The following is a 53,879-nucleotide window of genomic DNA, read 5'->3' on the forward strand; positions in this document are numbered from 1 at the left end:
ATAGAGGATTTCCGCGCCTTCTTCCTCGGCCATGTAGACGCGTTTCTCGAACAGCTCTGCCGCCTTGTCGTGGATCACACAGCCCAGTTCGGTTTCAGGGTCCTGCGGGTCGCCGAACTTGATCTTCTTGGCCTTCTCCAGCACCAGCGGCACGAACTTGTCCGCCACGCTTTCCTGCACCAAAATGCGCTTTACCGCGGTGCAACGCTGGCCGGAATTGCCGGTGGCACCTGCAACTGCAATCGTGGCGGCTTTGTCCAGATCAGCGTCGCTGAGGTCGTTGAGGACGATCAGAGGATCATTTCCACCAAGTTCCAGCGCCTGGCGTTTGTAGACGCCTTTTTCGGCAATCATCTTGCCCACAGGCACGCCGCCGGTGAAAGTGATGATGTCGATATTTTCGTTAGTGATCATCTCATCCCCGATGTCAGCGGGCCAGCCGGTGACAACCTGGAACATCTCGGGCGGTAAACCCGCCTCATACAGAATATCCGCCAGCGTCAGACAGGTCAGCGGGGTCAGTTCCGTCGGCTTGCAGACCATGCAATTGTTGGTAGCAATCGACGGCGCGATCTTGTGGCTGACCATGTTCAGGGGATGGTTGAATGGCGTGATCGCACTGATCGCCTTCACCGGCTCGCGCGTGGTGAAGATTTTGCGGGCCTTGCCATTATGGGTCAGGTCGCACGAAAAAATCTCACCATCATCTTTCAGCGCCTCCGCTGCCGCGAATTGATACACATCCTGCGCCCGCTTGGTTTCGTAGATCGCATGCTGGTGGCAGATGCCCAGTTCAAGCGTCAGCCATTTGGCCAGATATTCACGCTTTTCGCCGATCAGTTCCCCCGCGCGCTGCAGGATCTGGCTGCGTTCATACCGGGTGAGTTTCGGCTTGTAGTTTGCCGCAATCTCGAAGGCCTTGCGCGCGTGCTTGGCGGTGCCGGCCGGAACATGGCCCACCACCTCGTTGGTGTAGGGGTAGAGTACCGGAACCGTTTCGTCGGTAAAGACAATCTCACCGCCGATCCGCATCCCTTCGTTTCGTGTTTCGATGTTCGACATGGTCTGATCTTTCATGACTTACTGTGCCGCCGCTGTGGTTGCGTAGAAAAAGGCGTCGAAGTTGCGCAAAACCGGTTGGTTCGGAAGGTCGATGACGCGGTTCACGATGAACGGAACCTCTTGTTCGGTCAAACCGCCATGGCTGCGAAGTGGTTCCTTCAGGGCCGCCAGATCATGACGGTGCTCGGACGTGCCAATGCAGATGTTCTCGCCCGAAACCATCACGATGTCGCCAATCCGGTCGCCCGGCAGCTCGAACTGCTCGATGGCTTCGGCCTTGGTCAGCACGTGGGTTATACCCTCGGTCGACCTGAGTTTGGCAATGATGTCATCCTGATCTGCGCCTTCGGGAAGATAGGCGGTCGCGAAAGATCCCAAAGCGCCGTGATGCACGACGTAAGGATCGGTAATGGGCAGGATGACCCGCGCGGCGTCCTTGCCCAGCCATTCGTCCATCAGATCCTGTGCATAGACAACGGCGGGTGATCCGTCAGGCAAGTGTTTTGGCTTCATGCCGTGATCGGCGGTCACCACGATAGCTGCACCCAGCGCGTCCAGTTCGCCCAGATAGCGATCGAACATCGCGTAGAAATCCAGCGCGCCTTGCTGTTCGGGCGCGAATTTGTGCTGAATATAGTCGGTAGTCGACAAATACATCACGTCGGGCTTGAACTCTTTCAACAGCTTGACGCCCGCAGCAAAGACAAACTCAGACAGTTCGGCCGAATAGACCTCGGGCACGCACATGCCCAGCCATTTGCTTGCATTGTCAATACCGTGCTCGGCCATCGTCGTCTCGCCCGAGCGTTCCGAAGAAAAGGCGACGGCCCGACCTTCGTCGAATTTCAACCCCGCACCAAGCAAGGCGCGGAGTTTGTCCTTGGCGGTGACCATGGCAATGCGGAACCCTGCATCGTAGAATTGCGAGAAAATGGTCGGCGCGCGCAGAAAACGCACGTCATTCATCATCACCTCTTCTCCGCTGTCTGGGTCAATCAAGTAGTTGCCGCAAATACCATGCACGATGGGAGGGCGCCCGGTCGCGATTGACAGATTATTCGGATTGGTAAAGGACGGGATCACGGAATGAGCCAGCCGGTCCGTGCCTTCTTCTCTCATTCTCTTGAGATTGGGCATCAGCCCCTTGGCTATTGCGACTTCCAGATATTCTGGTTCGCACCCATCCAGGCAGATTGCGATTGCGGGCACTTTCGGCGTCGGATAGACGCGCTCGTTGGCTACGACAGGGGTTTGGATAGTCATCTCGATACGTTCCTTGATAGTTATGCGGCCAGTTTGGCGCGTTCTTCCAATGCCCGGAGGGGCGGTGCGGCGTTTTTCACACCCATCTCCTCCAATGATTCTTTTGCAGCTGTCACAACTTTGCGCATGACCTCTTCATTCATTTGGCCAATACATCCGACTCGGAAGCTATCAACGACCGTCAGTTTTCCCGGATAAATGATGAAACCCTTTGATTTCATCAGGTTATAAAATTGATCGAACACGAAGTTTTCGTCCGCCGGACAGAAAAAAGTGACGATGATTGGGCTGAGCCAGCGACTGTCGAGCAAGGTCTCAAAGCCCAACTTGCGCATTCCCGCGACCATGACATCACGGTTGCGGGTATATCGCTCGCCGCGGCCAGGAACGCCCCCTTCGGCGGTATGCGCCCTAAGTGCCTCGATGAACGCCGCAACTACATGGGTGGGAGGGGTGAACCGCCACTGACCGGTCTTGTTCATATGTGCCCATTGCGCATGCACGTCCAGGCTCAACGAATGGCTGTTGCCCTCAGCGGCCTCAAGCTCGGATTTTCGGGCAACTATGAAACCAAATCCGGGCACGCCTTCGATACATTTGTTGGCCGAGGACACCATTGCCTCATACCTGATCTCGCTTGGTTTCAACTCGATCGCACCGAAAGCAGACATCGAATCAACCAGAAGCTTGCGCCCGGCGGAATAGGTGGCCTCGGAAATCTCTTCGACGGGGTTCAGAATGCCCGAACTGGTTTCACAGTGTATCGCAACCACGTGCGTGATATCGGAATCCTTGGCAAGAATGCGGGCAACTTCGTCGCCGCGGGGCGGCAGATAATCGCCCTTGTCCAAAACCACATGTGCGCGGTTCAGATACTCCAGGGTCTTCGCGGAGCGTTGACCGTAGGCACCATTTGCTAGTACCAGCGCCTTACCATCGCGCGGAATGAATGATGCAAGCATCGCTTCGACTGAAAACGAACCACTGCCCTGCATTGGGACGCAGTCGAAGTCATCAGCGCCCTTGCCAAGCAACGCCAGCAGACTGGACCGGACCTCGCGCGTCATGGCGCGAAAGTCATCATCCCAACTGCCCCAATCCTTTAACATAGCTGCCTTCACGGCATAGGACGTCGTCAATGGGCCGGGCGTCAGAAGGTAAGCTTCACCGAGGCGCGGTTGTTCGATTTTGGGGTTGGAAGGCGTCATAACCAGGCTCCAGAAAGGTATTTTCAAGAACACAATTGCAGCAAAGGTTTCTATATGTGAAATTGCAAATATCAATCTTATTATAAGCACAGCCTATGAGCTGGCATTGGAGGACCGCTGTGCGACACAGCCAGCTCAAAGCCTTTCATTTTGTAGCCAAGCATGGTGGGTTTTCGCGTGCGGCAGAGGCTCTTTTTCTGACGCAGCCGGCAATTTCGGAGCAGGTGCGCAAGTTGGAACAGGACCACGATCTGTTGTTGTTCCAGCGCGAACGCAAACGTGTAACCCTAACCCCCGACGGTGAGCAGCTTTTTCGATTTACGAAGCAATACTTTGAGATCGAAAGTCAGATCGAAGATTACCTTTCTGAGACCAAGGCTTTGATCGATGGAGAGTTACGAATCATCGCCGACTCAGCGCACCACCTGACCGCGTTTCTGGGTCCCTTTCAGAAGAAAAATCCGAATGTCACGATCAGCGTGCGCTCGGGGAATAGTGAGGAGATTCTGGAAGAACTAAGGGCTTACAACGCGGAAATTGGCGTAGTGGGCAGCCTGTCTCCAGGCAAGGATTTGGATGTCTTGAGCCTTGGTTCCACCGAGATCGTGGCCTTTGCCGCACAGGGTGTTCTTTTGGCGTCGAAACCCACCCTGTCCCTGGAAGAGCTGTCAATTCTGCCGCTTATTTTCCGTGAAACAGGTTCGAAAACGCGCCAGAAACTGGAAGACGAGGCCAAAAAACACGGGATTACGTTGAAACCGGCGATTGTGGCAGAAGGACGTGAGGCGATACGGGAACTTGTGGCCTCGGGCGCAGGTATAGGCTTCGTCTCGCAGGCGGAGTACGGTCATGATGACCGCCTCCGACAGATCAAGCTTAAAGGCATCAACCTGCAGATGGGTGAGAGCATCATATCGCTGTCGCAGAGGCGAGAAGTGAAGATCATCCGCGCCTTCACAGAGTTTGCGCAGCGTACCTTGGAAGAAAACCCCGCCAACGCCTGATTGGCGGGGCAGGGTACCAAGAATGGCAGCTAGCGACTGCGCCAGGCCTGGGTGCGTTTCAGAATTCCCTTGGACGCTGTCAGGTGAATGATCCGGGCGAGAGCATTTGTATAAAAGATCATCATCCCCATCGCCGCAGCCGGTGCGATGTCCCCGGCATCATCCATGTTCAACACCGCGATGGACGCAAGCGTGGTCTTGGGCGAGTAGAGGAACACCACCGCCGATACGGTCGTCATTGCGTTCACGAACAGATAAATGGATATGTCCAGAACCGCAGGCAGACATACAGGCACCGTAACCCGCGCAAAAAGTTTCATCGTCGGCTGTTTTAGCGAGGCCGAGACGGACTCAAATTCGCGGTCCATTTGTTTGAGTGCGGTCACCGCCGTCAGGTGCGAAACTGTGTAAAAGTGCGTCACCGTACAGATCACCAATATCGCCATAGTGCCGTAGATGCCGTTCAGCGGGTTCGAGGGGTTGTTGAAGAAGAAGATGTAGGACAGCCCCAGCACCATTCCCGGAATTGCCATTGGCAGCATCGCGAACATCTGAAAGACCGACCTGCCAGTGCGGAACCCTTTCGATTTTTCCACGAGGTAAGCGCCGAAGAACACAACAGTGGTTCCGATCATTGCGGTCAGCAGGGCTAACCGGATTGAATTGAAATATGATCCCCATCCGCCGCCATCCATCTTGTCGAACTGATAGTTTCGCAGGCTAAGGCTTAAATCGTAGGGCCAGAATTTGATCAGCGCCGCGAACTGGCACACGGCCAGAAGGCCGACGATGAATACCCCAATAAGGCTGCAATAGACAAGGAATAGGCGGTCAGCTTTCGGGTTAGGGGTTGCTTGATACGGCACTGACCGCGCCGACAACAGTGCCACTTGTTTGGACTGGACCATGCGGTCGATGGCAAAGGCGAGGATTGCCGGGATCACCAGAACCACGGATACAACAGCGCCCATCTCAAAGTTTTGCTGGCCGATTACCTGTTTGTAGATATCCACCGCAAGCACGTTGAACTGCCCGCCGATGACTTTGGGCAGGCCAAAATCGGTAATTACCAGATTGAACACCACGAAGGCGGCTGAAATCAGGCCATAGCGGGCACCCGGAACCGTGACCGTCCAGAACGTCCGCCATGGTGTTGACCGCAGACTCGCCGCAGCCTCATAAAGCCGTGCATCCGAGATTGCCAGCGCTGTTGAAATAATCAGGAAGGCGTGTGGGAAGGTGAAAAAGACTGATCCGATCACGATGCCGATCGGGCCGTATATACTTGCGCCAAACAGCAATTCCTTGATCATGCCCTGATTGCCGAACAGGTATACCAACGCAATACCTGGTAACAGTGAAGGGACCAAAATCGGCGCCATCGCGATCAGGCGAAAGACGCCCTTGAACCGCATACAACTGCGATTGAGCGCATAGGCGAACCAAAAGGCCAGCGTCACCGTCACAATAGTGCTGACAATGGAAATCCAAAGCGAGTTTTTGATTGAATTGAAAAGCGCAGGTGTCGAGAAGTAGTTTACAAAGTTATCCAGACCCCGCGATTGAACTGGCCGCAACTGAACCCGGCGGAAGGTGTTGGAATCAAGCTCGACCCAGTCAGTGCCGTCATGTAACTTTGATCCGACCAGAAAGCGTCCGGTGTCGCTTGCATTACGGATCTGGTACATGACCGGGCTGCGGAAGCTGAAATCCGGAAACAGACCCGTCACCGGCAAACGCCCGTCCGAACCAGTCACAAGATCGGTGTCTGCAAACGTCTCGGTCTGACGGTTCAGAGCATCTCCAGACAGGATCGTCGCGTCATAAACGCCCGCTTCATCGCTGACCTGGAATTCGTATTGCGACAATTCCACCCGATAGGTGGAAAATGACTTGGACAGCATTGTGTAAAGCGGCAACGCCAGGGTCACGATCAGATAAAGAACGATGACCATCATGCTGCCGCGCATGAGGATGTCGTCGCGGCTGAGCTTGGGCTTGATGTTGGCGCCAGGTGGCATGGTATCGCTGTTGGTAGAGATCGTGCTCATGCCTCGGTCTCCGGAACATCAAAGGCCATCAGGCGATTTTCAGGAAGCTCAATCACCATGCTGCGTCCCTCTTCCAGTTCAAGACGACGCACAGCATTGATCGAGAAATCGGCAATCAGTTCCGATGATCCGAACCGCTCGTTGCTTAGACGGCAGCGCCAGAATGAGCCCAGAAACTCCATCTCATCAAGTGTGACTTCGATGCAGTTTCGGTTGCCACCTGTATCCAGATACCCAGCTTCATGGGGTATCACATCTTCTGGCCTGATTGCCGCCACAACCGGTGTTCCGTCATTAAATTGATGGCCTAAGCAGGCAAAAGTTTTTTCGCCCACGCTCAGCCGCCCGCCCTTTGTTACTTGAGACTGAACCTGGTTCATTTCACCAATAAAATCAGCCACAAACAGGTTGGACGGTTCCCTGTAGATTTCTGTGGGAGGACCTACCTGCTCAATAACCCCGTGATTCATGACCACGATGCGATCAGCCATGGCCAGCGCCTCTTCCTGATCATGGGTCACCATCACGGTGGTCACGCCCAGCTTGCGCTGCAATTCCTTGATTTCGTGCCGCAAATGGACGCGCACCTTGGCATCCAGCGCCGACAGGGGTTCGTCCAGCAGCAACAAGCCGGGCTTGGACGCGATCGCGCGCGCAAGTGCAATCCTTTGCTGTTGCCCGCCCGACAGCTGCGCCGGGTATTTCTTTCCCTGATCGGGAAGTCCGACCAGATGCAGCAATTCGTTTACTCGGACCACAATTTCAGACTTGCTGCGACCCGAGTTTTCCAGACCAAAGGCGATGTTCTTTTCAATTGTGAGGTTGGGAAACAGCGCATAGGACTGAAACACAATCCCGAAATCACGTTCGGACGGGGGCAGGTTGGACACGTCCTTGCCATCCTGCATGACCGTGCCTTTGGTTTGCAGGTCCAAGCCTGCAATGGCCCGCAGCAGAGTAGTTTTTCCGCAACCCGACGGACCCAGAAAGCAGACAAACTCACCTTCGTTGATTTCCAGCGATATGTCCTTGAGTGCGAGAAAGCTGCCGAAGGCTTTCCACAAATTTTGGATACTGAGATACAGTTCACCGGGTGGCGTTTTCTGAAGCACGGGAGAGGCCCTCATATCTGCACCTCGGGCACGGCCTTACCTGGCCGGTCTGAACCGGGTGAGTAGGTTGTATTTGGGGGAACAAGACTGTGGTGCGCAGGAGGAGTGCAAACGCCCCTCCTGCCAATAGGATTACTTCGCTTCCGACTTTCCGTCATAGCGAGACTGCCATTCCTTCAGGATTGCCGCGCGATTGTTGGCGGCAAACTCAAAATCATTGTCAATCATTGCATCCAGAAGGCCCTCTGGGAAGTGTTCGACCGGTTTTGCGACGCCGGGATAGGCCACAACCGCATAACCGCTGTTGTACATCTCGTTGGCTTCTTTGGTGACCGAGAAATCAACCAGTTTCTGAGCGGCTTCCAGATTTGCCGTACCGGCAACAATTGCGGTTGCCTCCATGTCCCAGCCTACGCCTTCAGACGGAACAATGATTTCAAGCGGGGCGCCGTCCGCCTTTGATTTAGCACCGCGGAAGGCAAACGAGATACCGATCGGGATTTCGCCAGCAGCCGCCAGTTTGCAGGGCTTCGAACCCGAATGGGTATATCGCGCGATGTTTTCGTGCAGCGCATCCATGTATTCCCAGCCGCCGTCTTCACCAAACATCTGCAGCCAGCTCGAAACATCAAGGAAACCAGTGCCTGATGAATTTGGATTCGGCATGATGACCTGATCCTTGTACATTGGATCGGTGAGATCCTTCCAAGATGTCGGAGGTGTCAGCCCGGCCTTTTCAGCCTCGACCGTGTTGTAGCAGACGGATGCAACCCAGGCATCCATGCCTACCCAAGCCGGCGGGTTGTCATTGTCAACAAATTTTGGATCCAGGCTATCGACCCCGACCGGAGCGTAGGGCTCCAGCATGCCTTCAGATTTCAGTAACAGCAGTGACGTGGCCGCTAGCCCCCAGACAACGTCCGCTTGCGGGTTATCCCGCTCAGCCAGCAGCTTTGCGGTGATGATGCCGGTCGAGTCACGAACCCAGTTGATCTTGATATCAGGATTGCTTTCGTTGAATGTCTCAGCATACCGGGCCAGATCTTCTGCCTCAACGGCAGTGTAAACTGTCAATTCCGTTTCTGATGCCGCTACTGTCGCGGTCAGTGTGCCGATGGCCAGAGCGGTAAGAAGTGATGTTGTGTGTTTCATTGTTGTCCTCTGTCGGAAATTTTTAAAGGGTTCGCCATTCTCATGCGGCGTTGTCATTCAGATTAGTGCCGACAGTTTGACAGATATTATCTTCAAGAAAAATCGATTATACCTTCAACGTCATAAGCCAGCCCTATGGATAAAGCTTCTGCTCAACGCTAAGTGTTGCGATCAGTTTTGGGTTCGCAGCAGGGTTCTAGACGTTTGAAATATGGGTCTTGCTTGATTTGGCATCACCCGTTCTTATCTCCTCCGGCACGCACAATTGTCTGCGCAAAGGTCGGATCGGCATTTCATATGCGTTGATTTAGCATCTTACGGGTCAAGTGAAGGAACATTGGCGTGTTTTCGTGTGTAACATGCTCGATCCAACCTGCCGTGAGCATGGCCGAACACACGTGGAATGTACCCCACTTGTTGCAAAGCGCGCGCCAGTTTCGGGGTATCGTGCCGCTGTGGGGTGCCATTTTGAACCAACAGAAAATCAAAAGAAAATTGTTCGCAAAACAACGAAACTTTCCCTGAGCGCGGACACCGTACCCAATGGCGCGATTGTCCATACGTAACGTACAAAACCATAGGCCAAGCAACAAGAAGCACCATTTTCAACGATGGGCTGAAACTATACGATCTATGTCCTACTCGCTTACGGTGTGATTGGCGCCGAGAATTCTCAGCGCGTTGTCAGGCTCATAGAAAAATCAGAAATTGGTTCTGACGGTTCTCGTTCTTTTGAGTGCCAGTATTAGCTGCCATTGCGATAACGTCTTAGGGTCGGGACTCATAACCAGTAAATGACGAGTGCCGCCAGCGCGAATGCGGACAGGAAAACCTTTGGGCTTTGAGATATGCTGCTTCGATCATGACCGTCTTCTCTTCACCACGACCAGCGGTCCAGCATCTCGGCGAAAATGCCTTTGCCTCTCTACCGTTTCCAACGATTGCAGAGCGTCTTGCGCGGATCGTATTCCATGGGCGCATCGCGCCATTGTAAGCCACGGCGATTGATGAAGATAATCCCACTCAGGACACGCCGGTCATCCGCCCGAGGTTTGCCACGGGACTTTGGAAAGAAGGGGGCCAGACGAACCATTTGCTCGTCACTCAACCAGAAAAGGTCAGACATATTCACCGCTTGTTTTGGGCACGGTGAATCACGCAGTACGCTAGAAATCAAAGGGTGCTGAGCCTAAAGGGCTGCTCGACTGGTTCCGCTGAGACTGTTTGAAATTTGTCTGGCAGCACCTTTGGGTCAACAATTTACACTTATAGCGATTTGGGGCGATTTCGAGTATACTAAGCTATTGGTATACGGAGATTCATGTTTTGACATATACCAAGTTTATATCGTTTTGTTCTAGTCTTGCACCAATTCTATTTGTTGCGTCATTGTCGGGTGCTCAGAACGCTGCAGGCCCTTGCAGCGATCTTAGACCTGTATCCAACGCGCTCGGTTATAAAGTTCGAGAAGCCAATACGCGCTGTGAAGGACTATATGAATCTACCGTACGTGCTATCGGCCTCGAACTCGTAGGAGTGATGTTAAATCGGTCCTTTGATTTTTCAACCGATACAGTACAGATCGTTGGACCGGAAACGGCGAGCTTACCGCCACACATGAATAGGCAGATAAGGGTTCGCGCCGTCGCTCTTCCACTCAAGACCTATTACCAGATGGATGGGGTCCTTGATGGCAGCTCGCGATTGCACTGGCCAATCGGGGACGTTGTAAAAGCAGCGGGTTTGAAACCGCGAAACCTAGGTCTTTACGGATGGATCGAAACTGGGGGAGAAAAAACTTTCGTTCCTGTTCAGATCGTTGCCAGCGACTCGCATAACACGACGTCCGACGTGATCACGCTCATGTTTCGTGTGTCAATGAATGCAGAGGAAATCTACTGGCGTAGGAACGAAGGTGGCGTTGAGACAGAGTGGCTAAGCGTCATCGATAGTCCCGTCAGTTCTGGCAAAACTGTCTTTGTTAGCCTGCCCAACGGGCCACCGTCCGAAATTCGTATAGATGTCGCGGCAAAGAGAGAAAACAGCGACAAATGGGCAAGAATTCAGTTCAACGTTCTACGGGTCAACCAATGAAAGCCTCGGAACGACGCCGGATCGTCCAACAACGGGAAGCCGAGTTAAGCGCAGCTACAGCCGCTGTTTTGTCAAACCCAGATGCGAATATAGCGGCCGAGTTGAGACGAATACGCGAATATGATCGATTGTTGGCTTCTGACACAGAAGGACCCGGGCGCGAGCGTTTATTAGCCGTCGTGATTGGCATTCTTTGCGTTACTATCGTCGGTCTTGGGCAAGTTATTCGAATGCCTGTTAGTAGTCTCAAACTGTTTGTGGAAAGTGAAAGTACCAAATTCGAGGTCTCAAGTGACTGGTCATGGAACGCCTCGATCGGTGAAATCGACCGTCTGCGCTTGGTTGGGTTCGAAAGCGTCGAGCTTCCGACCGCAATTTCTGCAGGGGATTTGGAAGAGCAGCCAGATAGCATTGGACTGAAAGGTGGGCAGCTAACGTTTGAGGCGCTCATGGTTGGTGAGGGCGGTCGCGTTACAATAGACACTGACACTGTCTCAACCGATCTATTCGCAGAGGCTGCTGCTGTGAGCGGGCAACTGACTATGAACAGCGCGACAAGTGTGGACGTTGGTTCAAGCTATGTTGCGGCAAACCCTCAGTTGGACGGGCCAGCTTCCAGCATTCCTGACATCCCTGAAATTGTTACGTTTGCCGCTGAACCAAGTTTGGCTGTGCCTGTTCACATTCGCATTGAGGGTGGAAGTAGAAGCGGAATTGATAACGTTCAAATTTCGGAACTGTCTTTTGCGCGGAAAATTTCGTCTAGCCCCGGTAATTTCGAGTTTGAGTCCACAATAGTCTCTGGTCATCTATCGTTTCCACAAGCGCGAAAAGAAGTCGTCCTCCACCGCGGTGATCACATTGAAATACGCGAGGCCACCGAAGCACGACTGGTCAGCATCTCGTTGGACGAGCGATTGATGATCACCTTCGAGGGCAAGGCAAAAGTCATCAAGATGGTTCAGGCTGGAGAGCCCATCGACCTCCGGCCGACCGTATTGGAGTATATCTTTTACAATAACAGAATGACGTTTTTGTGGAGTGCCCTTGGGATCGTTTGGGGCTTTGCCTGGAGTATTCGCAGAACCGTATTCGGATGAGGAGGGGAAGACGATGCTAAGACCTGTTCTGTCATTGTTGGTCAGTGCTTTTTGCGCGTTTGTTTTTGTCTTTGGGGACAACGAAGCGAAAGCGCAGCAATTCTCTGGTGAATCTTTCGCCCGTGACTTCAGAAGTCTCGTGGTGAAAGTCAAAACCACATGGGAGTCCGGTCTGCAACAAGACGGGTTTGGCTTTGTCGTAGGTCACAATTCAACAGGCGCGTACATCGTCACGGCTAACCACGTTGTTCGAGGTAGGGGACCAGGCGAAGTCGCGAAATCGGTCGAGGTCACTTGGTTTCACCGTCGGGGTGAGCAATTCCCCGCAACGCTGATCGGGACGGCTGACGCAAAGCGCGACATTGCGGTGCTGCGGACGGAACTACCAGTAGGTGTGACCATCTCGCCAGACTTACTGATCAGCCCGGCCGCGCCGATTCAGCGAGGAACAAAGGTCTGGTTCATTGGCAGGGCAGGAGAATGGTACGTTCCGTTCCAGTCAGGGATTGTAAACAGTGTCGATCTGGACGATCAAATCCTGATCGATGGACTGAATGTTCAGGTAGGCACATCTGGTGCACCGCTCACGACGGCTGAGGGTGTGGCAGGGATCATAATTGAGGACGCCGGTGGTGTTACTAGGGCAACGTCAATCGGGTTCATCGCCCGCGCATTTCAGGCCTGGGCCCATCCCTGGGATATCAAAACAATCACCCCCACCGATGATCCCCCAACGACGCCAGAGCCTGAACCTGCGCCCGCACCTGCAGGCGCACGCTCGGAGTGGTTTGTTTTTCTCGGCTCGTTCCCTCACAGCGGTCTGAGCGATGCGCGACAGCTCAAAAACCGGGCAGAGCAGTTTTTCCCCGGTGAGGCTATCATCATTGATACGGATTTGTACTCGAACCTGACCAACGGTCTGTATTCGGTCGTAATCGGCGCAGGCAGCCGTAGTGAAGCTCAAGAGATTAGAAAGCAAGCTCAACGTCTGGTGAGTGATGCGTATTTTAAGCAGGCTGGAGCCTATAGCGGTCCGTAATGCTGGGACCGAAAGTGTTCGCCTGATGAACTAAGGGAATGGAGGAAACAACATTGCATTCTCCGCGTCGTAATTTCTGTGTATCGTTTTTGCTCTCTTGTGTTGCATTCCTGTCTGCGCGAGCTGCCAAGGCTCTGGAGATCGTGTCCAGGTCTGACTGGCGTGCGAAGGACCCCGCTGGTCAGATGAAGCGCCACAATCCAATGCGAATTACCATTCATCATAGTGCGACAAAGCGGCGGCCAACTGTCCCGCTCGATCAGAAACTGAGATCCTTGCAGGCGTTCTCGCAAAGCGATGGTTTGTTGGCAGACGGAAGGCGAAAAAAACCTTGGGCCGATGTGCCTTACCACTTTTACATCGATGCGAATGGCGTCGTCGCTGAGGGTCGGCCGGTTGCCTTTGCCGGGGATACAAACACCAACTACGATCCAACGGGCCATATCGGAATTGCGGTGGAAGGAAACTTCGAGAACGAAGTGCCATCGACATCTCAGTTAGACGCCCTTGTCGAACTAATTCAACTACTTCTCGATGAATACGATTTGGAACCCGACGCCATTGATCATCACGGTTCGTTTGCAGCTACTGCGTGTCCTGGCCGCAATCTTGCAACCTACTTACCAGAATTAAAATCACGTGTGTCGGGTTATAATGGAAAACCTGAACGCGGATTAAAACTCCCGAAACCCGAGAAAAGACCAAGTTCGCAAGACAGTCGGTAGCCGTGACGATACTGTCGGCACTGCCAACTTGTTTGCGCGTTCTGAACTGGTTCCGCGTCAGGCATGAACTTCCAACCGCATAGCTCAGGATGAGCAATCTGTCGAACACGAACAAACGCTGGTGCATCTATCTTGTGCGGATGTGGCAATTGCATTGAACATCTCTATTGAACTCATTTTTTGGTCAACTTGTCCGAATTTCAGGGGGCGCAAAGCTTCGTCGCCAAGGTCTGGATTGGGCTGTCAGCAGCCGATCATGGCCACCGCGGAGAACGGCGATACTGAACCCAAATCACCGGATGCTGCGACAAGCACGAGACGCAGTGAAGCTCAGTAAGCGCGCATTGCGTATCTGCTGAGTATTGACCGGGTCGTTTGAGAGCTAGATGAGGCATCATCAAGAGAAGAGTTCCGATTCAGCCATCCCAATTATGTCAGTTCTTAGGGGCTTGAACTAACCCAACACCAATAGAGTCTGCGTCAGAGGCAACCAACGACGATTTGACTGCTAACGGTACCAGGAAGGAGGATTGAACCATCTTCGCTCAGCTTCAGGGTCCACAAAGCGGCTGAACCGGCGACGTGTGGCGTTGCCACACAGGTGCCACTCATAGCCGTCCAACCGCCACCAACTTCAGCAGAAAGAACAACTACGCCTGGCGCTACCACCTGAGCCCGGCCATTCGAGAACGGGGCGACATCTCAATTATTATCCACTAACCCCGCGGCACCAAACGAGAATAACTCAGCGGCAGGCAATCCTGCGTCCAACACAAAACCCGGGCGACTGCCTTCATTTCCTGTCGCGACAACCATGGCTAAGTTGGGGGACTGAGATTCCAAGAAAGCGCGCAGCGTCGCGATACCTTTGATAATGTCCGCCTGTTGCCGCATCGCCGCCGTGGCAGCAAGTGCAGGATCATCGTCCTTGGCAATCAAACGATTGGTATTTCCGGCGAGATCGTAACCAAGTGGCATAGACACTTTGCTGGCCTTTTGCTCCATAAGGCAGCGTCCAGCGCGGGGCGGTCTTCGAAGGTGCCGATGGCAGGTTCCATACCGTGACTGGCGACCAGATTTGCTTTCTCGGTGTCTCCGACCAAAGCCCGCACTCCTGACGCAACCCTTTGCCCGAGAATGCGAAGTGTCTCCATTCTGGTGCTGCCCGTACCACCGGTGATGAGAATGCTCATTCCGCTACCGCTGCCCAGATCGCCAGTTCGTTGCCGTTGGGATCGATAAAATGGAACCGCCTCCCACCGGGGAATGAATAGATGTCTCGAATGATGGTGGCGCCGGCCTCTTTGACTTTGGCCAAAGATGCTTTGAGATCATTGGAAAAGAGTATCACCAAGACGCCTGGTTTTTGCACTGGCGTTTTGTCCTCGCCGTTAAAGCCCCCGTCAATGCCTGCACCGCTAAAGCTCAGATAGTTTGGACCCCATTCCTGAAAGTCCCAACCAAAGACTGAAGCGTAAAATTGCTTTGTGGCTGACGGGTCCGTGAGTGGAAATTCGATGTAGTTGATTGTGTTGTGTCCATGCGCCATCAGGCCGACCTCTTATACTTTGTTGGCAGGACAATAACATTTTCCTATTGTGAAGAGATCAGAAATTTCGGGATTGCCCTTCCAAATATGGAAATATGATGGCCAGCTACGACGCGATTGCTATCTTTGCTCAAGTTGCAAAGTCTCTGAGCTTCACTGAGGCCGCGAGGGTATTGGGAATGCCGTCGTCATCGGTGAGCCGGAAAGTATCCGAGCTGGAGGCTGATTTGAACACCCGCCTGATCGACCGGAACAAGCGTCAAATCCGCCTAACCGAGGCGGGCCAGACTTATCTTGAACTCTGCCGCAAGGGGCTCGAAACGATCAGCTATGCCAATCGGGTAATGACCGACAGGCATAGCGACACGGCTGGAACGGTCACAATCACGGTGCCGCCGAATTTAGTGGAGGTACTGTTTCTGGAGGCCGTCGAAATCTTCCAACTGCGCTATCCAAACGCGCGGCTGCGCATTCTAGTATCGGAACGATTGCTGGATTTTGTCGATGATGGCGTGGACCTTTCTTTTCGCGTTGCTCCACCAGAAGAGCCTGACCTGGTAGTCAAGACATTGCTTAGATACCGACACCGGTTGCTCGCCTCGCCAGGTTACGTTGCCGCTAATCCGTCACTTCGCCAGGCAACGGATCTGCAAGATCACAAAATCATAGGTTTCGGGTTCCACTCATCCCGCGATGTGAACTGGATGCTTTCCAGGCGGGGGCAGGTTGAAAACATCCGCTTTGAACCCGACCTTTCCATAAATGACTACGCCGCTATCAGGGCGGCGGTTCTGGCGGGCCACGGCATCGGCGAATTGCCGGAGCCGCTGTGCCAAGAGGAGTTGCTGACGGGGCAATTTATCGAAGTGCTTCCGGAGTGGTCTTTTCCAGAAATCAAACTCTTCGCTGTTCATGCAGGAAATGCGTCTTTGTCGAAACTTGCACGGCTGTTTCTAGATACAGTGATTGTAAGCCTGAAGAGATGAGTTGAGTACAACACGTTACTCAACTGCACTTTCTTCTCCGAAAACGCTGAACGAACACAAGCCGGTTCGACTTCTGCGAACGGCTTACCCGCAACTCGAAAACTGCAAAGTCGAGTTGTGAATGTCCGTTTTGGGCTGCGACCTTTCGAATGCCACTGCATCATGTTGGTGGAACGGCATTTGTGGCTCAGGGCTCTGAAGACCGCTTAGTGGACGTCGCAGAGAAAGTCGGCTGCGAGCCCAAACTGACCCCTTAGCGGCGCAAGACACCCGGTCGTTTTACGTTTCAGTAGTCGGCAAAAGCCTATGTCGAGAGACGCCGCGTTATCTGAATCGGGAACAAGATATGAAATCGCAATCTACATTGTCCTTGACCGAAAATGGACAGTTCGAATTGTGGGTCAACGAAGCCGGCCGAGACAAGTTTATTGAACTTCTCCAATCGCTTGACCGAGATGACGAGCACTTTCACATAGCGCCAGAAGGTTATGATGGGGACTGCGCTGTTTCAGAAATCCCTTATCGCAATACAGACCTTGTTCTTTCTTGGGGAAAGGCGTTGTTTCGCCCAGATGAATGGGATCGACAGTATTTTCCACATGTAATGGGGAAAGAAACCTGAATAACTGTTTCGCCTGAAGAGCTTTCATAAACCATTGCAAATAGGGGGCCGCAGCGCCGAGAGTTCGCTCTGAGCCCTACGCGCCGTGCCTGAGGTGATTGCAAGTTTGGCAACCCAAAATGCCCTCAGCCTGAAGATACATCTAAGCCGTCGAGTCGGTGACGATAGAACGCGCAACTAACTGTCGCCTCAAGGTTACTGGATGGTTGCGTTTGGATTCGAGTTTTTGTTCAAGATATTTAGAATAACAGGTCATGCAAAAACAAATGGACCAGTAAAGCAATCCAACAAACAAAAACAACTCCCAAACAACGCCATTCCAAACTACTTCGGCCCTGGTTGCCTCCAATATTCCGAGTGGGTCAAAGAAACCCATCGCCGCAACAAGTGTCGTGTCCCGAAATACCCCAACAGCGGCTAGAACCATCCATGGCGACAGCGCCCTGAGTACTTCGGGAAGAACGACTAACCAGATAGTCTTCCTTTGGCTAAATCCCAAAGCACTCGCCACCTCCCATTGCCCTTCAGGGATTGCTATCAGCCGCTCGTGGATTGCCCCCGCTATCCGAGCGCCAGTGTGAAATGCAATCACGGCTACTCCTCGAAGTATCTGGTCAACGTAAGCTCCAGGGGGCAGGAGGAGGTTGGTCAATAGAAAAACCCCAAACAGCAATACAATGAGCGGAACGCCTCGAGCAAACGCGATGATAGACGCGAAAGCGGCTCTACAGGGTCGAATGAGAAACCGTCGTCCCAATGCCAGTGCGATACCGGTCGGGATTGCTAGAGTGATCCCAGAAACCGCGAGAATGAATGTGAGCAACAGGCCGCCAAACTGGCGAGAATCAACAACTTCAATCCCGAGGCCGCCACAAATGAGATAGTAAGCTATGACAGGATACAGTGCGGAAAAATATAGCAGCTTGCGTGGCAATGACTTGAAAACAAACGGAGCGAGCGCTGCGAACAGCAGGACCAGTGCTGTGATTGGCCGCCAGTAAAGCTCGGATGGATAGAAGCCGAACAGAATTGTGCCAACTCTTCCCTTGAGAACGCCCCAACATGCACCATGCGCCTCCGGACCATGGGCCACCTCGACAATCTCTTTACATTCGGCAAGAGACTCTGCGTTCCAGACACCGTTGAGTGCCGCCCATACAAAAAAATTCCACAATAGGGTCACTATGAGAGCGATTAGACTTAGCGACAGCAAACTGTTGGTTACACCGTTAAACAAGTTTTGTCGTAGCCAATAGCGAACGAAGGTGATTGAAAGAAATTTTTTAGATGGTGATTTTTGCGCAGCAGTGATGCTTGTCCTGTTGGGTTTGTAAATCATGACGGAACATTCTCCGCAAAAGGCGATGTCCGCAAGGTTCGTTTTGTCAGCTCACCTGCAATTTGACACCTGGTTCTGAATGTCCGGAATACGCGACAAAACAGACCTTCAACATGGATTGGGAGCTCGCTCACTTGCCTACGAAAGAGCACCCCAAAGATTTCTTTTGAACGCGCTTTGCAGCGTGCGCTGTGATCCGCTGAAAGCCTTTTCGTCATTGCCGGTTGGAAAACAACTCAGCCGGAAGCGAGCTTACCTATGTGGATTCCTTGAACCATCTAATCGAAAGCCCGACCAAGATACGTAGAGCGCGGACGGTTTTTAGCACCTCTGTCAAGTTGACCATGCGTCCAGGTTTCGCTGAACGAATTGATCGATGGAAGTTGGCACCGAGCCGGTCAATTTGAGCACGTTATTGGTGACGCGATCCTCCGATCCGCCCGCGATTGCACCGTCCATAGTGGCCAGCGTTTTTGCATACTCTTCGGGTAGCCCGTGCTTCTGATGACGTTCCGCCAGTTCGTCGACGGTTAGGCGATGGTGGATAATCCGCCGTCGCAATTGACTACTTAGCGTCTTAGCAACCACATCATAGGAAATCGCTTCGGGACCGGTAAGTATATAGTCTTTGTATTTTATAGCAGGAGTGACCAGCAAAGCCGTTGCGCAGGCTGCAATATCGCCCGCATCGATAAAGCCAACTCGACCGTCACCTGTCGCTGTGTAAATGGTAGACTCCTCGCGAATGTGATCGCGGTGTTGAAGTTCCGAGAAGTTCTGCATGAACCATGTTGGCCTCAAAACTGCCCATTCTGGTGCGTTGGAGCGCAGCCAGGCGTGCACTGCTCCCATCATGGGTCCGCCTTCTTCTAGCGACGAAGCACTCAGCAACACAAAGCGCGTGACGCCTGAAGCTAGTGCTGCCTCCAGCCCCGCCTGCATTGCTCCCAATGAATCCACAGTGTCCGTGGGTGCTACGAGATAAACGGCACCGACACCTTCGAAAGCATCGTCGAACGTCGAAGGGTCTTTCCAATCGAAGCGTACCTCATCTTTGTTTTGAGGATTGCGCGTTCCGGCGCGAGGGGAGAGCTCCATTGCGCGCAGCTGCTTGAAAACGCGGCTGCCAGTCTTTCCTGTGCCACCGGTGACAAGAATGGGCTTAGTCATCGATAAAGTCCTCCAGCTTCGATTTCAGAGTTTCGATCCCTCCGACGGCATTCAGCAGAACCAGAGGGTTCCAGTAGTCGCGGTATCGCACGATGCGTCCGTTCCTGACCTCAATGACCGAGAGGTAATTCTGGTCATAGCGCCCGGCCTCGCCTTTACCTTTGCAAGAGAACTCCAAAACGAAGGTTTCACCGTCTTTGCAAACGTGAGTGATTGCAGGGCTCATGGACTCAAAGCTGATGAGGCTGCCAGCCTTCGGTAGATAGGCCGCCATCATGTCTCGCCCTTGTAGCTTTCGCACAGATCCTTCTGGTGAAAACGGGAACTCGAACACAATCTCTTCGTCACACATGTCCAGGAAGTTCTCGTCAGCGTCTGCGACGATTGCATCCCCGAGGGCATTGCGCAGCATCGCTCCAAAGCTTGGTATCGTGTTTGTCTCAGACATGTTCTCTCCTAACCTTGTGTTGATCCCGTATTGGAAGGGTTTCGATGTGAGTGGTGACTGGGGTCATGACGCTTTTCCAAGCTGCATGATGAGAACACCTGCAATTGACAGCATTGCACCTGTGATGCGGAAGAAATCTGCGGGTCTAGAGTCGTTCCCCAATAGACCGTTCTGATCGAGGATAAGCGCCATCGTCATTTGTCCGGCGACAACAGCTGCAATAAAAGCGGCAGCCCCAAAGCGTGGGATCAGAACCATGGTCGCCATCACGTAAACGACACCGATCACGCCTCCGACCCACGCCCAGGGAGGAGCCGCATAAAGAGAAGATAAGCTTGGCAATGTCGGGCGAAGACAGGCAATACCGACAACCAGACAAACGAATGATATTCCAAACGACAACAGAGTTGCCCAAAGGGGGTGGCCGGCAGCACGGCTAAGCTCAGCATTCATTCCGGCATGAATGGGTATCAAGGCGCCGCAAAGCAGAGGCGCAAACCACAGAAGAGCGATTTTCGGATCCATCTTCGCGTCCTTTCTGCAAATGCCACAAACGGGTTGCAGTATCGCTCGGATTGCTTCAATCTGCGACGGAACGATACCGTTTCGTCCTATATAAGGGAGAATCACGATGGAACGCAAGTGTTCCGACGTAAAAAATGTTGATCGCCCACGTCGGAAGCCCGCCGGGGCCGCCGTTTTGCAAGACACGGTAACGGAAGCCATCCAACGCGCCTTGTTCGAGGAGTGGGCGGAAACGGGGTATTCCGCTCTTCGTATGGAGCGCATCGCGGCCCGCGCAGGTGTCGGGAAGGCGGCGCTCTATCGACGGAGCAAATCCAAGTTTGATCTTGTGACCGAAGCGGTGAAATCAACGGCGACGCGCATCACCCCAATTCCGGACACCGGGTCCTTTGAGGGTGACGTCGCCATGCTGTTACGCCGGATGACTGCAACTCTGCGGCATCCACTTGTGCGCCGCATTCTGCCAGACCTGCATGCAGAGCACGCACGTTCTGATGAGCTTGCCGAGTTGCTTGAGAGTGTGACGCGTGATCGAAGGGCCCAAGCCATGATCATGCTGGACAGGGCATTTGAGCGCGGTGAGCTTTCCCAAGACACGGATCGGCAGATGGTTCTCGATATGCTTATCGCGCCGCTCTACTGGCACGTCATTGTCCAGCACCGTTCAACCGCTCCGTCTGATTTAAAAAGGTTCGCAGGTATCGTTCTTGGCGTTTCGAAGTGAACACCCGAATTAGATTGAGCGCTACTCAGCACTCCACGCAAAATCATTTGTGTATTATGGAACCAAGTTTTGGTGGGCGATCGCATAATTGAGCGCTTCCAGATCCTCAGCCAATTGGCTGAATGAGATTGGCCCGCCAAGGCAAACCCTGACCGCTTCTTCAGGTGAGCCTGTCACGGTAAAGGCGTTGCTTGGCATAATCCCCACTTGTCGATTGGCCATGACGCTCATCACATCTGCACGAGTGGAACCTTGGGGCAGTTTCAGCCAGATATTGAATGCCTCATTGCTGCTGTTGAAGCTCTGATTGCGCATGATCTCAGCAGCAAGATTTTGTCGGCGCTTCGCTTCAACTCGAATGAATTTTTGAACGGCTGTCGCGGTTCCATCCTCTATCCATCGGCACATCAGTGCCGTCGTGATAGGCGAAGCCATCACATTTGATGCTTGCAGCACCCGTGAGAAGTGGCCTTTCGTTACACCCGACGGGGCCACGGTGAGTGCCAGCCTCAAACCTGCGCCCAGGCATTTGGAAAGACCGGCGATGTACCATCCCAATTCTGGTATATGTTGCGAAATTGGTGGAGGTGCATCTGAGGACACAAATCGATTGGCGTCATCTTCGACCAATGGCAAACTGTGTTTCTGCAAAATGGACGCGATTTGCTCACGTCGACCTTTTGGTATCGTAAGTGTGAGGGGGTTTTGCAGGGTCGGGTTCAGGTACAGCGCCGAGGGTGCATGTTCCTGAATGGACGCATCCAGCTCTTCCGGGAGTATTCCGCTGTCATCTGATCTCACTCCTACAAGCCGGATGCCGAACTGGCCCGCGATTGCACGAATGCCCGGGTAGGTCACGCATTCGCACAGCACTGTCTGTCCGGGTTTGGTGAGCAATGTCAGGATCGAAAGAAGGCTGGAATGTGCTCCTGGCGTGATAGCCAATTGATCCGCCGCCACGTCTATACCATTGATACTCATCCATCGGGCAGCAGTTTCCCGGTCCTGTCGGCTGCCAATGACGGATTGGTAGCGGAGTAGGGGGACAAGGTTCGCCGCAACATGCGCAAGACCCTGTTCCATTCGAGCCACCAGAGCTGGATCATCTGGCTCTGGTGGCATGTTCATATTTGGGTCTTCTTCAAGCGCACGTCGGGGATCCGCTTGTTCTGTTGTCTTTTCTGGTTGCCGGACAAACGAACCGCGACCGACAAACGTGTCGATATACCCTCGCTTTGCCGCCTCTGAATAACCGCGTGAAACGGTTGTGAAATCCAAACCGACAGTTTTTGCGACACTGCGCTGGGGCGGAAGCCTGTCGCCTGCTTCAAGAACGCCTGTCTCGACATCGTGCCTAATCGCCTCAGCGATCTGAATATAGAGCGGTTTCCCGTTGTCGCTGAGATTCGGCGTCCAGGTCTTCAAAGATGCATTCCAGTCATTGCAGCAGATTGATGCAGACACCTTCGCACGAAAATTAGATATATTTCAACGCAATATCGATAGAGGAGCATTATTGATTGCTTATTGATTGCATTTTGATTGGGCATGGGTTATCTGGAACGCCAAAGAAGGAGATCAAAGATGTCCGAACTTACATGCGACGGCCACGGTGACAGCGAAGATCGTCCGATCAAGCCTGCGATCATCAATGGTATGAAGTTGAAGTGCCCCAAGTGCGGGGAAGGCAAGCTGCTGCACAGCTACATCAAAGTGAATGATGAATGTTCGAGTTGCGGCTTGGATTTGAGTTATCAGCGGGCAGATGATGGGCCGGCATATCTTACGATCCTGATCATCGGTCATATCATGGGGTTCGCACTGCACATAGCCTGGGTGACATGGCGGCCGGAACCGTGGGTGCTGGCACTCAGCATGTCGGTGATCGCAGTCGCCGGCGCCCTGGCTCTTCTGCCGGTAATGAAGGGTTTGATTGTTGGCTATCAATGGGCCAAGCGCATGCATGGGTTTTAAGAAAGTTGGGCACCATCTGGTGCAGCAACCCAATGCATTGAAATGGCCGCTCCAGGTGGGAGCGGCCATTCCCTTTGTCGAGTTAATTCAAGTTGTTTGAAATGGTACTTTAGGCTGCCAGCGCGACCGAGTCCTTTCCTGCGTGGACCCTCAGTGGGCAGGTGCTGTCCGTCACCGCTCTCCAGATTGCCTGAACGACATCTTCTGCAAGGGTGAATTCCTTCCCCTCAGCATTCATGAATGCACCCATAATATGCTCGACAAATGGTTTGTAGTCTTCGGGCGTGTCATTTGATTCAGCCATCAGCGCCATCGCGTTCTTGCCGAAATTCGTTGTTGGCGCCTGACCGGGCAGAACGATATGGGCGCGAATACCCAAAGCGGCTAATTCAAGCGCCAAACATTCGGTGAAGGCGTTTACCGCGGCTTTACTGGCTGTATAGACCGGAGCCAGCGGCAACGGTTTGAGAGTGACGCTGGACGAAACGTTGACGATCGCGCCAGAGCCTTTGGCACGCAATTGTGGCAGTACGGCACGAACCATTTCTATAGTGCCGAACGTATTGGTCTCAAATATCCGGCGCAGGTTTTCTTGGGATGTTCCTTCGAAGGGGGATAGCCAGCCAACACCTGCATTGTTCACCAGGGCGTCGATGGGGCCGGCAGCTTTCACGGCCTTTGCAATACTTTCGCTGTCCGAAATATCCAGTCGCAGGATTTTCAAACGGTCCGAGGTCGGCAAAAGTGTTTCGTCAGGTTTGCGCATTGTAGCAATAACGGACCATCCCTGTTCGAGGAAGTGGCGCGCGGTTTCAAGTCCAAAACCCGAAGAACATCCTGTGATCATTACAGTATTCATGGCAGCATCTCCTTTTCGCCAATGGTACTAAGGTAGACAGCCAGATCAGTACTTTATATAATCCAAAATCCAAAAAAGGTTACTTTTAGTCCAAAATGGCAGATCCGTTCTCCGAAATCATCTCCCTCCTTCAGCCAAAGGCGTCGTACTCAAAACTTGTGCATGCGTCTGGACCGTTCCGGGTGCCCCGGGACGATGTGAATGAAGCTTTTTACTGCTCACTTCTTACAGGTCGAGCTTGCCTGGAAGTCGAGGGAAAAGAGCCTTTAGTATTGAATGCCGGAGATTTTGCCCTGATCCCCGCGGTCAAGTCATTCACCTTCTCCAGTTTGGACCCACTTCCGGCGACTGACCTACTGAGCCGTCCGGTGGAGGGTGAAGACGGAATCTTCAAGCTTGGACCGCCCGACGCCGAACCAGTGGTTCAGCTACTCATAGGACACTGTACCTTTGCCAGCCCGGATGCAGAGCTTCTGGTCGCACTATTGCCAGACCTGATTTTTGCGCGAGGTGAGGGACGACTGGCGACTCTCACAGAACTTGTCCGAGATGAAGCACGCGCGAACAGGCCGGCGCGAGATGTGATCGTCGAGAACTTGTTGCAAGTCTTACTGATTGAAGCCTTTCGTTCTGGCGCTGAACCGGGGCCGACGGCAAACCTTTTATGCGGTCTAGCGGATTTGCGAATTGGTCCCAGCTTACGCGCAATGCATTCGGCCCCGGCTCACGGTTGGACTGTTCAATCGCTTGCGAAGGAAGCAGGGTTGTCTCGCTCCGCGTATTTCACCCGGTTTGAAAAACTAATGGGGCATCCCCCGATGACTTACTTGCAGAATTGGCGAATGACGCTGGCAAAGCATATGCTCCGCACGGGCGAACTCAGCATTGCAGAAATCTCCGCCGAAACGGGATATGGGTCTTCCAGTGCGTTCAGTACTGCATTTTCCCGTCGCGTTGGGTGTCCTCCCGCTCGCTATTCAAGAACCGCTGCAGAGTAGCTTTTCTTACCGCTCCTGAGAGTGATGTAGGCAGCGACACGTGTCGCGACCTGCCTATTGGTTTGACTCAATCCTTGGCGCGATACGCATCCGGCATCACAAACACTTCGTCTGCGCGGCAGTATCCACCGTCTTTCACCTCTTCGATCAGGACCATCGTGGTCGGGCGCACAATCTCTCCAAAGAAGCTGACCATCAGGTCTGTTGTTTTATGGATAAGGTCCTCTTTTTGATCTTCTGTCAGCGACGCCTGCGGGAGTTTGTAGTTGGCAAATGGCATTGGATTATCCTTTCAGGGAGGTTTCAGATGACGCCGCCATTAGCGCGAAGTGTTTGACCACTGATCCAACGGCCATCAGGCCCGGCCAGAAGTGAAACAACGGCAGCGATATCATCGGGCGTTCCAAGTCGACCAAACGGATTCGTTTTCTTGATGTTTTCGATCATCGCTTCGGGTTTTCCTGTGATGAATAGGTCAGTCTCAACCGGCCCCGGCGCGACGGCATTCACGGTGATGCCGCGCGGGCCCAATTCTTTGGCCAGCACATGAGTCATTGCTTCCACCGCGGCTTTTGTCGCTGCGTAGATACCGTATTCCGGTTGATAGAGACCAACTACGCTGGAGGAAAGGCTGACAATCGCGCCACCTTCGTTCATGCGGTTGGCTGCCTCTCGCATACCACGAAACACACCCCCAATATTGATGGCGCAATGCGCTTCCAAGTCGGCATCAGATGTGGATCCAATCGCATCGAGGCGCATAATGCCCGCGTTGTTAACCAGAACATCGACAGAGCCGAATTCTTGTTCTGCAACATCGAACAACCGCGGCATGCAGGAAGTTTCGGAAATGTCACCTTGGACTGCGATTGCTTGGCCGCCCGTGTGTTTGATTGTGTCTACGACCTGGGTCGCACCGGTTTCATCGCTTGCGAAATTGACGACGATTGAATGGCCATCTTGAGCCAAGCGGAGTGCGATCGATGCGCCAATCCCCCTGCTGGAACCGGTCACAATTGCGGTTTTCTGTCTATGTGTCATGTCAATCTCCTTTCTGTTCCCAGCGAAGATAGACGTGAAGATTGACCAGATAATCAGTCTTGATTAGGAATGACAGTTCGATAAAGGCGAACAATGATTGACAGACTTGATACCATGCGCCTGTTTGTTCGAGTGCTGGAACGCAGGAGCTTCACAAGGGCAGCAGCCGATCTCAGTGTTCCCCGGTCCACCGCAAGTGAAGCTATCCAGCGGTTGGAACGCGACTTGGGGAGCCGATTGCTGGATCGCACAACCCGCCATGTGGCGCCAACGCCGGATGGGCAGGCGTACTACGAAAGATGTGCATCTATTTTGGCAGACCTTGAAGATGCCGAGGGCGCTTTGCGCGGGCACGAACCTTCCGGCCTGTTGCGCGTAGACGCTCCTGGTACTCTGACAAGGGTTTTCTTGTTACCGCACCTCGCCGACTTCCTGACCAGGCACCCGAAGATCACGCTTCAACTCGGACAGACCGAGCGACTGGTTGATCTGGTCCGCGAAGGAGTCGACTGCGTTATCCGTGCAGGAAACCCCGATGACAGCGGCATGATCATGCGGCACCTCGCAGATCTCCCGGAAATCACCTGTGCCAGTCCTGGCTATCTAGAGAAATTCGGCGTTCCCGAGTCGGTGGGCGATCTGGTAGGTCACCAGATGGTTGGCTTCCTGTCTTCGCGCACTGGATCCGCAATGCCACTGGAGTTCAAAGTCGAAGAGCGGTTTGAAGAAATTTCGTTGCCGGTATTGGTGACCGCAAATGACGCCGACACTGTACACCATTTGACCCGAGAGGGGTTTGGGATTGCGCAAGCACCTAAGTATCGATTTTTGGAAGACTTGGAAGATGGGCGACTCGTCGAAGTCTTGCCGAATGCACCACCGGCGCCGACTCCGTTGGCCGCCTATTATCCGCAAAACCGGCAACTCTCACCGCGTGTCCGAGCATTTCTGGATTGGATCATTGGCATTTTCGACGAAGCCGCACTTTGACCTAGGTTTCAGACTCCTTGATTTGACAATGGCTGCGGGCGCGATGGCCGAGAGGACGACTTTCGGGCATAGATCACAGCGAGTGGCAACACGATGCCCGCCCTTCAGGCGTCCGAACAAAATCCCGATCTTGTTGCGGCGTTCGTAGCGGCGCTTGTCGTACCGGACAGGCTTGTCGCGTGATTTTCGGCCTGAAGTGCAGGGCTTTTTTCCCTTGTCTATAAGGGCTTCACGGAACCTGCCCGCATTATAACCACGATCACCCAATTACCATTCAGCCGATGGCAAGTCGTTCACCAAAGCCCTGGCCCCAGCACAATCGCCAACTTGGCCGGCAGAGATGAAGAACCGAATTGGGCGACCAACACCGTCGGTAATGGCGTGAAGCTTTGTGTTCATTCCACCCTTGGTCCTACCGATCAGACTGCCACACCCCACCTTTTAATGCGCAGGCTTGAGGCAGTGCGGTGCGCTTTGAGGTATGTTGCGTCAATCATGATCGTATTGTGATCCGTGCCTTCAGCAGCCAATCCTTCCATGATCCAAGCAAACACACCCATGTTGCTCCACCGTTTCCATCGGATGTACAGCGTCTTTGGCGGCCTTTATTTGCGAGGTGCATCGGACACCGCAACCCATTGCGGTTTATAAAGATAATCCCGCTCAAAGCACGCTGGTCGTTAACCCTTGGCTTGCATGGCTCTTCGGAAAGTAAGGCTGAAGACGCCCCATTTGTTCGTCAGTCAGCCAGAATAGAATGCTCAGTGCACACCCCTGAAATTCAGGGGCGTGATCCACGCAGTCGAGATAACGGCAACCAATTTAATGGGTCCAGAACCCAACTAAACTATAGCTATTCAGACAGAAGTCTTCTTAGCGTTCATGCTTATTGCCTCTTGGTTTTAAAGAAGGGCTACCGGCCGCTTTGGCGATCAATTCCACAAATAATTTCGCGACAGATACACAAGTTTGATTTTCTTGCACCGCTAACCAGTATCAGTGAGATGTTCTCACAGGGCTTGCGAATGACCGGTTTGGTGAGTCTGAGCAGCAGGGATTGATTTGGCTGTGAAGGCTCGGAAAGGGCCGCTTGCGTACAAAAACGATGAGCAGATGAACTAGCAGATTATATTTTCTCTTGAAGGAAATTAGCGTTCCGATTGTTGACAGTTAACGCTTCAATGATCAGGATCAGACCCATGAGAGCATCCACATCCACCCAGTCCGCAACCCAAGCGATCAATCAACGTAAGGCGAACACTATTACGTCAATTGCTGTCGATGCGATAGAAGAAATGATCGTATCAGGAGAACTGGTTGCGGGCGACAGGATCAACGAAAGCACATTGGCCGAGCGACTGGGAATTAGTCGTGGACCTATTCGCGAAGCTTGCAGAAGTCTCGAACAGGCCGGGCTTTTGACCAGCAAGGTTAACCGGGGCATGTATGTGCGTGAGGTGTCTTTGGATGAAGCGCGAGATTTGTATGAGCTTCGAGGGGCCATTGCCGGGCTTGCGGGGGAGTTGATCGTAAAGCGTGCAAATGATGCCCAAATTGCCGATTTAAGTGTTCTTGTGGACAGGATGCAGATGGCTGCGGATAAGAGCGACACAGCGGATTACTACAAACTGAACTTGCAGTTTCATGACGCGCTGGTCCTGGCGGCCCGAAACAGCGCGCTCGAGGACACTTATCGAAAAATTGTTAATCAACTTCACTTGCTGCGAAGACGCGGGCTTGTCCAGGAAGGGAACCTTCAGGTTTCAAATTCCGAGCATAAAGAAATTGTCGACGCGCTTAAGAAACGAGATGCCGCTGCAGCAAATAATGCGCTACGCGAACACGTTTCCAACGGCCTCACCCGTCTGATTGCATCTCTTTAAAGCCGTCTGAAAACGGGGAGCGGACTTCTTAAATTGAAAACTGTTGACAGTTTACAGTTAGTAATGATACCCATCGAAATCAACGGCCGTAACCGGCTGGGCGAAAATCTATGGGAGGAAACCATGAAAACACTTTCGCGTATCGCTGCTGGTGCGATGATCGTGGCGGCGCTGGCCACATCGTCGGCTGCAGAAGAATACCCGTCGCAGCCTATCGAGGTTGTAACCCACGCGTCTGCTGGCGGCGGCACCGACACAACCGCACGCACAATGCTGATCCGTGCGCGTAAGGAACTTGGTGTGGATGCCTTTGTTCAGATCAAGAAGGGGGGTGGAGGCGCCGTGGCCATGAGCTATGCCTCGGGTAAACCGGCCGACGGTCACACCCTGATGGCAATTACCCCCACGCATCTGATCACGATGGCCCGAGGTCGTGCGCCAATTGGAATTAATGATGTCAAAGGGATTGCCCGGTCGACAGATGACCCGATTATTGTCGTCGTGAACAAGACCTCTGGAATAGAAAACCTTGAGCAGTTGATCGAAGCGTCCAAAACTTCTCCGATCAAATGGGGTGGCACGCAGGCAGGCGGCATAGACCACATCGCGGCAATGACATTTGCCAACAAGTCCGGTGCCAAAGTGGCCTACGTCCCCTTTGATGGTGGCGGCGCCATGATTACGAACCTGATGGGAAAGAACATTCAGGCCGCTGGCCTGAACTATGGTGAGGCCGTGGATGGGATCGAATCCGGTGACTTCGTGCCGCTGGCCATCATGGCGAAAGAACGATTGGGTGTGCTTCCTGATACGCCAACTATGGCAGAGCTGGGCATCGACGGCGTGAATTTTTCGACCGTACGTGGCGTGATTGTAATGGCAGACACCCCCGTGGATCGGGCGGCGATGCTTGAAGAGAAGCTGATCAAAGGCATGGAGCACGGCACGTATCAGGCATACCTGGAAGGCATTGGCCTTGATGCAAGTTCGGTTGCAGGCTCCGAGGTCTGGGACGCTCAGATCCGCGAAATGTACGACAACATCTACGCGACCCTCGAAGAGCTGGGCTTGCGTAAGTAAGGCCGCCTTCTGACCGTCCGCCGCAATGGTGGGCGGTCACTCGTTCCATCGGAAGGGAACCTCATGAAACTCTCTCGCGACCTCGTCGCAGGCGGGCTGATCCTTGTCCTGTCGGCAATCCTTTGGTGGGTCACGACCACCTTTGACTCGGACCCACTTGGCATGGCGCAGGGCATGCCAGCCACGCACATGCCCCGCCTGATCCTTGGCGTGATCGCTGTGCTTACCGTCATCATGATCCTGCAAAACACTACACGTGGTGGAGACACCTTGGGTGGAAGGCCCCCTTGGCAAATGCCTGCAACCGCAGCGGTGCTTGGGCTCGCCGCCATTCTGTTTCCAGTTCTTGGCGTGCCGCTGGTGTTCTTCTGCATTTGTCTAATTTTGCCGGTGATGTGGGGTGCACAGAACTACGGTGCCATCGTCGCTTTTGCCTTTGGTGTGCCGGTCGCAATCTACGTCCTTTTCAAAATGCTGCTCGGCCTGCGGTTGCCCATGGGTCCACTTGCGGCGCTTGGGCTTTGAAGGGAGAAAAACATGGACGTTCTTGGCGGACTTCTTGAAATCATTCAGCCCACGACCTTGCTGCTGATTATGGTGGGGACAATCGTAGGCGTTCTGGTCGGTGCTCTTCCGGGCTTGTCCAGCTCTATGGCCGTTGCGTTGTTGCTGCCATTCACCATCTATCTGGAGCCGATCCCTGCAATCGCGATGCTTGCAGCGCTGTATTGCGCTGGCACGTTTGGCGGCAGTATCACAGCGATCCTCATCAATGCTCCGGGTGCGCCACCTGCGGCAGCGACCGCATTTGACGGGTATCCGTTGGCCAAGAAGGGCGAGGCAGGCAAAGCCCTCGGCATGGCTGCGGTTGCAAGCGTCGCGGGTGGCATTTTCTCTCTGATCGTTTTGATCCTGGCTGCCCCCGCACTGGCAACGATTGCATATCGGTTCGGTCCGCCTGAGTACTTTGCCCTTACGGTATTTGGTTTGTCGATGCTGGCGTCGATCAGCGGCAAATCCGCGGTCAAGAACTTGATCGGCGGCGCCTTCGGCGTTTTGCTGGCAACTGTTGGCGTCGACCTGACGACTGGCGTCGAGCGGTTCACCTTCGGTGTGCCCCAGCTTTACGAAGGCATCAGCTTTATTCCCGTGTTGATCGGCCTTTTTGCCATGACGGAACTGTTGGATCAGGCCGGGCAAAAAGACACGCCGTTGGAACGGTTTAACATGTCAGCGCTGAAACTTCCGACAATCGACGACTTCAAGCGCGTTTGGAAGACCATCCTGCGCAGCTCCGGTCTGGGCACTTTCGTGGGCATCCTGCCGGCCGAAGGTTCGACGGTTGCTGCGATGATGGGCTACAACGAAGCCAAGCGCTGGTCGAAGAACAAGGACAATTTCGGCAAGGGCGAGATCGAAGGTGTTGCCGGGCCCGAAGCCGCGAACAATGCTGCAACCGGTGGGGCAATGGTTCCAACTCTAGCGCTTGGGATTCCCGGATCAGCCACGGCTGCCGTCATTCTGGGCGGCTTGCAGATCCATGGCCTGCGTCCGGGTCCATACCTGTTCGAAAACCAACCGAACCTGCTGTATGCGATCTTCTTCGCAATGCTGATTGCGAACTTTGTCTTCCTTGGTTTCGGACTGATTGGCGCCAAGTATTTCTCGCGCATTTCGCTGATCCCGCGTCAGTTCCTCTGGCCGACCGTGTTCTGCTTGTGTGTTGTCGGTGCGTATGGTGTCGGACAGTCAATGAGTGATGTCTATATCATGCTGGTTGCCGGTCTCGTCGGGTATTTTTTGAACCGTGCCGGGTTCTCGCCCGCTCCGATCATCATGGGTCTCGTGTTGGGTCATTTGGTCGAGAACTCTCTTGCCCAGTCCATGATCCTGTTTGACCAGGACATGAGCCAGTTCCTGACGCGTCCGATTGCGCTGTTCTTCTTTGTTCTGGCTATCCTCAGCATCGCGTCTTCACCACTTAGCAACTGGCTAAAGGGCCGTCGTCGTGCAGATGCCCCTGTTTACAAAGACTTGAACGAGTGATCCTAGGCGATCTCGGCATAACTCGGGCCTTTGTACTAGTCCTGTTGCCCGCCGCGCTCGGGGGCAGCCTTTGGGAGGCCTTTGGCCTTCCACTTGGCTGGCTAATGGGTGCGGCGGTGGCGACCGGTAGCTTTGCCATGTGCAATGTCGAGATCACCGTACCCAAGCCGCTTTACAGTGTCTCGCTGGCGGCTTTGGGAGCAGGGGTCGGACTGTCCATTACACCGGATGTTGCTGCTGCACTGCTGGTCTGGGCACCCTTGATGCTTCTCGCGTCGTTTTTAGGCGTCGCGGCCGCCGTGGTTATGACACCTGTTCTGGCACACTTCGGGCGGATGGATCGCGGCACCGCGTTTTTCTCGCTCCTGCCCGGTGGCGTGATCGAAATGGCCAATGTGGGCGCAACCCATCGTGCCGACCGGACCATTGTTGCCTCAATGCATGCGGTACGTGTTGCAATGGTCGTAGGTCTTTTACCCTTGGCGCTGTACGCGGTTTTCCCGACGTCAGAAGAGATATCAACAGACGCAGCGGCACTGAGCTTGCCTCCTCTGGCTCTTGTCCTGCTTGTCGGGGTGGCGGGTGGATGGACCGCCACCCAACTGGGGCTGCCCGCGGCGTGGTTGCTTGGCGCACTGATTGCGGTCGGGTTGCTGTCGTCCTTCGGCTTTTCAAGCGGGCGGATGCCTGCACCCCTTATGGCCGTCGTGCAGGTTCTTGTCGGCATTTCGCTGGGCGCGAGATTTCGGCGGGATCGACTCTCTTCCATCCCGAGGGCGCTTGCCGCGGGTGTGCCCGTTCTTCTTGTGATCATGGTGGGGATGGCAATTGCCGCCGTATTTGCGAGTTTGATTACGCCCCTTAGCCTGCCAACTCTCGTCCTCTGTTTCTCGATTGGCGGGATGGCAGAAATGGTTCTGACCTCGAAGGTTCTAGGTCAGAATGTTGCCCTCGTCGCGGCGTTTCAGGCGGTTCGTGCTGTCTTGGTCAACGCCAGCGCCGGAGTTGTCTGGCGCATTTTACTCTCGAAATCAGATTCTCCCCATACCCCGAAAGGATAACAACCATGTCAGCTGTTCAGAATGCATTCGCCGAAATGCCCCAGGATACCAACATCACGGCCGAAGCCGCAGAATTCGTGGAAACAGTCCGTTTTGAAGACATCCCCGACGAGGCATTGCGTATCGGAACACGCTGTATTGTGGACGGCATTGGCCTTTATGTTGCCGGGTCTGAAGAACACACGATCGACATACTTGTAGACGAGGCACTGGATTATGGTGGGCGTGAAGATGCACTGCTGCTCGGACGCAACGCCAAGGTCCCAGCACCGATGGCGGCGCGTGTGTTGGGAACGGCGGGCCACGCCCATGACTGGGACGACACTCAGGTTAGCATTGATCCAGCCCATATTTATGGGCTGCTGACGCATCCAACCATTCCGCCGCTGACAGCCGCTATTGTCATGTCGCAAAAACAGGGCAACGTGTCGGGCAAGGACTTCATGTTGGCGTTTCTGACCGGCTTTGAGGTGGAGTGTAAAATCTCGGAATGGATGCTGCCCCAACACTATATGCAGGGTATGCATTCCAGCGGCACAGTCGGGCATTTCGGAGCATACGCGGCAGCTGCGAAGCTCTTGGGTCTGGAAGGAGATGCTCTCCGCCACGGTTTCGGAATAGCTGCCAGCTTCGCTGCTGGCATTCGTTGCAACTTCGGAACCATGACCAAACCCTTGCATGTGGGTCGCGCCGCCGAGAACGGGATCACCGCAGCGCTCTTGGCTGCGCGTGGCTACACAGCCGATCCACAAGCGCTGGATGGCCCATGGGGGTTCATGGCTGTTCAGGGTGGCGGTGCCAGCCCGGAGAAAATCTCGCAAGGATTTGGCAGAACCTGGACCATCGTCGAGCCCGGCGTTTCGATCAAACCCTATCCGTGTGGCGTGCTTACTCACCCAACGATTGATTTGATGTTGCGACTTGTCACCGACGCAGACATCAAATCCGGGGATATCGACACGGTGACGGTCTACGCAGGCACCAATATTCTCAAGCCCATCCGCTATCCAATTGCGTCAAATCACCTGCAGGCGAAATTTTCTCTGCCTGCGGCACTGTCGATGATCGCGCTGGCCCGCAAAGCCGGCAAAGTCGAGTTCTCGGACGCATTTGTCGGATCAGAACCGATGCAAAAAATGCAACGCCGGGTGCGGACTGAACTAGATTCCGAGATCGAGGCGCAAGGGTTCGACAAGATGCGGTCTCGTATCACGATCCGCTTGAAAGACGGTCGTGAAATAGCAGGTTGGGCCGACGAACGCTATCGCGGCGGACCGGAGAACCCGTTGACCGACACTGAAGTCGAAGCAAAGGCGCGGTCGTGCTGCGCGGGTGTCCTCACCAAAGATGAACAAGATCGTCTGCTGCGCGCGGCCTGGGGCGTTCTCGAACTTGATCGGCCCGGAGAGGCCCTCGCAGCGGCGATGACACCTAACGCTTGATCAAGCACAAACAACTCTTCTGTTTTAGACGGCAAAGAAAATGAAAAGTATCTTATCCACAGCGACCGCATTCATCATCTTGTTCTCAAGTTCAGCATATGCTGAAGATCTTCGATTTAAGCTCTTTAATGACAGCAGCGAGGATCTTGTGGAATTCAATGTATCGCCCGCCTCTTCGAATAGCTGGGAAGGAAATCTACTAAGAGGAGGATACCTCGCACCCGGCTACGAAGTGGATGTCTTCATTGAAGACGGCCTAACCACATGTGTTTATGACATTCGGGGTATCTTTTCAGATCAGTCTGCATCTGAAGACTACAACTTGGACCTATGTTCTATTGGGGAATACACCTTTTCAGACTGAGGACCTGAATTTGATTTGCCGGTCCCTCCTTCGGCGTCGAAAGTAGGTAGGAACGCGAAATGAGGAATTTGACCAGCGTTTTTTATTGATAGTCACTAGAAGGCGCTTGGAAATAACTTCACAGATTTCATTTGTGGGGTGCACTAGAGAACTAGATCGTAGTTCAATTAGACTCCAATCTGGTCGTGATTTCGGAAAGTCGCGACCACGATTGGAGTGCTATCGGAAGCGCAAGCGCCGCTTCCGCGAATTCCCAAGTGTAGCTGACAATCGAAAAGATCTTACCCGGTGAGGACTCCAGATACTGGGTTGCGAACCAAAGGTTGAACAGGACCAGAGCAATCAACTGGATGAAGATCGTTCCATACAAAACGGCCTCCGTATCCGAAAGTTTTACTTCGAACTTGCGTAGTCGTTTGAGGTGAACCAGCATCGGACGGTGACTGCGTTCTTCCAAGATGCTGACTTGCCGTTCCATTTGATGGTTAAGGGCCCGGTTCCACTCCCAGAACGTAGTATGGAATATTGCGTATACGCTTATCATGCCAACGAGCACGCCACATGCGGACAAGGCCAGTACCGGCGAAAAATAGAAGAGCAGGACTGCAGAAACAGCAAATTGAACGGTGCCTGCGATCGCAGAGGGCAGGACATCCTCGAGAAAATCCGCCAGCTCGCGTCCCATTCCAATTCGGGCATTGAGCGACGAAACAGGAAGGGTCGAAAACCGGGATGCCAGCGCCTTGCCTAATTCAACGCGGATTGTTCCATAAACCCGCGTGTCATAGATACGACGGATTACACCGATCATAGTTAGAAAAACTAGTAACACCCCAAGATGTATTAAGGGTTCAGTTCTGCCTTCCAGCAGCCCATCGATTGCGAAACCAATGTATAGCGGGATCAAAACAGTAAACACGGTCTCGGAAAGAATCAGACACCATGTAACCGCGACACGCCAACGAAAAACCCTGAGTAACGTGCCAATCGTCAGTTTTTGGTCTTTCAGCATCTGATGCTATTGGTCGTAATGAATACGAACGCGAACGTCGCCCGGCCAGACAGATGCGGCTTTGAAATCAGGTTCGTCGTCGGGGTTCGGCGCCCCGGTCGATCCGACACCTTCGAGAAACTGCGTTTCAGTCATGTTCAGGTCTTCGTCCCTGTTTTCGTCATGAAACAACAAAACAGCATAAGGACCCGCATTCAGATCAGCAAAACTGTGGCTTACGCTGCCTTTGCGCGAAGGAATCTGTGCATAGTCAACAGCGCCCCAGACATCCAACGTCTCAAACGTACGAGCCTTGTCAAACACTAGAATTACGATGTTCCCATTGGCGTTTCGGACGCCTTCAACAGTTACATTCAGGCTCTCGGCCGCGGCCGGCAGCGCCATTGCAATAGTTGCAACCAAAGTGTGAATGATTTTTCCACTCATGAGTTCGTCCTTTCCAGTTTCGGATGCCGTGGAATGGGCTTGAAGACTGCCAAGGCATCTTCAGTAATCGCGATCAACACCGGCACCAGCAGCAGCATCAAAGCTGTGCCAAAGAGTTCGCCGAAAGCCAGCGAGATCGCAGCGGGGATCAGATACTGCGCCTGTTCCGAGGTTTCAGTGAGCAGAGGCAGCAGGCCTATTACGGTTGTCGCGGTTGTCAGAAAGATGGCCTTGAAACGGCCCACTCCCGCAGTTTGCAATGCCGGATCTATAGGTTGGCCCTCATCCCTTGCCTGATTGTAGCGAGTGATCATGACGAGGCTGTCATTCACGATCACACCGGTCAGGGCCAACATCCCAAAGAATGAAAACAGCGACAACGAAACACCCATAATCAGATGTCCGATGGCGGCAGCAATAAAACCAAACGGGACGATCGCCAGAATGACAAAGGGTTGCCAGTAGCTTTTGAGCGGCACAGCCATCAACACATAGATCAGAACCGCTGCAAGCAGCAGCGCGCGCCTCAACCCGTCGCTGATGTCCGACATTTCCTCCAGTTCTCCTGCCGGCAGGACCGCTACGCTAGGGTATTTTGCGCGGAGTTCCGGAACCAGCTGATAAAAGACCGCCTGCCCGATTTCCTCCGGCGCGACGAGATCGCGGTCGATGGAGGCGGCGACAAGGTTCATGCGCTTGCCATCGCGGCGGTTGATGATGCCCGATGTGTAAGTGCCTTCGATTTCGGCGACTGTCTCCAACGGCACCCAGGCACCTGATGTGCTGCGCAATCGAGTTTGCATCAAGTCCGTCAATGTATCGCGGTTTTCCTGCGCGTTCTGCACAACGACCCGAACTTCAGACCCATCGCGCCTGACCTTAGTTACCTCTGCCCCACCGAATCCAAATCCAATCTGACGGGCGAGGCTTTCGGCGTTGAAGCCAAGATGCCGAGCATCAGAACGCAAGCGCAGCCTGAGTTCCGGTTGCCCTCCAACAAGACCGTCGCGGACGTTTGCAACGCCTTCGATGTTTGACAGAAAGTCTTTCATCTCGTCGCTCGCTTGCCGCAAAAGGTCTTCGTCTTTCGAGGCCAACCGGATGCTGAACCCTCCGGCAAGGCTCTCCGAACCGGTAAATTCTAGTTCGGTCGCGCCTTCTACCGCGCCCACACGGTCGCGCCATTCTCGCACCACGCTCAGGATCGGAACATTCGGGCGATCGATAACTGGGATCATCTCGGCATATATCTGCGCACTGCCTGCACTGTTGATTATGGTGAATACCGTTTGAACAGGTGGCGTTGTCATATCTGCGCTGTCGGCAAGTTCGGTATTTAGATCGTTCAGGATTCTTTCCATTCGATCCACATTGGCGCGGGTCAACGCGAATGGTGCGCGGGCATCCATCTCGAGGTTTACGGTAATGATCTGACCGGGGACTTCAGGGAAAAACACAGTTCTGATCTTGCCCTTGTACATCAAGCCAAGACCCAGCATTGCGGCGGAAATGAACAGGATCAGCACGGCGTAGCGATGGCGCAATGCGACCAAAAGCACGGGTTGATAAAGGTGATCTCGAACCCAGTTCAAACCGCCTTGCGCGCCGTCCTGCACGCGGCCCCAAAGGCGAGTTATCAGGTAGCGCCGTTTCTGCCCCATCGGAATGTAAGCCAAATGCGCAGGCAGAATAAACTTGCTTTCAATGAGCGAAAAAACGAGTGCCAGAATCACGATGCCCGAAAAGCCAGCCAGCACTTTGCCCAGTGGATTGTCGATCAACAGCATCGGGAAAAAAGCGGCGATTGTGGTCAAAACACCGAATACGGTGGCAACCGCTACGCGGTGCACACCGCGCTCAGTATCCGTGATCGGATCTTTCCCTTTGCGACGCTCTTCGAACACGCTCTCACCCACTACGACAGCGTCGTCAACGAGGATACCCAAAGCAATGATCAGACCGAATGTAGTGACATCGTTAAGCGAATAATCCACCCATTTTGATCCTGAGACCGCGATCGCACCCATGACCGAGATCGGAATGCCCATCGCCACCCAGAAAGCAAGGCGCACGTTCAGGAACACTGACAGCATTAGGGTCACAAGGATCAAGCCCTGCACACCGTTTGATCGCAACAAGGCAAGCCTGTCCGAGATATAACCTGCGCTGTCACCCCAGACTTCTATGTGGACTTGCGAAGGTAGCTGACGGCTGAACTCATCCACGGTGCTACGCACAACTTCACTGATCTTCAGAAGGTTTTCTTTCTGCCCAACCAAAACCTCCATTCCGACGGTCGGCATGCCGTTCAGACGAAACAGATACTCGCCGTCTTCAAAAGCGTCCTCGATATTTGAGATATCGCGTAGCGGCACAAAAGTGCCATCGTCGCGTTGAATTGTGGGAAGATCACCATATTCCGGCGCGTACCTTGCTCTGTCATCAGCCCGCAGGAATATTGTCCCGCCTTCAGTTCGCAAACGACCGGCCTGGAAGGTCAGTGAGTTTTCCCTAATGGCGCGTGTCACATCTGAAACCGTCAGTCCGTAGTGGCGCAGTTCCGCCGGATCGATTTCGATGCGTAACTCTCGCGGGATCAGTCCCCAGATCTGCAACCGCGACAATTCCGGTTGCGCCAGCAACTCTTCCTTCAGACGTTGCGCCAGGCTCTGCAGCGTGGCTGCGTCGGTTTCACCGTACAGGTTGAGGTAGAGCGCTGGGAAATCAAATTCCGAAGCTTCGATTACGGGTCGGCGCGCAGTGTCGGGGAGATCAGTCAGCCCATCAATACGAATACGCACCCGATCAAGAATGTCTTGCAGATCCTCACCACCGGCTCGGCGCACTGATACGAAGCTGAGGTCGTTTTCTGATTGCGAAGTGACACTGCGCACTCCGTCCAATCCTTCAAGGGCTTGTTCTACTTTCTGCGTGACAAGCTCATCCACTTGTTCGGCCGTAGCGTCCGGGAATTCAATCGAGATTGTAACGCTTTCGGGCGGAATACGAGGGAACCCTTCGATGCGTATGCCCAGCAGGGTCTGAACACCGAGGAACAGAATTAGCGCCATCATTAGATTGGCGGCGACGGGGTTGCGAATGAACCAAGAGGTTAGGGCATACATTTGTCAGCCCTCATCCGGCAGCGGTGTTACCCGCTGACCCGGCAAGAACGAAGCCAACGGTGTCTTGGCAATCCGCCAAAGTCCCGGTTCTTCCGGAGCGGAGATTGTGACGAGGCCTTCGTCGCGGAACATAATATTGGGGCTAATCCGTTGTAGGTGATCATCCTCACCCACCAGCCAGATGTGCCCTGTTCTGGTCACGGTGCTTTCAGGTAAGGTTAGCGCATTCTCAATCGTGCGCCCCGGCAGTCGAACCTTCAGAAAGTCACCAGCAAGGATCCGTTCATCAGGTGCGGTGACATCTAAAAACACGCGTACTTGTCGCGTGTTTTTGTCTAAGAACCCGCCGCCGTGGCGTACCAAAGCTTGGCCTAAGTGCCCGCCGGAACGATCAAACAAATCAGCCGTTGTGCCAGAAATCGGATGATCCAGAAGAACCCAGTCAGACTGGCTATACTCAGCAACCAACTCGAAATGCTGGTTGTCAGAAAGGTGAAGGAGTGCCTCGCCTGGAGAGACCGTCTGTCCAAGGCTGGCCAAGCGAAGGGTGACAAAACCTGAAAACGGAGCAATGACATTAGTTTCTGCCAATTCAGTTTGTGCAGCATTCAATCGAGCCTTGGCTGTCGCAACAGATCTTTTTGCAATACGTAGCTGAGGCAAGTTGAGCGCCAAGTCGTTGGGAGGACTCGCGCCATCTCGTTCAAACTGGCGCCGCGCAACAGTGACATTATTCTGCGCGCGAAGCAGGGCTAGTTCTGCTTCTTCAAGTTCCATTTTGGAGGCTGCAACAGCGCTCTGATAGGGTGCGTCTTCGATTGAAAACAACAGTTCCCCGCGCTTGACCTCTGAACCAGCCAACGCTGCGTCGTGAACTTTGACAATGCGTCCGGACACGGCTGACCGCAACTCGGCATCCCATCTTGGGCGAACTTCAGCAAAGGCTGAAATTTGGGCCTCTACTTCTTGTTGTTTCGCCGTGATGACAGAGACCACTGGTGGAGGCGGAGGAGACTTGGACACGTGAACGTCGATTGTGTCCTCAGTGCCGAAAAGCAGGACAACAACCGCAACAAGAAGCGCCAGCGAAACTCCAATCCAAAGCCAACGGTAAGCTGGTTTTCTTCGATTTTCGTTTGAATAGTTATTCATGACTCCGAGACTTCCTGAACAATCGAATCCGCATCAACTTGCGATACTTACCTGAATGCCATATAATATGAACGTACGTTCGTTCAATACAGAAAATTGAAGATGACAGAAACTGATAAACATCCGCGCACTTCACGTGAAAGGGCTACGGCCCAACGACGCAATCAAATACTGGAAGCCGCAGTAATGTGCTTTCTCGAACACGGATATCATCAGACTGGTGTGCGAGATATCGCGGAACGCGCAGGGGTGAGCCTCGGAAACTTGTACAATCACTTTCGCAGCAAACACGATGTGCTTGTAGAAATCGCAATGTTGGAACGAAGTGATTTGGAACAATTCCTCGACGTTCTGGCCTTAGGATTACCTGCACCGAAGGTATTGAAGAAATTTGTCAGGGCTTACGCAAAATATCTGGCCGCACCTGAGAATGTCATACTGACGCTCGAAATTGCGATTGAAGCCATTCGCCAGCCAGACATTGCAAAATTGTTTTTGGAAAACCGGGCAACGCTGACCAAGGCGCTCGAGGCAGTTATTCGCCGTGGGATTGGCGAAGCTGACTTGCGAGCCGTTTCAGATCCTCTTCAGGCTTCGCAGTTGGTGATCGAGCTCTTGGAAGGTAGTGCTTACCGAAGCGCTCTGTCGGGGGCGCCCATGTCTGAGATAATAGGAGGCGTGGAAGAATTTATTCAAAATGCATTGCTGGCGCGCAGATGATGCATCTTTGCATTTCAATGAATTTGGTTGTTCCGGCCTGCGCACACGAGAAGCATTGAGCACGGAGAAACACGACCGCCTAGTGAGGCATTTGTTTAATATGGCTCACCAGATTTTCTCATGCTGAGTATATCAGAAAAAGTGAATCCCGGTTCCGAAGTTTGGATCGGTGATGAAGAATTAGCGTTTCTTTCTGTTTCTTTTTCTTTCTTGGACATCATTTTAGCGACTTATCTTCCCATCGCAAAAGCACATAAGATCAAGTCGCAAAATAGGAGTCTCATCTTTAATGGTTTTGTACAAATAACCCAACAAAACTTCCAATACGGGTAATCATGATTATGTTAAATACAAGCCGTAACTAAACCACAGGTTTGGAGTTTTGTTTGCCAACATGGCTCTCACATCCAGCAATGCCTTTCGCACAGCTTTTTCAACCGTCTTGGCCGATCATCTTGATCGCAGCCAGAAGACGGGAAATCTCCTGTTCGGTGTTGTAGTGGCAGAACGAGATACGGATACAATCTGCCAGGCCGAGTGGCGCAAGAACGTTACCAGAGTAATGGTCGGCCTTACGCGTGTGGGTGCGAATACCTTGTTGGTTCAGAGATTCAACCACGTCTTCGGAAGGCGTACCCTCAACCACGATAGACACAAGCCCCTCGCGCGCGGGATTGTCGGCCCCACCCAGAATGGTAACGTGGTCCATGTCGCGTAGGCCCGGCAGGTTGCCGGTGCCGTTGATGGCAGTGTTGGTTAGATAGGTCTCATAGGCGTGGATGGCACGGCTTGCGGCCTCGACCCGTTTACGGGTGTCGGTCTCGTCCGAGACCTCACCCCCCAACCAGTCAAAATAGGATACCACGTCCGAAACAGTTGCATAGGACCCGGTGTCGCGGGTGCCAAACTCCCATCCGGTAGCGGGGGCATCGATCAGCATGTCATGTGGCGCAGAGCTGAGCCGGTCCGAGATCCACGCGATACCATAACCGTGGCGCGAAAACACCTTATAGGGTGAGATCACGTAGCCGTCGACGTCATAAGCGTCCAAATCCACCTGCCCGTGCGCCGCGTGCTGGATGCCGTCGACGATGATCATGCAATCCGGCGCCACCGCCCGGATTGCATGCGAAATTGCCGCAACATCCATACCCATCCCGGTCACAGGCGAGGCGTGCAGGATCGTTGCCACCGCCACATCCGGGGCCAGCAGGGCAGTGTAGTCCTCGGCCGTGACCAGGCCGGTTTCGGTGTCATGGGGTACGTTCACATAGTCCAATCCGGCAATCCCAGCCCAGCGGCGCGCGGCGCTGCGGGTGGCAGGGTGCTCGATAGACGAACCGATCACCTTGGTCCCTTTTGGTGCGGCCAGACAGGCGGTGCGGATCAGGCGAAACAACAATTCAGTGCCGCTTTCACCTGCAAAGAACTGACCGGTTGAGGCATTCATAAACACTGCCAGATCGCCTTTGGCCTTGTTGATCACTTGCTGGGTGCCCTGCCCCGCCGGATTGATGCGGCCCGGGTTGTCTGGGATCGCAGCGTAGAATGCCGAGGTCTCGGCCACTGATTTCAGCGTCAGCGCGCCGCCGGCGTTTTCGAAGAAGATGCGCTCGCCCTGAAACGGGCAGCTTTCAACATGGGCAAACCGGTCGCGGATGGCGTCGATCAGGGCGGGATTGTTCTGGATCATGGGTCGGTCCTGTGAGGTTGCATGGCTCGCGGCGCAGGGTCTTCGACGATCATCGTCACTGGCAGGCGGGTTGCAATCTTGTGCATTGCCGACATCGGATAGTCTGCCACCGTCATCTCGCTCATTGGTCGCCCGTCGGCAAAAGGGTGCCGCTAGGGCAACCAATGCACCATTGGCGTTCTTGTTTTGATATAGTCAGTGGAAGAATTGAGGGTGAACCGAAGCAGTCGGCACTTCTTTAGCCGCAACTGCGCGTTTCATGAGTCTTTAGATCAAGTGGCAGAGGTTTCGCGCAATGAGCTTAGAAGAACGGCCCTGCCCGGGTGGCTCATACGCCTCAGGAGTGTTCTATGTTTAAAGATTTCTGTCAGGCAACCGTATTAACAACCGTGTTGCTGACCGGTTCCGTAGCAGAGGCGGACGAAAATGTGATGGTCGTGTTTGATGGCTCGAATTCCATGTGGGGCCAGATCGACGGCACGGCGAAAATCGAAATTGCGCGGGACGTCATGGAAAACCTGCTGGGGGAATGGGTCGAAAACCGCAATGTCGGGCTGATGGCTTATGGTCACCGCCGCCGGGGTGATTGCGGCGATATCGAGGTTCTTGTCGAGCCCGGCCAGCAGGCGCGCAGTGTTATTCTGGACCAGATCAATGCAATTTCACCGATTGGCAAAACCCCTCTGACCGACGCGGTCGAGATCGCAGCTAAGGCGCTGTCCTACACCGATAAGCCGGCAACCGTGGTGTTGATTTCCGACGGATTGGAAAGCTGTGAGCGCGATCCTTGCGCGCTGGCGCTGGCGCTGGAACAAGGGGGCGTAGGGTTCACTGCGCATGTCGTGGGGTTTGGTCTGGGCGCGGATGAGGACGCAAGCTCGTTGGCCTGTATCGCAGAAAACACCGGCGGTCAGTATATCACCGCCAAAAACTCCCAAGAGCTGAGCTCTGCTCTTAGCGCCGTTGGGACCGCCGTGGCACAGGCAGACCCCGAGCCTGAACCCGAGCCTGAGCTGCAGGATGTCGTTGTAAAAACAGCAGAGAATGCTGTGGGCGGGTCGGATCTGCAGGTCAGTTGGACGCCGACGGTTGAAGAGAGCGATTATATAAACATTGTCCCCGTTGGGACCGGCCCAGGTGTTTTTGGCAGCTACGTGCGAATTGGTGACGCCAAAGAAGTTAAAATCACTGTCCCCGGGGGTGAGGGTTTGTACGAGGTCCGGTATTTGCACAACCAAACCAAAGAGGTATTAGGACAGGCCACGCTTGAGGTGACCAAGCCCGAGGTTGAGTTGACTGCGGCTGGGACGGTGCTGACAGGTGCGAAATTCAAGGTTGCGTGGTCACCGGCAATCAACCGGCGGGACTATGTGGCGATAGTGCCAGTGGGGTCCGACCCCGGTACGTTCGGCAATTATCAGTCGGTCGGCGGCGCGACCGAAAAGTCCCTGAATGCCCCGGCCGATCCGGGCCTCTACGAGCTGCGCTATATCCTGAACGTCGACAAGCGCACGGTGGCGTCGCAGCAGATCGAAGTAACCGATCCCAAAGTTGTTTTGCAGATCCCCGAGACCGCTTTGACCGGGTCCGTGTTCGAGGTTGCCTGGGATGGCACGGTCAGCGCGCAGGACTATATCAACATCGTTCCGCACGGGACGGACGAAGGCAAGTTCGGCAATTACATCACCGTTGGGGATGCCTCGAAAGGCAAGTTGAAGGCGCCAGCGGAACCCGGCATTTACGAAGTGCGTTACGTTTTGCGCGAAAGCAGCAAAACGCTTGCACGCGAAGCGATGGAAATTACCGCCCCAGAGGTCTCGGTTTCGGGTCCTGGTCAGGTTGTGACTGGATCAAAGTTCGAGGTGTCCTGGACCGGCCGGGTCAACGCTCAGGATTACGCTGCCATTGTCCCTGCAGGGTCGGATGACGGGGTCTTCGGTAATTACGCCGTTGTGCGGGACGGCGATACCGCTGTGCTGACCGCTCCGGCCGAACCGGGCCTGTATGAGCTTCGCTATATCTTGCGCGAGGGCTCGAAAACGCTTGCGACCGCTACGATCGAGGTCATTTCTCCGCAAGTTACAATCGACGCGCCGGAGACGGTTATCGCGGGATCGAAATTCAAAGTCGCCTGGACGGGCACCGCAAATACCCAAGACTATATCAACATCGTTCCGGCAGGCACTGAAGAGGGTAATTACGGCAACTACATCGTAATCCGTGACAACAACAGCGGCGACATTCAGGCCCCGGCGGAACCGGGGTTGTATGAAATCCGCTATGTATTGCGTGAAGGCTCCAAAACCATCGCAACGGTCAAGGTTGAGGTGACCGAGCCCGCGGTGACCATCCAGACGGTGAACGAGGTGCGCGCGGGCGATAAATTGCGGGTATCCTGGACCGAGACGGTCAGCACGAATGACTACATCAATCTGGTGCCGATGGGCACGCCGGATGGTGAGTATGGCGTGTATGCGCAGGTACGCGCGCAGTCCGAACTAGATCTGAAAGCACCGGCCGAAACCGGTCTGTACGAGGTTCGCTATCAACTGCGCGAAGGCAATCGGGTGCTGGCCCGGCAGGCGGTTGAGGTTTTGGTTGCGGACGCGGCGCTTGATACCGGCGCATCGCTTGAGGCGCCCGACATTGCCCCCGCGGGCAGCAGCATTTCGGTCGGTTGGCATACTGACAGTCAAAGCGCCGACCAGCGCATAACGCTGGCGCGCAGCGAACAGGCTATTTTCACTTGGATCTCGGCTCAAAAGATCAACGGCGATCCCCCAATCGAGATCACCTTGCCGAAGGAGCCCGGTGTTTATGAAATTCGGTTGCTGGACCTTTCAAACAAGGCGGTGCTGTCCCGAAAGGTGATCAAGGCAGAATGACGTCAGGCACGTTGCCTAGCCACCGCTCAATTGCGACGAGTAATAATAAGCAATCGCCTGGGTCCGGTTCTTCACCGACAGTTTCTCGTAGATATTGGACAGGTGAAACTTGACCGTGTTGGTCGAGATTTGCAGTTCTTTCGACAGGTCCCGGTTCGACATGCCCTTTGCCAGCGCCTCGAGAATGGAGCGTTCTTTACGGGACAGACTTTGGATCGGGTCCTGCTGCATTTTGCGGACGTCAATGAACGGGAACACCATTTTTCCCGCTGCCACTTCAGCGCAAGTATCCAGCAGGCCCTCTACCTCGCCGGATCGCGCGGCAAAGCCTGCTGCACCGGCCTGCATCGCCAATCGCGGGGTTTCGCCAGTCGTTTCCCCATAGACGACAAACCGTGGGGCATGAGCCTGTTCGCGCAATACTTCGATCAGTTTCGCAGCCCCCAGAACCGGAAGGTTCCAGTCCAAAACGCCGACCTCAACAGGCACCCGCATCACAGTTCCCAAAAACCCTTCGGCTGTGGCCGAGGTCGCGACCAGCGAGAATCGCGGGTCCCGTTCAAAGATTTCGGACATGGCAGACAGGACCAATGGATTGCTGTCCGCCAGCATGACATCGATCGGAGCGTTAGCGGTAGCAGCCATCTGATTCACCCTGTTTTGCCCAAAACAACCCATTTGGGTAGGTAGTAAAACGGTATACTTTTGTATTTTTACCTAGATGGATAGGTTTTTCCCCATACTTTTAGCCATCCTAAAGCAGTAGTAAGTTACGTTGCGTTACAGGGCAAGTCCGCGTTTTCTATTCGGCAACATAACACACCTGGCCGCAGTGCCCGAACAACCGCCGAGGATGTCTAACAATGACTTTTCAGATTTTCCCACCGCTTGAAATTCCCGAAACGCTTGCTGCGGGTCCGGGGCCAGGCAATACAGACGCCCGCGTCCTGCACGCTTTTGCCAACGCAGGCGTTGCGGATCACATGCAGGGCGATGTTCTGCGCGGTATGATCGAGTGCAAGCATATGCTGCGCAAGATCTGGGGCACAGAAAACGCCTATACTTTCGCCGTTGCCGGCACTGGTTGGAGCGCGCTGGACACCATGTTCTCGGCTGTCATGCCCGGTGACAAGGTAGTTGCCTTTACCAACGGCACTTTCTCGGGCATCGATGCACTGACCTTGCGGATCAAGGCGGCGACGCCCGAAGAGCACGCCGCCAACCCGCTTGACCCGCAGGCCGCCAGCGTCACCGTGATCGAGGTTCCGCATGGCCAGCCGGTAACAGGTGAAATGGTCGACGCCGCCCTGACCGAGCATCAGCCGAAATGGGCCTTCATGGCGCATTGGGAAACCGGCTCGGGTCGCATCAACGACCTGCGCGGGTTCTCGGATGCATGTGAACGACATGGCGCGATGGGTCTGATTGATGCGGTTTCGTCGCTGGGAGTCGATGACTTTTCGATTGATGGTTTCCCGGGCGTTGCTGGTTGGGCCTCCTGCCCGCAGAAAGGCTTGTGCTGCCTGCCGCTAACCTATGCGCCGGTCAGCTTCACCGATGCCTATATCGAAACCCTGAAGGCAACCGGTGCCTACACATACGTCCACAACCCGATTTTCGAGGCCCGCCACTGGGGCGTTGTCGATGGGCAAGATGTGGAGAAAGGCACCTATCACCGCACCCACTCGGGTTACGCGGTTGCGGCCTTCCACGAATCCCTGCGCCTGACGCTGCAAGAGGGTCTGGCCAAACGCTCGCTGTCCTACCGGACCCACGAAAAGGTCTTGCGCGATGCAGTGCTCGAAATGGGGTGCGAGGTGACTTCGGATATGCCCAGCCTCGTCGTGCTGAACCTGCCGCCGGCACTGGCGGGCCGTGAGATGGAGCTGGTACAGAATTGCCGCGCTCGCGGGTTCGGCATCTGGCCGACGCTCAGCGCACCGGTACAAGTTCGTATCGGCATCCTGAACCAACTGAACCGACAGGCCGTCAGCCGCATTGTACGCCTATTTGCCGAGGCCCTGCATGAGCTGGGCGGCGAGGTCGACCACGACGCAATCGAAGCTTTGCTGGAAAGCCGATACGGCACGTCGATCGCTGCTTGATCACACTGCATGAACGGGAGGATTGCAGATGGATATCCATGAATACCAAGCGAAAGAGCTTCTTTCGAATTTCGGTGTCGACGTGCCCTCGGGCGCGTTGGCCTATAGCCCCGAGCAAGCGGCCTATCGGGCGCGCGAGCTGGGCGGTGACAAGTGGATTGTCAAGGCACAGGTCCACGCAGGCGGGCGAGGCAAGGCCGGAGGGGTCAAGCTGTGCGATACCGAGCACAAAATCTATGAAGCCTGCGACGACTTGTTCGGCCGCAAGCTGGTCACGCATCAAACTGGCCCTGAAGGCAAGGGCATCTACCGCGTCTATGTGGAATCGGCGGTGCCGATTGATCGTGAAATCTATCTGGGTTTTGTTCTGGATCGCTCTAGCCAGCGGGTGATGATCGTGGCCTCGTCCGAGGGTGGGATGGAGATCGAAGAGATCTCGGCCGAGCGCCCCGACAGCATCGTGCGCTCGATCGTGGAGCCGGCGGTGGGTCTGCAGGAGTTCCAGGCCCGTGAGATCGCTTTCAATCTCGGCCTTGAACCCAAATTGGTTCAGCAAATGGTGCGCACCCTGCAGGGTTGCTATGCCGCCTTCAGTGAGCTGGACGCGACCATGGTCGAGATCAATCCGCTGGTCATCACCGGTGACGACCGCGTTCTGGCGCTGGATGCGAAGATGAGCTTTGACGACAACGCCTTGTTCCGGCATCCGCAGATCTCGGAACTGCGCGACAAAAGCCAGGAAGATCCGCGCGAAAGCCGCGCGGCGGACCGTGGCCTGTCCTATGTGGGTCTGGACGGCAATATCGGCTGCATCGTCAACGGCGCCGGTCTGGCGATGGCCACGATGGACACGATCAAACTGGCGGGGGGTGAGCCCGCCAACTTTCTCGATATCGGTGGTGGGGCATCACCGGAACGTGTGGCCAAAGCCTTCCGTCTGGTTCTGTCCGACAAGAATGTTCAGGCCGTATTGGTCAACATCTTTGCCGGAATAAACCGCTGCGACTGGGTTGCCGAGGGGGTGGTGCAGGCTCTGAAGGAACTCGACCTCGATATACCGGTGGTCGTGCGTCTGGCTGGAACAAACGTCGAGGAAGGTCAGAAAATCCTTGCGAAATCCGGCCTGCCAATCATTCGCGCCACAACATTGATGGAAGCCGCAGAACGCGCTGTCGGCGCATGGAAAAACGACCTTACTCAAGGCACAAAGATGAGGGCTGTGTAATGAGCATTCTTCTCGATCGTGACTCGCGTGTCATCGTACAGGGCATCACAGGCCGCATGGCGCGATTCCACACCAAGGACATGCTGAGCTATGGCACGAATGTCGTAGGTGGTGTCGTGCCCGGTAAGGGCGGAGAAACCGTCGAAGGTGTTCCAGTCTTCGACACCGTCAAGCAGGCCGTCGAAGCGACAGGGGCAGATGCCAGCCTCGTGTTCGTACCGCCGCCGTTCGCTGCCGACTCGATCATGGAGGCCGCAGATGCTGGTATCCGCTATTGCGTCTGCATCACCGACGGTATTCCGGCGCAGGACATGATCCGGGTGAAACGGTACATGTATCGTTATCCCAAGGAAAAACGCATGGTTCTGACCGGGCCGAACTGCGCGGGCACGATCTCGCCCGGCAAAGCTCTGCTGGGGATCATGCCCGGTCACATCTACCTGCCGGGCAATGTTGGTATCATCGGTCGATCGGGTACGCTGGGCTACGAGGCCGCCGCACAGCTGAAAGAGCGTGGGATCGGCGTCTCGACCAGTGTGGGCATCGGCGGCGACCCCATCAACGGTTCGTCCTTCAAGGACATCCTGCAGCGGTTCGAGGAGGATGAGGACACCCATATCATAGCCATGATCGGTGAGATCGGCGGCCCGCAGGAAGCCGAAGCTGCCGAGTATATCCGGGACCACATCACCAAGCCCGTAGTGGCTTACGTTGCGGGTCTGACGGCACCAAAAGGCCGGACCATGGGCCATGCAGGGGCGATCATTTCAGCCTTTGGCGAAAGCGCCAGCGAGAAGGTCGAAATCCTGTCGGCCGCCGGCGTGACCGTGGCCGAAAACCCTGCCGTGATCGGTGAAACGATCGCCCGTGTAATGGAGGCTGCGTGATGGTCAAACCCTCGGTTCTTGTTACCCGTCGTTGGCCTGCCGCCGTCGAGGCGCAGCTGGCCGAGAACTATAACGCCGTACTTAATACCGGGGACAAGCCCATGTCCCCGGCCGAAATCCGGCAAGCGTTGAAATCCTATGACGCGGTGTTGCCCACCGTCACTGATACTCTCAGCGCGGAAGCTTTGGATGTGGCCGGTGCGCAGACAAAGATCCTCGCCAATTACGGTGTCGGCTACAGCCATATTTGCGAGCCGTCGGCGCGTGGGTTGGGCATGACCGTGACAAACACACCCGACGTGCTGTCCGAATGCACCGCTGACATCGCCATGACACTATTGCTTATGGTGGCACGTCGCGCCGGTGAAGGTGAGCGCGAATTGCGCGCCGGCAACTGGACCGGTTGGCGTCCGACCCATCTTGTCGGCACCAAAGTCAGTGGTAAGACGCTGGGCATCATCGGCTATGGCCGCATCGGTCAGGAAATGGCGCGCCGCGCTCATCACGGGTTCGGCATGGATATCCTCGTCTATAACCGCAGCCCGATTGCTCCGGACGTGCTGGCCAAGTGCAATGCGACCCAGGTGGACACGGTTGATGACCTGTTGCCGCAATGCGATTTTGTCTCACTGCACTGTCCCGGCGGCGCCGCAAATCGCCACCTGATCAATGCCCGCAGACTAACCCTGATGAAACCCGATGCGTTCTTGATCAACACCGCACGCGGTGAGGTCATCGACGAATGGGCGCTGATTCAGGCACTAATGTTTGAGATGATCGGTGGCGCTGCGCTGGACGTGTTCGACGGCGAACCCCGCATCAGCCCGGACCTCCTGCAATGTGACAACCTCGTGATGCTGCCACATCTGGGCAGTGCTACGCGTGAAGCGCGCGAGGCTATGGGGTTCCGTGTGCTGGATAACCTGAGCGACTTTTTCCAAGGCCTTGAGCCGCGCGACCGGGTGATCTGATGCAAGCGCTGGCCCGGCATACTCAGTCCACCACCGACCCTTCGAGCTATGCCGAAGGATTGCGCTCGGAACTGCGTGCGTTGTGGCGGAACATATTGCTGAAACGGGCGCCTCACGTGTCGACGTGGGCCGAGGCAACGCCGCTGCGTCCCATCCCCACCGGGCCCGAGGCAACGCCGTATTTGCAGGCCTTGTCTATCTGGTTCCAACTGTTGCGCATCATTGACGAAAACGCCGAAGTCCGGAACCGCCGCCTGACAGAGACCCAAAGTGGGGCCGAAGCGGTCGAGGGCGGATTTGCCGAGGTGTTGTCCGACCTTTCCCTGACAGGCAGCCAGACGGAAAAGCTGACCGCTGACCTATGTGCCGGTCCCACCCTGACCGCACATCCGACCGAAGCAAAACGGGTCACCGTTCTGGAAATTCACCGGCGTATCTACCGCAACCTCGTCAGTCTTGAGACGCAACGCTGGACCCCGACCGAACGCGCCGAGTTGCTGAATGGCCTGGAAGGCGAGATCGATCTCTTGTGGTTGACAGGCGAGCTGCGCCTGTCGCGCCCCAGCCTGCACGATGAGATCGAGTGGGGGCTACAGTTCTTTCGCGATGCAATCTTTGACGCCGTCCCTCAGGTGATGGATCGGTTCGATCAGGCTTGCTTGCATGTGCTGGGCCAGACGCTGAGTGAAACACCCGATATCCGCTTTCACAGCTGGATCGGCGGCGACCGGGACGGCAATCCGAATGTCACAACCGAGATGACCGCACTGGCCCTGAAACGCGGACGTGAAACGGTTCTGGGTCTTTATCGAAAGGCTCTTGATCAGGCCGCGAGCAGGTTGAGTATCAGTGCACTCATATTACCGCTGCCCCTGCCCCACAGGGCGCGTGTACAAGAAATAGTCGATCGGGCACCTGACGCTGACCGCAATCGGAACGAACCGTTCCGGCAAGCTCTCAGTGCCATCGGCCATCAGTTGACAGGTGGCGGCTATAATCACATCTCGCAATTCGAGAGCGATCTTGATGCGCTTGATGCCGCATTGTGCGCGGTCAACGCCGATATTCTGGCGCGACGGCATATACGACCTCTGCGCCGGGCTGCGTCGGTTTTCGGGTTCCGAACCACAACCCTGGATATCAGGCAGAATTCAACCGTCACAACCGACGTTCTGGCCGAAATCTGGTCGCAATCCGGGCGGGCTCCCGAATATGGTGCACACGAATGGTCTGCCCGTTTACGGGCCGAACTGGCGGATCAGAACCTGCCTTACCAAAACCGTGATGCGCTGAGCGATCAAGCGCAGGAATTGCTCGCCCTTCTGGCGCTGGTCCATAGCGTGCGATCAGGGCCAGACCCAAGGGCAATCGGGCCATTCATCTTGTCCATGACCCGTTCTGCCGATGACATTCTCGGTGTCTACCTGTTGGCCCGTTATGCCGGGTTCGGGTCCGAGACACTGGATATTTCGGTGGTCCCGCTGTTCGAAACGATTGCTGATCTGCGCAACGCCCCAGCGATCCTGCTAAATGTACTGGGCGTTCCTCTTGCTCGCCGCAGCCTCAAAACCGATAGCAACGTAATAGAGGTGATGCTGGGGTATTCGGACAGCGGTAAGGATGGCGGCTATTTCTGTTCAACATGGGAACTCGAGCGCGCCCAGAGACGGATCGTATCGGCGCTGGCATCGCAGGGCTTTCAAGCCGCGTTCTTTCACGGTCGTGGCGGCTCGGTCAGTCGAGGTGGCGCACCCACCGGGCGCGCCATCGCCGCGCAACCCAGCGGAACAATTTCCGGGCGGCTGCGCGTAACCGAACAGGGCGAGGTTGTTTCGACCAAATATGCCAACCGAGGTACGGCCGCAGCGCATCTCGAACTGCTGCTCTCAAGCACGTTGCGCCATACTGCAAACCCTGGGGAATCTCCTGCCAGGCCCGAATTTGGCGACGCGCTGGATGCTTTATCGGAACTGTCGCAGACGGCTTATGTTTCGCTTTTGCAGATGCCCGGCTTTCTGGATTATTTTCAGCAGGCTAGCCCGGTCGAGGAACTTGCTCGCCTGAAAATCGGATCCCGCCCGGCGCGTCGGTTCGGCGCAGCCAGTCTGGATGATCTGCGTGCAATTCCATGGGTCTTTGCATGGTCGCAGAACCGCCACCTGATCACAGGTTGGTACGGGTTTGGTGCCGCGATGACCAGCTTTCGAAAGTTCCGTGGTGCGCGCGGCGATGAAGTGCTGCAGGACATGTTTCGACACTCCCGCCTATTTCGCCTCGCCGTCGATGAGATGGAGAAATCGCTCTATCAGGCGGATATGGGTATCGCCGCGCAATACAGCGAATTGGTGCACGATGAGAAAACCCGCCAAAGCATCTCGCAGGCGATCAAAACGGAATACGATAGCGCCTGCACCGCAGTGCAGTTTCTGACCGGTGGCCAGACCATCGGTCACCGTTTCCCTCGTCTGTGCGAACGGTTCGAACGCAAGCGCTCTGAATTGGCCCGAATTCACGCGCTGCAAGTCAGACTGCTGCAACTAGCTCGAAACGAACCACAGTCAGGGTCAGTTCCCGTGCCCTTGCTGCAATCCATGAATGCCATTTCCGCTGGCCTTGGCTGGACCGGCTAACCCTTTTAGGAGGTTTCAAAGTGAACGCCCCGCACCGTACCGACGATTTTTTCACCCAGTCCCTTGCCGACCGTGACCCTGAGCTGTTTGGCTCGATCACATCCGAGCTTGGCCGCCAGCGCGACGAGATCGAGCTG

General features: G+C 54.7%; 47 protein-coding genes and 3 pseudogenes. 24 read left to right on the forward strand and 26 right to left on the reverse strand.

Annotated features, from left to right (window positions below; all coding sequences use genetic code 11):
- The 3 genes from ACR1XY_RS19785 to ACR1XY_RS19795 form a co-directional block, all read right to left on the reverse strand.
- Window positions 1-1,077: aldehyde dehydrogenase family protein (locus ACR1XY_RS19785; RefSeq protein WP_480595698.1), on the reverse strand; the 1,077-nt coding region annotated here is incomplete at its 3' end.
- A 3-nt stretch (window positions 1,078-1,080) separates the two neighbouring features.
- A complete protein-coding gene (gene phnA, locus ACR1XY_RS19790; protein WP_480595700.1) occupies window positions 1,081-2,325 on the reverse strand; it encodes a phosphonoacetate hydrolase in 1,245 nt (414 codons plus the stop codon).
- Between the two features lie 20 nt (window positions 2,326-2,345).
- Entirely contained in the window at window positions 2,346-3,533 is a 1,188-nt protein-coding gene (locus tag ACR1XY_RS19795; RefSeq protein ID WP_480595702.1) for a 2-aminoethylphosphonate--pyruvate transaminase, read from the reverse strand.
- Between the two features lie 95 nt (window positions 3,534-3,628).
- On the opposite strand from ACR1XY_RS19795, the gene ACR1XY_RS19800 reads away from it, so the two are divergent.
- Complete coding sequence (locus ACR1XY_RS19800) at window positions 3,629-4,537, forward strand: LysR substrate-binding domain-containing protein (RefSeq protein ID WP_480595704.1); 909 nt, start codon at window positions 3,629-3,631, stop codon at window positions 4,535-4,537.
- Between the two features lie 29 nt (window positions 4,538-4,566).
- Here ACR1XY_RS19800 and ACR1XY_RS19805 read toward each other — a convergent pair whose 3' ends face one another.
- The 4 genes and pseudogenes from ACR1XY_RS19805 to ACR1XY_RS19820 all read right to left on the reverse strand — a co-directional run.
- Window positions 4,567-6,588: a putative 2-aminoethylphosphonate ABC transporter permease subunit gene (locus ACR1XY_RS19805; protein WP_480595706.1), complete on the reverse strand. Its 2,022-nt coding sequence runs from the start codon at window positions 6,586-6,588 to the stop codon at window positions 4,567-4,569.
- Window positions 6,585-7,700, reverse strand: coding sequence for a putative 2-aminoethylphosphonate ABC transporter ATP-binding protein (locus tag ACR1XY_RS19810; RefSeq protein WP_480595708.1), 1,116 nt, complete (start codon window positions 7,698-7,700; stop codon window positions 6,585-6,587). Before ACR1XY_RS19810 ends, ACR1XY_RS19805 begins: the two co-directional genes overlap by 4 nt.
- 132 nt (window positions 7,701-7,832) lie before the next feature.
- On the reverse strand, window positions 7,833-8,852 hold the full coding sequence (locus tag ACR1XY_RS19815; protein WP_480595710.1) for a putative 2-aminoethylphosphonate ABC transporter substrate-binding protein: 1,020 nt from the start codon (window positions 8,850-8,852) through the stop codon (window positions 7,833-7,835).
- Window positions 8,853-9,683: 831 nt separating this feature from the next.
- Window positions 9,684-9,978: pseudogene (locus ACR1XY_RS19820) on the reverse strand (transposase); the annotation flags it as partial.
- Between the two features lie 200 nt (window positions 9,979-10,178).
- On the opposite strand from ACR1XY_RS19820, the gene ACR1XY_RS19825 reads away from it, so the two are divergent.
- The 4 genes from ACR1XY_RS19825 (at window position 10,179) to ACR1XY_RS19840 (ending at window position 13,810) form a co-directional block, all read left to right on the forward strand.
- Window positions 10,179-10,946, forward strand: a complete 768-nt coding sequence (locus ACR1XY_RS19825) for a hypothetical protein (protein WP_480595712.1) — start codon at window positions 10,179-10,181, stop codon at window positions 10,944-10,946.
- The gene (locus tag ACR1XY_RS19830; protein WP_480595714.1) at window positions 10,943-12,046 is read left to right on the forward strand and encodes a hypothetical protein; all 1,104 of its coding nucleotides are present in this window, start codon (window positions 10,943-10,945) and stop codon (window positions 12,044-12,046) included. Before ACR1XY_RS19825 ends, ACR1XY_RS19830 begins: the two co-directional genes overlap by 4 nt.
- Window positions 12,047-12,188: 142 nt before the next feature.
- Window positions 12,189-13,085 carry a S1 family peptidase gene (locus tag ACR1XY_RS19835; protein WP_480595717.1) on the forward strand — a complete coding sequence of 299 codons (897 nt, stop codon included), beginning with the start codon at window positions 12,189-12,191 and terminating at the stop codon, window positions 13,083-13,085.
- 38 nt (window positions 13,086-13,123) lie between these two features.
- The gene (locus ACR1XY_RS19840) at window positions 13,124-13,810 is read left to right on the forward strand and encodes a peptidoglycan recognition protein family protein (protein WP_480595719.1); all 687 of its coding nucleotides are present in this window, start codon (window positions 13,124-13,126) and stop codon (window positions 13,808-13,810) included.
- A gap of 480 nt (window positions 13,811-14,290) precedes the next feature.
- On the opposite strand, the pseudogene ACR1XY_RS19845 reads toward ACR1XY_RS19840, so the two are convergent.
- The 3 genes and pseudogenes from ACR1XY_RS19845 to ACR1XY_RS19855 all read right to left on the reverse strand — a co-directional run.
- Window positions 14,291-14,497, reverse strand: a pseudogene (locus ACR1XY_RS19845) (S8 family serine peptidase); the annotation flags it as partial.
- Between the two features lie 15 nt (window positions 14,498-14,512).
- A complete protein-coding gene (locus ACR1XY_RS19850) occupies window positions 14,513-14,815 on the reverse strand; it encodes a hypothetical protein (protein WP_480595721.1) in 303 nt (100 codons plus the stop codon).
- A gap of 184 nt (window positions 14,816-14,999) precedes the next feature.
- The gene (locus ACR1XY_RS19855) at window positions 15,000-15,359 is read right to left on the reverse strand and encodes a VOC family protein (RefSeq protein WP_480595723.1); all 360 of its coding nucleotides are present in this window, start codon (window positions 15,357-15,359) and stop codon (window positions 15,000-15,002) included.
- Between the two features lie 98 nt (window positions 15,360-15,457).
- Between ACR1XY_RS19855 and ACR1XY_RS19860 the strand changes: the two genes are divergently transcribed.
- Together ACR1XY_RS19860 and ACR1XY_RS19865 are read left to right on the forward strand one after the other, a co-directional pair.
- Window positions 15,458-16,345 (forward strand): LysR family transcriptional regulator, encoded by an 888-nt coding sequence (locus ACR1XY_RS19860; RefSeq protein WP_480595725.1) that lies wholly within the window; start codon window positions 15,458-15,460, stop codon window positions 16,343-16,345.
- A 346-nt stretch (window positions 16,346-16,691) separates the two neighbouring features.
- Window positions 16,692-16,967 carry a hypothetical protein gene (locus ACR1XY_RS19865; protein WP_480595727.1) on the forward strand — a complete coding sequence of 92 codons (276 nt, stop codon included), beginning with the start codon at window positions 16,692-16,694 and terminating at the stop codon, window positions 16,965-16,967.
- A 142-nt stretch (window positions 16,968-17,109) separates the two neighbouring features.
- Here ACR1XY_RS19865 and ACR1XY_RS19870 read toward each other — a convergent pair whose 3' ends face one another.
- The 4 genes from ACR1XY_RS19870 to ACR1XY_RS19885 form a co-directional block, all read right to left on the reverse strand.
- The gene (locus ACR1XY_RS19870) at window positions 17,110-18,306 is read right to left on the reverse strand and encodes an ABC transporter permease subunit (RefSeq protein ID WP_480595729.1); all 1,197 of its coding nucleotides are present in this window, start codon (window positions 18,304-18,306) and stop codon (window positions 17,110-17,112) included.
- A gap of 333 nt (window positions 18,307-18,639) precedes the next feature.
- Window positions 18,640-19,476, reverse strand: a complete 837-nt coding sequence (locus ACR1XY_RS19875) for an ergot alkaloid biosynthesis protein (RefSeq protein WP_480595731.1) — start codon at window positions 19,474-19,476, stop codon at window positions 18,640-18,642.
- Window positions 19,469-19,924: a nuclear transport factor 2 family protein gene (locus tag ACR1XY_RS19880; protein ID WP_480595734.1), complete on the reverse strand. Its 456-nt coding sequence runs from the start codon at window positions 19,922-19,924 to the stop codon at window positions 19,469-19,471. Before ACR1XY_RS19880 ends, ACR1XY_RS19875 begins: the two co-directional genes overlap by 8 nt.
- A gap of 63 nt (window positions 19,925-19,987) precedes the next feature.
- On the reverse strand, window positions 19,988-20,449 hold the full coding sequence (locus ACR1XY_RS19885) for a DMT family transporter (protein WP_480595736.1): 462 nt from the start codon (window positions 20,447-20,449) through the stop codon (window positions 19,988-19,990).
- A gap of 106 nt (window positions 20,450-20,555) precedes the next feature.
- Between ACR1XY_RS19885 and ACR1XY_RS19890 the strand changes: the two genes are divergently transcribed.
- Window positions 20,556-21,173, forward strand: coding sequence for a TetR/AcrR family transcriptional regulator (locus ACR1XY_RS19890; RefSeq protein ID WP_480595738.1), 618 nt, complete (start codon window positions 20,556-20,558; stop codon window positions 21,171-21,173).
- A gap of 54 nt (window positions 21,174-21,227) precedes the next feature.
- On the opposite strand, the gene ACR1XY_RS19895 is transcribed toward ACR1XY_RS19890, so the two are convergent.
- On the reverse strand, window positions 21,228-22,598 hold the full coding sequence (locus tag ACR1XY_RS19895) for an aminotransferase-like domain-containing protein (protein ID WP_480595740.1): 1,371 nt from the start codon (window positions 22,596-22,598) through the stop codon (window positions 21,228-21,230).
- Window positions 22,599-22,757: 159 nt separating this feature from the next.
- Between ACR1XY_RS19895 and ACR1XY_RS19900 the strand changes: the two genes are divergently transcribed.
- Complete coding sequence (locus ACR1XY_RS19900) at window positions 22,758-23,147, forward strand: DUF983 domain-containing protein (protein ID WP_480595743.1); 390 nt, start codon at window positions 22,758-22,760, stop codon at window positions 23,145-23,147.
- A 109-nt stretch (window positions 23,148-23,256) separates the two neighbouring features.
- Here the strand turns inward: ACR1XY_RS19900 and ACR1XY_RS19905 are convergent, their stop codons facing one another.
- A complete protein-coding gene (locus ACR1XY_RS19905; protein ID WP_480595745.1) occupies window positions 23,257-24,006 on the reverse strand; it encodes an SDR family oxidoreductase in 750 nt (249 codons plus the stop codon).
- Window positions 24,007-24,101: 95 nt separating this feature from the next.
- Between ACR1XY_RS19905 and ACR1XY_RS19910 the strand changes: the two genes are divergently transcribed.
- Entirely contained in the window at window positions 24,102-25,004 is a 903-nt protein-coding gene (locus ACR1XY_RS19910; protein WP_480595747.1) for an AraC family transcriptional regulator, read from the forward strand.
- A 67-nt stretch (window positions 25,005-25,071) separates the two neighbouring features.
- On the opposite strand, the gene ACR1XY_RS19915 is transcribed toward ACR1XY_RS19910, so the two are convergent.
- The gene (locus tag ACR1XY_RS19915; protein ID WP_480595750.1) at window positions 25,072-25,284 is read right to left on the reverse strand and encodes a tautomerase family protein; all 213 of its coding nucleotides are present in this window, start codon (window positions 25,282-25,284) and stop codon (window positions 25,072-25,074) included.
- 23 nt (window positions 25,285-25,307) lie between these two features.
- Complete coding sequence (locus ACR1XY_RS19920) at window positions 25,308-26,045, reverse strand: SDR family oxidoreductase (RefSeq protein WP_480595752.1); 738 nt, start codon at window positions 26,043-26,045, stop codon at window positions 25,308-25,310.
- 93 nt (window positions 26,046-26,138) lie between these two features.
- On the opposite strand from ACR1XY_RS19920, the gene ACR1XY_RS19925 reads away from it, so the two are divergent.
- The gene (locus ACR1XY_RS19925) at window positions 26,139-27,035 is read left to right on the forward strand and encodes a LysR family transcriptional regulator (RefSeq protein WP_480595756.1); all 897 of its coding nucleotides are present in this window, start codon (window positions 26,139-26,141) and stop codon (window positions 27,033-27,035) included.
- A gap of 24 nt (window positions 27,036-27,059) precedes the next feature.
- Here the strand turns inward: ACR1XY_RS19925 and ACR1XY_RS19930 are convergent.
- Window positions 27,060-27,800 (reverse strand): annotated as a pseudogene (locus ACR1XY_RS19930) (IS5 family transposase); the annotation flags it as partial.
- Between the two features lie 434 nt (window positions 27,801-28,234).
- Between ACR1XY_RS19930 and ACR1XY_RS19935 the strand changes: the two are divergent.
- From ACR1XY_RS19935 to ACR1XY_RS19960, 6 genes are all read left to right on the forward strand, one after another.
- Window positions 28,235-28,918, forward strand: coding sequence for an FCD domain-containing protein (locus ACR1XY_RS19935; RefSeq protein ID WP_480595758.1), 684 nt, complete (start codon window positions 28,235-28,237; stop codon window positions 28,916-28,918).
- A 123-nt stretch (window positions 28,919-29,041) separates the two neighbouring features.
- The gene (locus ACR1XY_RS19940; protein WP_480595762.1) at window positions 29,042-29,998 is read left to right on the forward strand and encodes a Bug family tripartite tricarboxylate transporter substrate binding protein; all 957 of its coding nucleotides are present in this window, start codon (window positions 29,042-29,044) and stop codon (window positions 29,996-29,998) included.
- 63 nt (window positions 29,999-30,061) lie between these two features.
- On the forward strand, window positions 30,062-30,523 hold the full coding sequence (locus ACR1XY_RS19945) for a tripartite tricarboxylate transporter TctB family protein (RefSeq protein ID WP_480595764.1): 462 nt from the start codon (window positions 30,062-30,064) through the stop codon (window positions 30,521-30,523).
- Between the two features lie 12 nt (window positions 30,524-30,535).
- Window positions 30,536-32,044, forward strand: coding sequence for a tripartite tricarboxylate transporter permease (locus tag ACR1XY_RS19950; protein WP_480595768.1), 1,509 nt, complete (start codon window positions 30,536-30,538; stop codon window positions 32,042-32,044).
- Entirely contained in the window at window positions 32,041-33,105 is a 1,065-nt protein-coding gene (locus ACR1XY_RS19955) for an AbrB family transcriptional regulator (RefSeq protein ID WP_480595772.1), read from the forward strand. Before ACR1XY_RS19950 ends, ACR1XY_RS19955 begins: the two co-directional genes overlap by 4 nt.
- A 5-nt stretch (window positions 33,106-33,110) precedes the next feature.
- The gene (locus ACR1XY_RS19960) at window positions 33,111-34,547 is read left to right on the forward strand and encodes an MmgE/PrpD family protein (protein ID WP_480595774.1); all 1,437 of its coding nucleotides are present in this window, start codon (window positions 33,111-33,113) and stop codon (window positions 34,545-34,547) included.
- A 527-nt stretch (window positions 34,548-35,074) separates the two neighbouring features.
- Here ACR1XY_RS19960 and ACR1XY_RS19965 read toward each other — a convergent pair.
- The 4 genes from ACR1XY_RS19965 to ACR1XY_RS19980 are packed head-to-tail and all read right to left on the reverse strand — an operon-like array spanning window position 35,075 to window position 40,626.
- Window positions 35,075-35,923 (reverse strand): ABC transporter six-transmembrane domain-containing protein, encoded by an 849-nt coding sequence (locus tag ACR1XY_RS19965; protein ID WP_480595776.1) that lies wholly within the window; start codon window positions 35,921-35,923, stop codon window positions 35,075-35,077.
- A 6-nt stretch (window positions 35,924-35,929) separates the two neighbouring features.
- Entirely contained in the window at window positions 35,930-36,349 is a 420-nt protein-coding gene (locus ACR1XY_RS19970; protein WP_480595778.1) for a DUF2141 domain-containing protein, read from the reverse strand.
- Window positions 36,346-39,474 (reverse strand): efflux RND transporter permease subunit, encoded by a 3,129-nt coding sequence (locus tag ACR1XY_RS19975; protein WP_480595780.1) that lies wholly within the window; start codon window positions 39,472-39,474, stop codon window positions 36,346-36,348. The genes ACR1XY_RS19970 and ACR1XY_RS19975 overlap by 4 nt, the downstream gene beginning before the upstream one ends.
- A gap of 3 nt (window positions 39,475-39,477) precedes the next feature.
- Window positions 39,478-40,626, reverse strand: coding sequence for an efflux RND transporter periplasmic adaptor subunit (locus ACR1XY_RS19980; RefSeq protein WP_480595782.1), 1,149 nt, complete (start codon window positions 40,624-40,626; stop codon window positions 39,478-39,480).
- A gap of 102 nt (window positions 40,627-40,728) precedes the next feature.
- Between ACR1XY_RS19980 and ACR1XY_RS19985 the strand changes: the two genes are divergently transcribed.
- Window positions 40,729-41,346, forward strand: coding sequence for a TetR/AcrR family transcriptional regulator (locus ACR1XY_RS19985; protein WP_480595784.1), 618 nt, complete (start codon window positions 40,729-40,731; stop codon window positions 41,344-41,346).
- Window positions 41,347-41,779: 433 nt separating this feature from the next.
- Here ACR1XY_RS19985 and ACR1XY_RS19990 read toward each other — a convergent pair whose 3' ends face one another.
- The gene (locus ACR1XY_RS19990) at window positions 41,780-43,039 is read right to left on the reverse strand and encodes an aminotransferase class V-fold PLP-dependent enzyme (RefSeq protein WP_480595786.1); all 1,260 of its coding nucleotides are present in this window, start codon (window positions 43,037-43,039) and stop codon (window positions 41,780-41,782) included.
- Window positions 43,036-43,164 (reverse strand): hypothetical protein, encoded by a 129-nt coding sequence (locus ACR1XY_RS19995; protein WP_480595788.1) that lies wholly within the window; start codon window positions 43,162-43,164, stop codon window positions 43,036-43,038. The genes ACR1XY_RS19990 and ACR1XY_RS19995 overlap by 4 nt, the downstream gene beginning before the upstream one ends.
- Window positions 43,165-43,389: 225 nt before the next feature.
- Between ACR1XY_RS19995 and ACR1XY_RS20000 the strand changes: the two genes are divergently transcribed.
- Window positions 43,390-45,924 (forward strand): VWA domain-containing protein, encoded by a 2,535-nt coding sequence (locus ACR1XY_RS20000; RefSeq protein WP_480595790.1) that lies wholly within the window; start codon window positions 43,390-43,392, stop codon window positions 45,922-45,924.
- A 15-nt stretch (window positions 45,925-45,939) separates the two neighbouring features.
- On the opposite strand, the gene ACR1XY_RS20005 is transcribed toward ACR1XY_RS20000, so the two are convergent.
- Window positions 45,940-46,569, reverse strand: coding sequence for a response regulator transcription factor (locus ACR1XY_RS20005; protein ID WP_480595792.1), 630 nt, complete (start codon window positions 46,567-46,569; stop codon window positions 45,940-45,942).
- Window positions 46,570-46,787: 218 nt separating this feature from the next.
- Here ACR1XY_RS20005 and ACR1XY_RS20010 point away from each other — a divergent pair, with 218 nt between their 5' ends.
- From ACR1XY_RS20010 to ACR1XY_RS20030, 5 genes are read left to right on the forward strand one after another with little or no spacing between them, the layout of a single operon-like run.
- Window positions 46,788-48,029, forward strand: a complete 1,242-nt coding sequence (locus ACR1XY_RS20010) for a pyridoxal-phosphate-dependent aminotransferase family protein (RefSeq protein WP_480595794.1) — start codon at window positions 46,788-46,790, stop codon at window positions 48,027-48,029.
- A gap of 28 nt (window positions 48,030-48,057) precedes the next feature.
- A complete protein-coding gene (locus tag ACR1XY_RS20015; RefSeq protein ID WP_480595796.1) occupies window positions 48,058-49,254 on the forward strand; it encodes a malate--CoA ligase subunit beta in 1,197 nt (398 codons plus the stop codon).
- Window positions 49,254-50,141, forward strand: a complete 888-nt coding sequence (gene sucD, locus ACR1XY_RS20020) for a succinate--CoA ligase subunit alpha (protein WP_480595798.1) — start codon at window positions 49,254-49,256, stop codon at window positions 50,139-50,141. Before ACR1XY_RS20015 ends, sucD begins: the two co-directional genes overlap by 1 nt.
- Window positions 50,141-51,112 (forward strand): 2-hydroxyacid dehydrogenase, encoded by a 972-nt coding sequence (locus ACR1XY_RS20025; protein WP_480595800.1) that lies wholly within the window; start codon window positions 50,141-50,143, stop codon window positions 51,110-51,112. The genes sucD and ACR1XY_RS20025 overlap by 1 nt, the downstream gene beginning before the upstream one ends.
- Window positions 51,112-53,742: a phosphoenolpyruvate carboxylase gene (locus tag ACR1XY_RS20030; protein ID WP_480595802.1), complete on the forward strand. Its 2,631-nt coding sequence runs from the start codon at window positions 51,112-51,114 to the stop codon at window positions 53,740-53,742. Before ACR1XY_RS20025 ends, ACR1XY_RS20030 begins: the two co-directional genes overlap by 1 nt.
- The last annotated feature ends 137 nt before the right edge of the window (window positions 53,743-53,879 follow it).

The organism is Ruegeria sp. AD11(2025), from assembly GCF_056542405.1.

Coding starts and splice junctions, on each gene's coding strand:
- ACR1XY_RS19950 (WP_480595768.1), top strand. CDS start 30,536: ATGGACGTTCTTGGCGGACTTCTTGAAATCATTCAGCCCACGACCTTG.
- ACR1XY_RS19815 (WP_480595710.1), bottom strand. CDS start 8,852: ATGAAACACACAACATCACTTCTTACCGCTCTGGCCATCGGCACACTG.
- ACR1XY_RS19940 (WP_480595762.1), top strand. CDS start 29,042: ATGAAAACACTTTCGCGTATCGCTGCTGGTGCGATGATCGTGGCGGCG.
- ACR1XY_RS19880 (WP_480595734.1), bottom strand. CDS start 19,924: ATGTCTGAGACAAACACGATACCAAGCTTTGGAGCGATGCTGCGCAAT.
- ACR1XY_RS20005 (WP_480595792.1), bottom strand. CDS start 46,569: ATGGCTGCTACCGCTAACGCTCCGATCGATGTCATGCTGGCGGACAGC.
- ACR1XY_RS20025 (WP_480595800.1), top strand. CDS start 50,141: ATGGTCAAACCCTCGGTTCTTGTTACCCGTCGTTGGCCTGCCGCCGTC.
- ACR1XY_RS19965 (WP_480595776.1), bottom strand. CDS start 35,923: ATGCTGAAAGACCAAAAACTGACGATTGGCACGTTACTCAGGGTTTTT.
- ACR1XY_RS20030 (WP_480595802.1), top strand. CDS start 51,112: ATGCAAGCGCTGGCCCGGCATACTCAGTCCACCACCGACCCTTCGAGC.
- ACR1XY_RS19875 (WP_480595731.1), bottom strand. CDS start 19,476: ATGACTAAGCCCATTCTTGTCACCGGTGGCACAGGAAAGACTGGCAGC.
- ACR1XY_RS19800 (WP_480595704.1), top strand. CDS start 3,629: ATGAGCTGGCATTGGAGGACCGCTGTGCGACACAGCCAGCTCAAAGCC.
- ACR1XY_RS19910 (WP_480595747.1), top strand. CDS start 24,102: ATGGCAGATCCGTTCTCCGAAATCATCTCCCTCCTTCAGCCAAAGGCG.
- ACR1XY_RS19855 (WP_480595723.1), bottom strand. CDS start 15,359: ATGGCGCATGGACACAACACAATCAACTACATCGAATTTCCACTCACG.
- ACR1XY_RS19975 (WP_480595780.1), bottom strand. CDS start 39,474: ATGTATGCCCTAACCTCTTGGTTCATTCGCAACCCCGTCGCCGCCAAT.
- ACR1XY_RS19865 (WP_480595727.1), top strand. CDS start 16,692: ATGAAATCGCAATCTACATTGTCCTTGACCGAAAATGGACAGTTCGAA.
- ACR1XY_RS19870 (WP_480595729.1), bottom strand. CDS start 18,306: ATGATTTACAAACCCAACAGGACAAGCATCACTGCTGCGCAAAAATCA.
- ACR1XY_RS19860 (WP_480595725.1), top strand. CDS start 15,458: ATGGCCAGCTACGACGCGATTGCTATCTTTGCTCAAGTTGCAAAGTCT.
- ACR1XY_RS19945 (WP_480595764.1), top strand. CDS start 30,062: ATGAAACTCTCTCGCGACCTCGTCGCAGGCGGGCTGATCCTTGTCCTG.
- sucD (WP_480595798.1), top strand. CDS start 49,254: ATGAGCATTCTTCTCGATCGTGACTCGCGTGTCATCGTACAGGGCATC.
- phnA (WP_480595700.1), bottom strand. CDS start 2,325: ATGACTATCCAAACCCCTGTCGTAGCCAACGAGCGCGTCTATCCGACG.
- ACR1XY_RS19900 (WP_480595743.1), top strand. CDS start 22,758: ATGTCCGAACTTACATGCGACGGCCACGGTGACAGCGAAGATCGTCCG.
- ACR1XY_RS19885 (WP_480595736.1), bottom strand. CDS start 20,449: ATGGATCCGAAAATCGCTCTTCTGTGGTTTGCGCCTCTGCTTTGCGGC.
- ACR1XY_RS19840 (WP_480595719.1), top strand. CDS start 13,124: ATGGAGGAAACAACATTGCATTCTCCGCGTCGTAATTTCTGTGTATCG.
- ACR1XY_RS19980 (WP_480595782.1), bottom strand. CDS start 40,626: ATGAATAACTATTCAAACGAAAATCGAAGAAAACCAGCTTACCGTTGG.
- ACR1XY_RS19850 (WP_480595721.1), bottom strand. CDS start 14,815: ATGGAGCAAAAGGCCAGCAAAGTGTCTATGCCACTTGGTTACGATCTC.
- ACR1XY_RS19905 (WP_480595745.1), bottom strand. CDS start 24,006: ATGAATACTGTAATGATCACAGGATGTTCTTCGGGTTTTGGACTTGAA.
- ACR1XY_RS19890 (WP_480595738.1), top strand. CDS start 20,556: ATGGAACGCAAGTGTTCCGACGTAAAAAATGTTGATCGCCCACGTCGG.
- ACR1XY_RS19920 (WP_480595752.1), bottom strand. CDS start 26,045: ATGACACATAGACAGAAAACCGCAATTGTGACCGGTTCCAGCAGGGGG.
- ACR1XY_RS19990 (WP_480595786.1), bottom strand. CDS start 43,039: ATGATCCAGAACAATCCCGCCCTGATCGACGCCATCCGCGACCGGTTT.
- ACR1XY_RS20000 (WP_480595790.1), top strand. CDS start 43,390: ATGTTTAAAGATTTCTGTCAGGCAACCGTATTAACAACCGTGTTGCTG.
- ACR1XY_RS19805 (WP_480595706.1), bottom strand. CDS start 6,588: ATGAGCACGATCTCTACCAACAGCGATACCATGCCACCTGGCGCCAAC.
- ACR1XY_RS19935 (WP_480595758.1), top strand. CDS start 28,235: ATGAGAGCATCCACATCCACCCAGTCCGCAACCCAAGCGATCAATCAA.
- ACR1XY_RS19970 (WP_480595778.1), bottom strand. CDS start 36,349: ATGAGTGGAAAAATCATTCACACTTTGGTTGCAACTATTGCAATGGCG.
- ACR1XY_RS19960 (WP_480595774.1), top strand. CDS start 33,111: ATGTCAGCTGTTCAGAATGCATTCGCCGAAATGCCCCAGGATACCAAC.
- ACR1XY_RS19830 (WP_480595714.1), top strand. CDS start 10,943: ATGAAAGCCTCGGAACGACGCCGGATCGTCCAACAACGGGAAGCCGAG.
- ACR1XY_RS19795 (WP_480595702.1), bottom strand. CDS start 3,533: ATGACGCCTTCCAACCCCAAAATCGAACAACCGCGCCTCGGTGAAGCT.
- ACR1XY_RS19915 (WP_480595750.1), bottom strand. CDS start 25,284: ATGCCATTTGCCAACTACAAACTCCCGCAGGCGTCGCTGACAGAAGAT.
- ACR1XY_RS20015 (WP_480595796.1), top strand. CDS start 48,058: ATGGATATCCATGAATACCAAGCGAAAGAGCTTCTTTCGAATTTCGGT.
- ACR1XY_RS19995 (WP_480595788.1), bottom strand. CDS start 43,164: ATGAGCGAGATGACGGTGGCAGACTATCCGATGTCGGCAATGCACAAG.
- ACR1XY_RS20010 (WP_480595794.1), top strand. CDS start 46,788: ATGACTTTTCAGATTTTCCCACCGCTTGAAATTCCCGAAACGCTTGCT.
- ACR1XY_RS19985 (WP_480595784.1), top strand. CDS start 40,729: ATGACAGAAACTGATAAACATCCGCGCACTTCACGTGAAAGGGCTACG.
- ACR1XY_RS19925 (WP_480595756.1), top strand. CDS start 26,139: ATGATTGACAGACTTGATACCATGCGCCTGTTTGTTCGAGTGCTGGAA.